This window comes from Comamonas aquatica NBRC 14918 (genome assembly GCF_000739875.1).
GTDB lineage: Bacteria > Pseudomonadota > Gammaproteobacteria > Burkholderiales > Burkholderiaceae_C > Comamonas > Comamonas aquatica.
In genome coordinates, this window is record NZ_BBJR01000053.1 from 1 (window position 1) to 55550 (window position 55550).

The 55550-nt window shown below is 66.2% G+C and carries 50 protein-coding genes; 24 read left to right on the forward strand and 26 right to left on the reverse strand.

All coding sequences use genetic code 11. The features are described from left to right. Positions 1-91: 91 nt before the first annotated feature. Together CA2_RS12655 and CA2_RS12660 are read right to left on the reverse strand one after the other, a co-directional pair. Positions 92-1633: an ATP-binding protein gene (locus CA2_RS12655; protein ID WP_042417748.1), complete on the reverse strand. Its 1542-nt coding sequence runs from the start codon at positions 1631-1633 to the stop codon at positions 92-94. Beyond that, positions 1630-2307 carry a response regulator gene (locus tag CA2_RS12660; protein ID WP_042417751.1) on the reverse strand — a complete coding sequence of 226 codons (678 nt, stop codon included), beginning with the start codon at positions 2305-2307 and terminating at the stop codon, positions 1630-1632. The genes CA2_RS12655 and CA2_RS12660 overlap by 4 nt, the downstream gene beginning before the upstream one ends. A 281-nt stretch (positions 2308-2588) precedes the next feature. Here CA2_RS12660 and CA2_RS12665 point away from each other — a divergent pair, with 281 nt between their 5' ends. Both CA2_RS12665 and CA2_RS12670 read left to right on the forward strand, forming a co-directional pair. After that, positions 2589-2981: a VOC family protein gene (locus CA2_RS12665; protein WP_042417755.1), complete on the forward strand. Its 393-nt coding sequence runs from the start codon at positions 2589-2591 to the stop codon at positions 2979-2981. Positions 2982-3385: 404 nt separating this feature from the next. Beyond that, on the forward strand, positions 3386-5941 hold the full coding sequence (locus tag CA2_RS12670) for an EAL domain-containing protein (RefSeq protein ID WP_042417758.1): 2556 nt from the start codon (positions 3386-3388) through the stop codon (positions 5939-5941). A 96-nt stretch (positions 5942-6037) separates the two neighbouring features. On the opposite strand, the gene CA2_RS12675 is transcribed toward CA2_RS12670, so the two are convergent. The 3 genes from CA2_RS12675 to dsrO form a co-directional block, all read right to left on the reverse strand. Beyond that, the gene (locus CA2_RS12675; protein WP_042417761.1) at positions 6038-9226 is read right to left on the reverse strand and encodes a tetrathionate reductase subunit A; all 3189 of its coding nucleotides are present in this window, start codon (positions 9224-9226) and stop codon (positions 6038-6040) included. A 122-nt stretch (positions 9227-9348) separates the two neighbouring features. After that, positions 9349-10383, reverse strand: a complete 1035-nt coding sequence (nrfD, locus tag CA2_RS12680) for an NrfD/PsrC family molybdoenzyme membrane anchor subunit (RefSeq protein WP_042417766.1) — start codon at positions 10381-10383, stop codon at positions 9349-9351. 11 nt (positions 10384-10394) lie between these two features. After that, positions 10395-11177 carry a sulfate reduction electron transfer complex DsrMKJOP subunit DsrO gene (dsrO, locus tag CA2_RS12685; protein WP_042417866.1) on the reverse strand — a complete coding sequence of 261 codons (783 nt, stop codon included), beginning with the start codon at positions 11175-11177 and terminating at the stop codon, positions 10395-10397. A gap of 355 nt (positions 11178-11532) precedes the next feature. Here dsrO and CA2_RS12690 point away from each other — a divergent pair, with 355 nt between their 5' ends. The 4 genes from CA2_RS12690 to CA2_RS12705 all read left to right on the forward strand — a co-directional run bounded on the left by CA2_RS12690 (position 11533) and on the right by CA2_RS12705 (position 13943). After that, positions 11533-12642 carry an NAD(P)/FAD-dependent oxidoreductase gene (locus CA2_RS12690; RefSeq protein WP_042417769.1) on the forward strand — a complete coding sequence of 370 codons (1110 nt, stop codon included), beginning with the start codon at positions 11533-11535 and terminating at the stop codon, positions 12640-12642. A 163-nt stretch (positions 12643-12805) separates the two neighbouring features. Beyond that, positions 12806-13117, forward strand: a complete 312-nt coding sequence (locus CA2_RS12695; RefSeq protein WP_042417772.1) for an ElaB/YgaM/YqjD family protein — start codon at positions 12806-12808, stop codon at positions 13115-13117. A 56-nt stretch (positions 13118-13173) separates the two neighbouring features. Beyond that, a complete protein-coding gene (locus tag CA2_RS12700) occupies positions 13174-13569 on the forward strand; it encodes a phage holin family protein (RefSeq protein ID WP_042417775.1) in 396 nt (131 codons plus the stop codon). Continuing rightward, positions 13566-13943 carry a hypothetical protein gene (locus tag CA2_RS12705; protein WP_231499093.1) on the forward strand — a complete coding sequence of 126 codons (378 nt, stop codon included), beginning with the start codon at positions 13566-13568 and terminating at the stop codon, positions 13941-13943. Before CA2_RS12700 ends, CA2_RS12705 begins: the two co-directional genes overlap by 4 nt. A 152-nt stretch (positions 13944-14095) precedes the next feature. Here CA2_RS12705 and CA2_RS12710 read toward each other — a convergent pair whose 3' ends face one another. Then, on the reverse strand, positions 14096-15142 hold the full coding sequence (locus tag CA2_RS12710) for a quinone-dependent dihydroorotate dehydrogenase (protein WP_042417778.1): 1047 nt from the start codon (positions 15140-15142) through the stop codon (positions 14096-14098). A gap of 36 nt (positions 15143-15178) precedes the next feature. On the opposite strand from CA2_RS12710, the gene rpiA reads away from it, so the two are divergent. From rpiA to phnD, 4 genes are all read left to right on the forward strand, one after another. Next, positions 15179-15871 (forward strand): ribose-5-phosphate isomerase RpiA, encoded by a 693-nt coding sequence (gene rpiA / locus CA2_RS12715; protein ID WP_042417780.1) that lies wholly within the window; start codon positions 15179-15181, stop codon positions 15869-15871. 21 nt (positions 15872-15892) lie between these two features. Next, a complete protein-coding gene (locus CA2_RS12720; RefSeq protein WP_042417783.1) occupies positions 15893-17122 on the forward strand; it encodes a nucleoside recognition domain-containing protein in 1230 nt (409 codons plus the stop codon). 84 nt (positions 17123-17206) lie between these two features. After that, positions 17207-19573: a putative bifunctional diguanylate cyclase/phosphodiesterase gene (locus tag CA2_RS12725; protein WP_245620956.1), complete on the forward strand. Its 2367-nt coding sequence runs from the start codon at positions 17207-17209 to the stop codon at positions 19571-19573. Beyond that, entirely contained in the window at positions 19570-20403 is an 834-nt protein-coding gene (gene phnD, locus CA2_RS12730; protein WP_081888992.1) for a phosphate/phosphite/phosphonate ABC transporter substrate-binding protein, read from the forward strand. Before CA2_RS12725 ends, phnD begins: the two co-directional genes overlap by 4 nt. A 13-nt stretch (positions 20404-20416) precedes the next feature. Here phnD and CA2_RS12735 read toward each other — a convergent pair whose 3' ends face one another. Then, on the reverse strand, positions 20417-21538 hold the full coding sequence (locus CA2_RS12735) for a PQQ-dependent sugar dehydrogenase (RefSeq protein ID WP_042417790.1): 1122 nt from the start codon (positions 21536-21538) through the stop codon (positions 20417-20419). Positions 21539-21713: 175 nt separating this feature from the next. Here CA2_RS12735 and CA2_RS12740 point away from each other — a divergent pair, with 175 nt between their 5' ends. Beyond that, on the forward strand, positions 21714-22418 hold the full coding sequence (locus CA2_RS12740) for a YebC/PmpR family DNA-binding transcriptional regulator (RefSeq protein WP_042417793.1): 705 nt from the start codon (positions 21714-21716) through the stop codon (positions 22416-22418). Between the two features lie 215 nt (positions 22419-22633). On the opposite strand, the gene CA2_RS18765 is transcribed toward CA2_RS12740, so the two are convergent. The 5 genes from CA2_RS18765 to CA2_RS12765 all read right to left on the reverse strand — a co-directional run bounded on the left by CA2_RS18765 (position 22634) and on the right by CA2_RS12765 (position 27825). Continuing rightward, entirely contained in the window at positions 22634-22768 is a 135-nt protein-coding gene (locus CA2_RS18765) for a hypothetical protein (protein WP_281176796.1), read from the reverse strand. 365 nt (positions 22769-23133) lie between these two features. Then, on the reverse strand, positions 23134-24231 hold the full coding sequence (locus tag CA2_RS12750) for a glycerol dehydrogenase (RefSeq protein ID WP_154162785.1): 1098 nt from the start codon (positions 24229-24231) through the stop codon (positions 23134-23136). 242 nt (positions 24232-24473) lie between these two features. Further along, positions 24474-25106 (reverse strand): uracil phosphoribosyltransferase, encoded by a 633-nt coding sequence (upp, locus tag CA2_RS12755; protein ID WP_042417802.1) that lies wholly within the window; start codon positions 25104-25106, stop codon positions 24474-24476. Positions 25107-25319: 213 nt separating this feature from the next. Then, the gene (locus CA2_RS12760) at positions 25320-26240 is read right to left on the reverse strand and encodes an enoyl-CoA hydratase-related protein (protein ID WP_081888993.1); all 921 of its coding nucleotides are present in this window, start codon (positions 26238-26240) and stop codon (positions 25320-25322) included. A gap of 67 nt (positions 26241-26307) precedes the next feature. Next, complete coding sequence (locus CA2_RS12765) at positions 26308-27825, reverse strand: helicase HerA-like C-terminal domain-containing protein (protein WP_042417806.1); 1518 nt, start codon at positions 27823-27825, stop codon at positions 26308-26310. An 81-nt stretch (positions 27826-27906) separates the two neighbouring features. Between CA2_RS12765 and CA2_RS12770 the strand changes: the two genes are divergently transcribed. From CA2_RS12770 to CA2_RS12805, 8 genes are all read left to right on the forward strand, one after another. Further along, complete coding sequence (locus CA2_RS12770) at positions 27907-28626, forward strand: YebC/PmpR family DNA-binding transcriptional regulator (protein ID WP_042417809.1); 720 nt, start codon at positions 27907-27909, stop codon at positions 28624-28626. Further along, complete coding sequence (gene purD, locus CA2_RS12775; protein WP_042417812.1) at positions 28623-29909, forward strand: phosphoribosylamine--glycine ligase; 1287 nt, start codon at positions 28623-28625, stop codon at positions 29907-29909. The genes CA2_RS12770 and purD overlap by 4 nt, the downstream gene beginning before the upstream one ends. A 10-nt stretch (positions 29910-29919) precedes the next feature. Continuing rightward, complete coding sequence (hemF, locus tag CA2_RS12780; protein ID WP_042417815.1) at positions 29920-30861, forward strand: oxygen-dependent coproporphyrinogen oxidase; 942 nt, start codon at positions 29920-29922, stop codon at positions 30859-30861. 190 nt (positions 30862-31051) lie between these two features. Continuing rightward, the gene (gene rsfS / locus CA2_RS12785) at positions 31052-31729 is read left to right on the forward strand and encodes a ribosome silencing factor (protein ID WP_042417819.1); all 678 of its coding nucleotides are present in this window, start codon (positions 31052-31054) and stop codon (positions 31727-31729) included. Further along, a complete protein-coding gene (rlmH, locus tag CA2_RS12790) occupies positions 31726-32193 on the forward strand; it encodes a 23S rRNA (pseudouridine(1915)-N(3))-methyltransferase RlmH (protein WP_042417821.1) in 468 nt (155 codons plus the stop codon). Before rsfS ends, rlmH begins: the two co-directional genes overlap by 4 nt. Positions 32194-32391: 198 nt before the next feature. Then, on the forward strand, positions 32392-33006 hold the full coding sequence (locus tag CA2_RS12795) for a Maf family protein (RefSeq protein WP_042417824.1): 615 nt from the start codon (positions 32392-32394) through the stop codon (positions 33004-33006). A 110-nt stretch (positions 33007-33116) separates the two neighbouring features. After that, positions 33117-34604: a ribonuclease G gene (gene rng, locus CA2_RS12800; RefSeq protein WP_042417827.1), complete on the forward strand. Its 1488-nt coding sequence runs from the start codon at positions 33117-33119 to the stop codon at positions 34602-34604. Positions 34605-34660: 56 nt separating this feature from the next. Next, positions 34661-35305 carry a DsbA family protein gene (locus CA2_RS12805; RefSeq protein WP_042417877.1) on the forward strand — a complete coding sequence of 215 codons (645 nt, stop codon included), beginning with the start codon at positions 34661-34663 and terminating at the stop codon, positions 35303-35305. Positions 35306-35502: 197 nt separating this feature from the next. Here the strand turns inward: CA2_RS12805 and CA2_RS12810 are convergent, their stop codons facing one another. Genes CA2_RS12810 through CA2_RS12835 form a run of 7 tightly spaced genes read right to left on the reverse strand, consistent with a single transcriptional unit; the run spans position 35503 to position 41902 of the window. Further along, positions 35503-36408 carry a TIGR01777 family oxidoreductase gene (locus CA2_RS12810; RefSeq protein ID WP_042417830.1) on the reverse strand — a complete coding sequence of 302 codons (906 nt, stop codon included), beginning with the start codon at positions 36406-36408 and terminating at the stop codon, positions 35503-35505. A 33-nt stretch (positions 36409-36441) separates the two neighbouring features. Then, entirely contained in the window at positions 36442-37140 is a 699-nt protein-coding gene (locus CA2_RS12815; RefSeq protein ID WP_042417833.1) for an SDR family NAD(P)-dependent oxidoreductase, read from the reverse strand. Between the two features lie 27 nt (positions 37141-37167). Then, positions 37168-38739, reverse strand: a complete 1572-nt coding sequence (locus CA2_RS12820) for a cryptochrome/photolyase family protein (protein WP_042417836.1) — start codon at positions 38737-38739, stop codon at positions 37168-37170. After that, positions 38736-40043, reverse strand: coding sequence for a DASH family cryptochrome (locus tag CA2_RS12825; protein ID WP_042417839.1), 1308 nt, complete (start codon positions 40041-40043; stop codon positions 38736-38738). Before CA2_RS12825 ends, CA2_RS12820 begins: the two co-directional genes overlap by 4 nt. After that, entirely contained in the window at positions 40040-40201 is a 162-nt protein-coding gene (locus CA2_RS18845; RefSeq protein ID WP_081888994.1) for a DUF2256 domain-containing protein, read from the reverse strand. The genes CA2_RS12825 and CA2_RS18845 overlap by 4 nt, the downstream gene beginning before the upstream one ends. A 25-nt stretch (positions 40202-40226) precedes the next feature. Beyond that, on the reverse strand, positions 40227-41291 hold the full coding sequence (locus CA2_RS12830; protein ID WP_042417842.1) for an NAD(P)/FAD-dependent oxidoreductase: 1065 nt from the start codon (positions 41289-41291) through the stop codon (positions 40227-40229). After that, the gene (locus CA2_RS12835; protein ID WP_042417844.1) at positions 41288-41902 is read right to left on the reverse strand and encodes a lipocalin family protein; all 615 of its coding nucleotides are present in this window, start codon (positions 41900-41902) and stop codon (positions 41288-41290) included. The genes CA2_RS12830 and CA2_RS12835 overlap by 4 nt, the downstream gene beginning before the upstream one ends. A 1106-nt stretch (positions 41903-43008) precedes the next feature. Here CA2_RS12835 and CA2_RS12840 point away from each other — a divergent pair. Continuing rightward, positions 43009-44586 (forward strand): methyl-accepting chemotaxis protein, encoded by a 1578-nt coding sequence (locus tag CA2_RS12840; protein ID WP_042417847.1) that lies wholly within the window; start codon positions 43009-43011, stop codon positions 44584-44586. A gap of 532 nt (positions 44587-45118) precedes the next feature. Here CA2_RS12840 and CA2_RS12845 read toward each other — a convergent pair. From CA2_RS12845 to lptF, 6 genes are all read right to left on the reverse strand, one after another. Beyond that, on the reverse strand, positions 45119-46264 hold the full coding sequence (locus CA2_RS12845) for a glycerate kinase (RefSeq protein ID WP_042417849.1): 1146 nt from the start codon (positions 46262-46264) through the stop codon (positions 45119-45121). Between the two features lie 51 nt (positions 46265-46315). Continuing rightward, entirely contained in the window at positions 46316-47485 is a 1170-nt protein-coding gene (locus tag CA2_RS12850) for a pyridoxal phosphate-dependent aminotransferase (RefSeq protein ID WP_042417851.1), read from the reverse strand. Positions 47486-47531: 46 nt separating this feature from the next. Continuing rightward, complete coding sequence (locus CA2_RS12855; RefSeq protein WP_042417853.1) at positions 47532-48473, reverse strand: CysB family HTH-type transcriptional regulator; 942 nt, start codon at positions 48471-48473, stop codon at positions 47532-47534. A gap of 61 nt (positions 48474-48534) precedes the next feature. Then, the gene (locus tag CA2_RS12860) at positions 48535-48918 is read right to left on the reverse strand and encodes a sirohydrochlorin chelatase (protein WP_042417854.1); all 384 of its coding nucleotides are present in this window, start codon (positions 48916-48918) and stop codon (positions 48535-48537) included. Further along, complete coding sequence (gene lptG / locus CA2_RS12865; RefSeq protein ID WP_042417855.1) at positions 48915-50042, reverse strand: LPS export ABC transporter permease LptG; 1128 nt, start codon at positions 50040-50042, stop codon at positions 48915-48917. Before lptG ends, CA2_RS12860 begins: the two co-directional genes overlap by 4 nt. Then, positions 50039-51133 (reverse strand): LPS export ABC transporter permease LptF, encoded by a 1095-nt coding sequence (gene lptF, locus CA2_RS12870; protein WP_042417856.1) that lies wholly within the window; start codon positions 51131-51133, stop codon positions 50039-50041. Before lptF ends, lptG begins: the two co-directional genes overlap by 4 nt. Before the next feature lie 24 nt (positions 51134-51157). On the opposite strand from lptF, the gene CA2_RS12875 reads away from it, so the two are divergent. From CA2_RS12875 to CA2_RS17625, 3 genes are read left to right on the forward strand one after another with little or no spacing between them, the layout of a single operon-like run. Continuing rightward, a complete protein-coding gene (locus CA2_RS12875) occupies positions 51158-52678 on the forward strand; it encodes a leucyl aminopeptidase (RefSeq protein ID WP_042417858.1) in 1521 nt (506 codons plus the stop codon). Between the two features lie 2 nt (positions 52679-52680). Beyond that, the gene (locus tag CA2_RS12880) at positions 52681-53127 is read left to right on the forward strand and encodes a DNA polymerase III subunit chi (RefSeq protein ID WP_042417860.1); all 447 of its coding nucleotides are present in this window, start codon (positions 52681-52683) and stop codon (positions 53125-53127) included. Positions 53128-53159: 32 nt separating this feature from the next. Continuing rightward, positions 53160-53561: a hypothetical protein gene (locus tag CA2_RS17625; RefSeq protein WP_245620958.1), complete on the forward strand. Its 402-nt coding sequence runs from the start codon at positions 53160-53162 to the stop codon at positions 53559-53561. Between the two features lie 26 nt (positions 53562-53587). Here CA2_RS17625 and CA2_RS12890 read toward each other — a convergent pair whose 3' ends face one another. Further along, the gene (locus CA2_RS12890; protein WP_042417880.1) at positions 53588-54592 is read right to left on the reverse strand and encodes a D-2-hydroxyacid dehydrogenase family protein; all 1005 of its coding nucleotides are present in this window, start codon (positions 54590-54592) and stop codon (positions 53588-53590) included. 384 nt (positions 54593-54976) lie between these two features. On the opposite strand from CA2_RS12890, the gene CA2_RS18070 reads away from it, so the two are divergent. After that, a complete protein-coding gene (locus tag CA2_RS18070; protein ID WP_162858916.1) occupies positions 54977-55129 on the forward strand; it encodes a hypothetical protein in 153 nt (50 codons plus the stop codon). Positions 55130-55550: the final 421 nt, after the last annotated feature.

Consider the following 55550-nt stretch of genomic DNA (forward strand, 5'->3'; position numbering starts at 1 on the left):
ATCTGACAACCCTCTTGAATCTCCGGTTCAAGAGGGTTTTTTGTTGCCTGTTGGCTTGCGCGCCTGCAGGAGCAAGTCCACGCAGGTTTTTTCATGCATGGGAGAGGGTTGTCGCCACGGCAGGCGTGCAGGGGGCTGAAGTGGGGTGCTGTGCCGGCAGATGCAGCTGGGCGCACAGGCCGGGGCTGCCGTCGGCATGTGCTTGCAACTGCAAGCGCCCTCCGGCGCTGTGGGCAATGCGCTGCACGATGGTCAGGCCCAGTCCGCTGCCGGCGGAGTTGGCTGCCTTGCGCCAAAAGCGCTGCAGGGCCTGGCTGCGTTCCTCGGTGCTCAGACCGGCGCCGTGGTCCTCGACGCTCACCACCAGTGAGCCTGGCGCGCCCGGTGTGCTGGCGCTGTGCAACTGCATGCGCACGGTCACGGGCAGGGGGCCACGGTGGTGGCGCAGCGCATTGTCCAGCAGGTTGGTGATGGCGCAGGTCAGCAAAGCCGGGGGCAGGTGCAACTGCCAGGCTTCGGCGCTTTCCAGCATGGCGTCCACCGCGGTGTGCAACTGGGGCATGGGCTGCTGCCCCTGGGCAGCCAGTCTGCGCGCGCGTTCCAGGGATTGGTTGGTCGCCTGGCGCAGGGCGGCCACGATGTGCGGGCCGCTGGCGCAACTGGCGGGCGCGGTGGCGTTGCAGGTGTTTTCCAGTTGGGCCAGCTGCAGCAATTGTTCCAGCGTGGCGTGCATGTGCTCGATGCCCGCGTGCGCCTGCGCCAGGGCCTGCCGGGCCTGCGTGCACTCGGTCGCAGCCTGGCGTTCCAGCACCAATTGGGCGATTTGCGTGTGGGTCTTGATGGCGGTGAGCGGCGTGCGCAGTTCATGGGCCGCATCGGCGGTCCAGCGGCGTTCGTGTTCCAGGGCCGCATCCATGCGCGCCAGCAACTGGTTCAGATTGCGGGTCAGCGGTGCCAGCTCCACCGTGTCCAGCCCGATCTGAACGGGGCTGGGGTCCTGCGGTGGGCGTTGGGCCAGCACCTGTCCCAGCTGTCGCAGGGGCTGCAGGCACCAACCTGTGATCCACCAGCTCAGCACCACCACGCCCACCAGCGACAGCACAAAGGGCAGCACCAGGGTGCGAGCGAATGCGGTCACCAGCTGATCGCGCACATCCAGCCGGTCGGCGGTGGCGATGCGGATGCCGCGGTCCTCGAGCACATAGGTGCGCCACAGCTTGCCGCCTTTTTCGATCTGGCCAAAACCGCTGGGGGCAGGGCTGAAACCGGGACTGTTGTCGGTGCGCGCCAGCGGCACGATGTCGACCTCGCTGCGCACCAGGCTGACTTCGCAGGCCACGCCGTCGCGGCCGATGACGGATTGCAGGGCTGTGTGGTGGGCGCCCAGCGGCGTGTCCTGCTGCTGGAACTGGTGTGCCAGCCCAGCGACCATCTTGGCCGAGGCAATCAGCCGGTTGTCCAGCACCAGGCGCAGCTCGCGCTGCATGGTGGGGAACATCCAGGCCGCCACGCTGCCCCACAGCATGCACAGGGTCAGGCTCAGTGCGACGACCAGCCGCAGGCGTAGGCTCTTGGGCGCGGTCTGCAGTGCAGGCACGGGCTGGCCCGGGTCAGGATGGCGGTGCGTGCTCATGCCGCGTGCGCGCAGTAACGCGCGCCCAGTCGAAAACCCAGGCCGCGCACCGTCTCGATGGTGTCGTTGCCCAGTTTTTTGCGCAGGTGGTGCACGTGTACGTTGACGGTGTTGCTGCCCACGTCCAGGTCGAAGCCATACAGGCTGTCGTGCAGTTGCGCGGGGCTGAGGATCCGGCCCCGGGCCTGCAGCAGGGCGGTCAGCAAGGCCCATTCACGGCGCGACAGCTCGATGGCCTGGCCGTCGCGCCAGGCTTCGCAGGTGGCGGTGTTGACTTGGCAATCGCCCAGCGTCAGCGCATCGCTGGCCCGGCCCGCCGCGCGGCGCAGCAGGGCCTGTAGGCGCAGGGCCAGCTCCTGCAGGTCGAAGGGCTTGGTCAGGTAGTCGTCGGTGCCGGTCTGGAAGCCGGCCACCTTGTCTTCCAGGCTGCTGCGTGCCGTCAGGATCAGCACGGGCAGGTCCTGGCCACGGCCGCGCCAGGCGCGCAGCAGGTCCAGGCCGTTCCCGTCGGGCAGGCCCAGGTCCAGCACGCAGGCATCGAAGTGGCTGGCGGCCAAGTGGCTGCCAGCCTGTGCTTGCGTGGCGGCCACGTCGCAGGTGAAACCATGCAGTTCCAGGCCGCTCTTGAGGCCGCTGGCCACCAGGGGGTTGTCTTCGACGATCAGGATGTGCATGGGCAAATTCGGTCTGGCGCAGGTAGTGGGCGAGTGTAGGCGGGAGCCATTAACGCAGTGGCGCCGTGCGGGTCACCGTTCATCAGGTTTGATAGCTGTTTGCGCTTGCTGGATGTGCGCCAGGGCCTGATTTGGCTATAAATTGATGCGCATCAAGCGTGGTGCCGGCCCGGGCGGTCGGGCACTTCGGTGGCCATCGGGCGGCCCGCCTGGGCAGGCACCGGCCACCGGGTTACCCTCGGGGGTATCACTCGTATACGTCAACAAGAAAGCACCGCACCATGAAACTGGGATACACCATCGTCTATGTACCGGAGGTGGCCGCCTCCCTGCAGTTTTTTACCGACGCATTCGGTTTTGCCGTGAAGTTCTTGCACGAATCCGGCACCTACGGCGAGCTGGACACCGGGGCCACCACCCTGGCCTTTGCCGCGCATGCCTTGGGCGAGGGCAATTTCCCTGGCGGGCATGTGGCGGCTTCGGAGTCTGTCCAGCCCCTGGGCATGGAGATCGGGCTGGTCACCGAGGATGTGGAGCAGGCTTACACCCGGGCTTTGCAGGCCGGGGCCGTGCAGCTGTCCGCGCCGACGCGCAAACCCTGGGGTCAGGTCGTGGCCTATGTGCGCAGCCCCGACGGCACGCTGATCGAGCTGTGCACGCCGATCGGCGGCTAGCGCGTGCCGGGGGCACGGCGGGGGACGTGGGAAAGTCAAGGGCATGGCCCTGATCCAGGCCATCCCTTGCGCCGTGGCGGCCTTGCCAGACAAAGCCTGGCGTGCCAAATTGAAACGGTGCGGCCAAGTGGCACCCACCCCATGTCGCTGCAGTCCCAGGGGAAGGGCCTGCCCCGGACCGGGCACGCAGCTTGCGGTGCGGGCTGCTGGACTCAGCCGCGCTGCGGCCAATACAGGGATGCAGAGAGGTCGGAAAAACCGAATTCATTTTATTTTTAGATGTCATGGCGCGAGCCTCGGACTGCCGAGTCGCACCATCCAATCAATGGCTTGTGGAAAGATATTGCATCGGTCTATAAATGAAAAAAAGTAAATGCTGGTTTTCCATTTGCAGGGGTCTTTTCATGGCCCTGTGCCTGCTTGGCAATCTGCAGGCGCGCACCATCACGGTGGTGGGGGATGACAATTACCCACCCTACCTGTTCAAGGATGCCAGCGGCAACACGGTGGGCTATATCGCAGACCTTTGGGCGCTGTGGGAGCAGCAAACCGGCGTGCGCGTGAACCTGGTGGCCACATCCTGGGGCGATGCCCAACAGCTGCTATTGAATGGCCAGGCGGATGTGATCGAAATGATCTTCCGCACGCCGGAGCGCGAAGACGCCTACAGCTTTTCCCAGCCTTATGAACGGGTGAATGCCAATATCTACACCCTGGATGGCATCGTCGGCATTTCGTCACCGCGCGAGCTGTCCGGTTTTGTGGTCGGCGTGCAAAAAGGGGATGCGTGCATCGCCAAGCTGAATGCGGCTGGGGTTGGCGGTTTGCAGACCTACGATGGGTATCGCCAGATGATCAGCGATACGCTGGCGAAAAAAATAAAAATATTTTGCATGGATGAATATCCGGCGGATTATTACCTGTACCTGATGGATGCCGATAAACACATTCGCAAGGCATTTTCTTTTTATTTTGATGATTTTCGACGTGCTGTCCGAAAGAACGACCTGGCCACCCTGGAGTTGGTGGAGCGTGGCATGGCAGCCATTCCGCTGGAGGCGCGCGAGGCCCTGGAAAAAAAGTGGAAGGGGCGCCCGGTCCACCGGCTGTCGTATTCACAGTTGGTGCAATACGGCTTGCTGGCGATTGCGGCGCTGGGGGGCGTTCTGGCGCTGTGGATCTGGTTGCTGCGGGTGGCGGTGAAGAAGAAGACCACGGAAATCCAGGCCCAGGCCAGCCAGTTGGGGCTGGAGCGCAGCCGCTTGCAGGAAATCCTGGATGCCACACGGGCCGGCACCTGGGAGTGGAATGTGCAGACCGGTGCGTGTGTCTTCAACGAGCGTTGGGCGCAGATGCTGGGCTATACCCTGGAGGAAATCCGGCCCTGGACGGTGGACACCTGGACCCGGCTCACCCACCCGGACGACCTGGCGCCGACGATGGAACGGCTGGAGCTGCACTTTGCGCGCAAGACCCAGTATTACGAGAGTGAGATGCGCATGCGACACAAGGACGGGCACTGGGTGTGGGTGTCCGACCGTGGCCGGCTGATCTCCAGAACCCCCGAGGGCCTGCCCCTGGTGATGAATGGCACGCACATCGACATCACCGAAAGCAAGATCGCCAACGATGCCATCTGGCAGCAGGCCAACTACGACAGCCTGACCCAACTGCCCAACCGGCTCTTGCTCAACGACCGCTTGACGGATGTGCTCAAGCGCGCCGAGCGCAGCCAGAACAAGGTGGCGCTGATCTTCATCGACCTGGACCATTTCAAGGAAGTCAACGACACCCTGGGCCACCCGGTGGGCGACCAACTGATCATCCAGGCCGGTGCCCGCATCCGGCGCAGCGTGCGCGAGTCGGACACGGTGGCCCGCCTGGGTGGCGATGAGTTCTGCATCCTGATCGCCGATCTGGCCGATGTGACCCACCTGACCGAGCTGGCGCAGAAGGTCCTCGACCAACTGGCCAGCCCTTACACCCTGGGCGACGAGCAGGTCTACAGCACCGCCAGCCTGGGGATCAGCATTTATCCCGACGATGCCGGCGATGCCATCGAGATGCTGCGCCACTCAGACCAGGCCATGTACGCGGCCAAGAACGAGGGGCGCCACTGCTTTCGCTTTTTCACCGCGTCGATGCAGGAGTCTGCGCTGCAGCGCATGCAGCTGGTGCGCGATCTGCGCCAGGCGATGGCGCTCAATCAGTTCAAGGATTACTACCAGCCGATCGTGGTGCTGGCCACGGGCCGAATCCACAAGGCCGAGGCGCTGTTGCGCTGGCGGCACCCCACCCACGGTTTCATCAGTCCCGCGGTGTTCATCCCGATCGCCGAGGACATCGGGGCGATTGTGGAGATCGGCGGCTGGATCTTCTTGCGGGCAGCGCAGAACGCCAAGAAATGGCTGTCCATCGTTGGTGACGACCTGGCTATCAGCATCAACAAGTCGCCGGTGCAGTTCCGCGATCGCAGCCCCGAGCACCTGGACTGGGTCAGGCTGCTGGAGACCCTGGAGCTGCCCGGCAAGCACATCGTCGCGGAAATCACCGAGGGCCTGCTGTTGCGGCAGGAGCCGTTCATCGAGGAGAAACTGCTGGCCTTCCGCGATGCCGGCATCCAGGTGGCCATCGATGATTTCGGCACGGGGTATTCCTCGCTGTCCTACCTGACCAAGTTCGACATCGATTACCTGAAGATCGACAAGTCCTTCACCAGCAACCTGGCTCCGGGCAACGAGACCCAAGCCTTGTGCGAGGCCATCATCATGATGGCCCACAAGGTCGGGCTGAAGGTGATCGCCGAAGGGGTGGAGACGGAGCAGCAGCGCGATCTGCTCAAAGAGATGGGCTGCGATTACGCCCAGGGCTATCTGTATTCCCGGCCGATTCCCGCCCACGAATTCCAGGCAATGCTGGAGGCGCATTACCGCAGCCTGAACTCCGCCGTGCAGGAGTGAGCGCCGCGGCTGGCCCCCAGGGCGGGCCACCGTAAAAAAAGCCCACCGGCATGGCCGGTGGGCGGACTGTGTGGCACGGCCTGCCGCCGAGCCCTGTCAGAGCTTGCGCACCCGCACCGGCAGCCCCTGGCGCACCACGGCGCCGGAGACCCAGTCGATCCACACATTGTCCTTGGCCGGGCGCGTGGGGTCGGCAAAGCCCAGGTGGTTCAGGTTCACGCCGTTGGCGTGCTGCGGGTTGGCGTGGGTGGGCTGGCCATCCACGGTGTGGGCCACGGCCCCCAGCTGCTTGTGGCCATAGCCGTACTCGATCGCAATCGCGCCCTGGGCAATGCCCTCGCGCACCAGGGCCACGCCCTCCAGCCGTGCACCGGGCGTGCGCACCTCGATCCTGTCGCCATTGGCAATCCCCAGCTTGGCCGCGTCGGCCTTGTGCAGGCTGATGGGGTTGTGCGGGTGCACCTGGCGCAGGCGCGGCACGGCGATCGACATGCTGCTCATCAGGTTGGACTTGTAGCTGCTCATGCTCAGCGGCCAGTCCTGCGTGGGGAAGCGTTCGCGCATGCTGCTGCCGTCGGCGAAGCGGGTGGGGTACCAGGTGGGGCAGCCCACATAGCGCTCGCCGGTCATGGAGTGGCGCATCTTGGCCAGTCCCTCGTGCCACAGCTGCACGGGGAACTTGGCGGCCTGCTTGAGCTGGTCGCCCTTCCAGGCATCGTCCACCTTGTCGAAGCGGCCACCCCGGCTCATCACCATGGCCACGCGGCGCACCTCCTCGGGCTGGAGGCGCTGTTCCAGCGCGGGCATCCAGCGGCCCAGCCCGGTCAGGGCGATGTCATCGTCGCTGGCTTCGGGCACGGGCCGGCCCGCCTGGTAGGCGATGTTGCACATGCCGCGCAGGTAGAAGTCTTCCGCGTTGTCCAGGTCCAGCGGCTGGCCGTCCTTGGTGGACATGGCGTGTTTGCCAAAACCGGGCAGTTGCAGTTGCCGGGCCAGGGCAAACACGAAGCTCTCGAAGCTGACGGGGCGGCCGTCGGCCGCCTTGGCGGTGGCTGCCTCTACGGTGGGCCAGCGCACGGTGCTGCTCTTGGCAATCACATCGGCCCAGGGCGCGCCGATGCCCCAGCTTTCGTAGGTGACGGTGTCGGGGACGATGTAGTCGGCCAGGGCCGAGGTCTCGTTGATGAAGGGGTCGATGGACACGAACAGCGGCAGCTTCTTCGGGTCTTTGATGGCCTCGGCCAGCGTGTTCTCGAAGCCGGCGATCGCGTACATGGGATTACTCATGTGGTTGATCCAGGCCTTGACCGGGTAGGGATAGCCCAGCAGGCCGGCGGCCAGCATCTCGCTGGACAGGCCACCTGGGGCCGGGTACCACGGGGCCTTGGCGGGGTAGGGGTTCTCGCCCGCGGCCTTCTTGCGCTGGAACTCGCTGGTCTTCTCGTACGGGAAGCGGGTGCGCGACAAGGTCACGCCGGTGGGCTTGACCGCGCCCGGGAACTGCGCGAAGTTGTAGCGCGGGCCGGGGCCGAAGGGGCCGAAAGGCCCGGCATCCATCACCCAGCCGCCCTTGACGTTGAGGTTGCCGATCAGGTTGTTCAGCATGGCGATGGCGTAGGCGGTGTAAAAGCCCGCCCCGCTCATGGTGCCACCGTGGGAGTTGGCCACGGCCTGCTTGCCGTGGCTGGTGAACTCGCGCGCCAGCTCTTCGATGTCCTGCACCGGTACGCCGCACAGCTCAGAATATTCCTGCAGCGTCTTGCGGCGCGCTTCCTCGCGCAGCTTGACGAAGGCGGTGCACACGGCGATGGGCGCGGGGGCTTCGGTTGCGTCGGCTGCCTGCAGCGGGGTGAATGCGCGCTCCACCACCAGCTCCGCCGGCTGGGCCACGGTGTGGGGCACCAGCTTGAAGCCGCCATTGCCATCGGCCACCTGCACCACGTAGACGTCTTCGACCGGGGTCTTTTCGTCCACCGGCTCGGGCAGGGGCAGTCCCAGGTCAGCCCCGCGCAGGAACTGGCCATAGCGTGGGTGCTTGGGGTCGTTGATCAGCAGGTGGGTGGCGTTGCTCCAACTGGCCTCGCCTGCGGCGGCCATGGCCGCCGGGCCGGGTTGCGTGAGGAACTGGGCGTCGTAGCGCTCGTGGTCGATGATCCAGCGGATCAGCGCCATGGCCAGGGCCAGGTCGGTGGCCGGCTTGATGGGCAGCCAGCGGTTGTTGTCACCGGCGGCCAGGCTGGAGGAGGTGGGCAGCACGGGCGAGACCACCACGTAGCGGTAGGTCTGCTCCTTGCGCGAGCGGGCCTCGGCCAGCTCGCGGCCCTGGCGCTGGAAGGGGTTGCCCGCCTGGGCCGGCGCCGTGCCGATGAACAGGCCGAAGCGCGAGTGCTTCCAGTCCGGCTTGCCGTGGGGCATGCCGGGGATGTCGCCCAGCGCCGCCGCCGTGCCCACCCTGTAGCTTTGGCCACAGTACGCGCCGTGGTTGGCCACGTTCACCGTGCCAAAGGCCTGGCGTGCAAAGCGGTTGATCAGCGGGGTGCGGCCTTCGTTGGAGGCGTCGGTCACCAGCAGCTGGTTGGCCTTGGGGCCGTATTCGGGGTTCTCGGGGTCGATCAGCGTGCGCGTGTCGCGGATGGCCGCCAGACCCTCCACATGGCCTTCGCCGAACAGGTCGCCGCCTTCGCTGATTTCCTTCACCAGCTGTTCCAGCGAAATGCTCTGCCACTGGCCGGCGCCGCGCGGGCCCACGCGCTTGAGCGGGGTCAGCACGCGGTGCGGCGCGGTCTGGTGCGCCAGCATGGCCGAGCCGCGGGCGCAACTGGTGGCGCGCCCTTCCAGGCCGTTGTCGCCGCCCAGCATGGCATAGACCTCGCGCACCGGGGTTTCCATGGGCGCGGGGTTGGTGGTGGCCAGCGGGTGGTAGGGGTTGCCGGCAATGCGCAGGATCTGGTTGCTGGCGCTGTCCACGCGCAGGCGCACACCGCACTGGGTCCAGCAGCCCAGGCAGGACGAGGGGCTGACCACCTGGCCGGGCTGGGTGCTCAGCTGGCCGGTGGCGGGGTCGATGCGGAATTCCGGGGTCAGCGAGTTGCCGCGCGTGGCGCTGGCCGTGCTGGTGCCGGAGGTGCCGGCCACCAGGCCCTTGGCGCCGCGGGCCAGTGTTTCGCCATAGCCGGCGGCAAAGGCGGCCAGGCCACCGGCCACGGCCCCGCCACGCAGCAGCAGGCGGCGGCGGGCGGCATCGGTTTCTTCGTGGTGTGCGGGAGGATGTTGTTTGTCGGTCATGGTCTGCCCTTGCAGCTGCAGAGAAGGCAGGCGCCAGCGAGTAGGGCTATCTGTTTTGATAGCTGCTGGCGCCCGTCAATACTGGGTGAAATGCCAATTGGATGAAAATGGGCGAGGCGCCCTCAGGCGGCAGTGCGGCGGGCCGGGAACAGCTCCAGCGCCCAGGTGGTCAGGGCCACCAGGGCCACGCACAGCCCCGCCACGCCCACCATGCCCAGCAGGCCGTCGCCGCCCAGGGGCATGTGGTACAGGTACAGGCCCGCGCCGAACTTGGGCACGCCCTGCACGCCCATGAACAGCGCCCAGCGGAACGCCCAGGCACTGGCCGCCAGCCCCAGGCCCAGCACCAGCGTGTAGCCCCGGGCATGCAGGCGATGCTGGCCGCGCAGCAGCGCCCCCAGCACCAGGGCCCCGAACACGGCCGAGCCCAGCAGGGTCAGGCGCCAGACCGGGAAGTCCTGCCACAGGCGCAGGGCCGCGTTGAACGAGGCGTTGTGGCCCAGCAGGCCGCTGAGGGCCCAGGCCAGCGCCACCAGCACCAGCAGTGCTGCCAGGGCCAGTGCCAGGCTGCGCAGCAGTTGCAGGCCGGCGTGGCCGGCGCGCAGTGGGGTGGGCAGAAAGCGTTCCAGTACCAGGGTGCAGCCGACGGTGGCCAGCCAGCCGGTCAGGGCCAGGTTGACGGGCACCCACAGCGTATTCCACAGCGGCCTCGAGCGGATCACCATCATTTCCGCGCCGGTGTAGACCGTGATGCTCATTGCCGACAGCACCAGCAGCGGCGCGATGGCGCGCATCCAGCCCGGGCGGCCCAGCCACCAGCTGGCCAGCAGGGCCACGCTGAGGGTGACGAACACCGGCAGCAGCAGCGCCCCCACGGACATCCACGACCAGGGCGTGAAGTGCGCGTAGAAGTGCCAGAAGCGGGCCGGCTGGTGCAGGTCGGCAAGCAGCGACACGGGGGCGGCGACCACGCTGACCGCCAGGGTCAGCAGCAGGGCGGGCAGCACGCGCTGGCTGGGGCTGCCGGGCGCACCAAACACACAGGCGCAGGCCAGCAGGGCTGCGCCCGTGGCCACCCCCACCAGAAAGAAATACTGCACGGCCCAGGGGAGCCAGGCGACTTCGTATGCGGGGGTCAGGAGTTCAATGATCTGCATCGTGGGCTCCTTCAATGTTCAGCGACCAGGCGCACGCTGGCCTGGCCGTCGATGCCGTGGACAAAGGCCTCGGGCAGACCGATGTAGAACACGCGCGGCGCGGTGTTCATCTCGGGCTTGAGCACCTTGAGCTCGTCCTGGTGCTCGGCCATGCGCTGGTTGATGGCGCTGTGCGGGTCGTTCAGGTCGCCGATCACGCGGGCCCCGCCCACGCAGCTTTCCACGCAGGCGGGCAGCAGCCCGACCTCCAGCCGGTGCTCGCAGAAGGTGCACTTGTCGGCGGTCTGCGTCTCGTGGTTGATGAAGCGCGCGTCGTAGGGGCAGGCCTGCACGCAGTAACCGCAGCCCACGCAGCGCTCGTTGTCCACCAGCACGATGCCGTCGGTGCGCTGGAAGGTGGCCTGCACGGGGCACACGGGCACGCAGGGCGGCTCGTCACAGTGGTTGCACAGCCGGGGCAGGCTGACCATGGCGGGGGCGCTGCCGCCGGGTTGTTCCACCTCGTACTGCAGCACGGTGGTGCGGAACTGGCCAATCGGCGGCTGGTTCTCGACCGAGCAGCTCACCGTGCAGGCCTGGCAGCCGATGCACTTGCGCATGTCCACCAGCATGCCAAAGCGCTTGCCCGGCATGCCGGGGCGGCGTGCGGGCTGGAAACCAGGGTCACCCGGCAGGGCCGCCTGGGCGGTTCCGGCCAGACCGAAGGTGGTGGCCAGGGCCACCAGTTCTTGCAGAAAAGTGCGTTTGCTGGTGCCCTGGTTCTGCGTCAGGGGGGAGGGGTTGGGATCTGCCATCGTTTTCACATCCATCGTTGGGTGATGGCATTGTTGGACGCCTTGCCAGGGTGCTGGTTTGACTTGTATCAATCAATGTAAGTTATTGATTTCATTGAAATTTTACAAAAAACTTCCTATTTTTGAATGTAAGAATTAAGAAAGTATTAAAAGCGGCGACATCCTGTCTGGCCGGGCTGTGCGACACGTTTCGGGTGCCATGCCGCGACGACCTGAAGCTGGCCGAAATGGCCCCGCAGTGGTGGGAGAATGGGCCCTGGCACCGCAAGGGCGCCAAGCGGCAGCGGCGCCACCGGCGGCCTGAATCAGGCGGGTGGGCCGTGTGCATCCATACCAATAAAGGGAGAGACAGAACATGGTCGATCAGGTGCAAACCGTGGTCATTGGCGCGGGGGTGGTGGGGCTGGCCGTGGCCCGCGCCCTGGCGCAGACAGGGCGTGAAGTCGTGGTGCTGGAGGCGGCCGACGCCATTGGCACGGGCACCAGCTCGCGCAACAGTGAGGTGATCCATGCCGGCATCTATTACCCGGCCGGCTCGCTCAAGGCCCGGCTGTGCGTGCGGGGCAAGGAACTGCTGTACACCTACTGCGCCGAGCGCGGGGTGGAGTTCCGCCGCTGTGGCAAGCTGATCGTGGCGACCAGCGCTGAGCAGGTGGCGCAGCTGGAGGGGATCCGCCAGAAGGCCGCCGCCAACGGCGTGGACGATCTGCAGATGCTGACCCGTGAGCAGGCCCAGGCGCTGGAGCCTGCGCTGGCCTGCCACGCCGCGCTGCTGTCGCCCAGCACCGGCATCGTCGACAGCCATGGCCTGATGCTGGCGCTGCAGGGCGATTTGGAACATGCGGGCGGCGCCGTGGCGCTGCTGTCCCCGCTGGCGTCGGCCCAGGTGCAAGACGGCGGCATCCTGCTGCGCACCGAGGACGGCACCGAGCTGCTGGCGCAGGAAGTGGTGAACGCCGCGGGCCTGTGGGCGCCGGGCGTGGCGGCCCGCATCCATGGGCTGGACGCCGCCCATGTGCCCACCGCCTATTACGCCAAGGGCAGCTATTTCACACTCAGCGGGCGCGCGCCGTTCAGCCACCTGATCTATCCCGTGCCCGAGGCCGCCGGTCTGGGCGTTCACCTGACGCTGGACCTGGGTGGGCAGGCCAAGTTCGGCCCGGACGTGCAATGGGTGGACGGCCCCAGCCACCTGCAGGTGGACCCGCAGCGTGGCGACGGCTTCTATGCCGAGGTGCGCAAGTACTGGCCCGCGCTGCAGGATGGCAGCCTGGCGCCCGGCTATGCGGGCATCCGCCCCAAGATTTCCGGCCCGCACGAGGCCGCGGCCGACTTCTGCATCCAGGGTCCGGCCACGCACGGCGTGCCGGGATTGGTCAACCTGTTCGGCATCGAATCCCCGGGGCTGACCAGCTGCCTGGCAGTGGCCGAGGCGGTGCTGCCACACCTGCCGTCGCAGCCCTGATGCCGCCGCCCCCGCATGGCCCAGCGCTGCGGCAAGCGCCGCGTTGCTTGGTGGGGGGCGTTGCATTCGCTAAGATGCTTTCCATGGAGCGGCAGCAGCCTGCGGGCCTGCACCGTGCCGCTTCGTTTTCCTTTGTCCCACCACCATAAGAAAGGCGTGCACCATGGCGTTTTCTGTTTCCGACACTGTTTCTTCTGCCCAGGCTGATCTGGAAAAGCTGGTCACCGATGTGCGCGGCCTGCTGGCCAGCAAGGACCTGGACTCCATCCCCCAAATCAACGTGCTGCGCCAGAAGCTGGACGACGGCGTCTACCACGCGCGCGAATCCGCAGTGCATGCCGCCCAGGAAGCGGCACGCCAGGCCAAGGAAGCGGCCTATGCCGCAGACCGCTATGCGCACGACGAACCCTGGCGCGTGGCCGGTGCGGCGCTGGCCGTGGGTGCTTTGATCGGCTTCTTGCTGGCACGCCGCTGAGCGGTGCGCCCGACACCCTGCCTGTCAAACCCTGGTCTGTGTAAAGGAAGTCTGCCGTGAATTGGATGTCTGCGATTGGATTGGAGAGTCTGTCAGCCCGCTTGCGGGCCAATCTGAATGAGGGCGCCATGGCGGCGGAAGACCGTATTGCGCTGGCGCGCCTGGAGTGGAGCGCCCAGAAGCAACGCCTGCAAGCCATCTTTGTGCTGGGCGTGGTGCTGGGCGGTCTGACCATCGTGGCCCTGGTGCTGCTGTCGCTGGCGGTGCTGATCCAGTTCTGGGATTCGCCCGAACGCTCTGTCGTCGCCTGGGTGATTGCCGGGGTGTGGTTGCTGGCCTGGGCGGGGGCGCTGGCGTTGCTGCTGTCGTTCCTGCGCAAGTCCAGCCAGCCGTTTGCGCTCACCCGGGCCGAACTGGCACGCGACTGGGCCGTGATCAAGGAGAAGCTGTGAATACCTCTGCCATGACCGGCGCGGCCTCGGCAACGTCCGAGGCCTCCGCGCCCTTGACGGCCCTGGAGGCCCTGCAACGCGAAGCGCGCTGGGCCACGGCCACGCCCCAGCAGCGTGAAGTGCTAAAACGCATTGCCCTGCAGCGCGACCGCTGGGCGGCGGCTCGGCAGGCCCGCGAACAGGCGCTGGCGCAGCGCGCGGCCCGCACCAGCGTGCCGGTCGATGCGCCGCTGGCCGAACGCCTGATGGTGTTTGCCCGGCTGCACCCCGTGGCGACGGCCGGCGTGGCCGGTCTGGCGCTGCTCTTGGGGCCGCGCAAGCTGTGGCGCTACGGGGCCCTGGCCCTGCCGTGGATCAACAAGCTGCGGCGCTGACGCCACCGAGGGTGCGCGACTGGCGCCCCTGGAACGACAAAGCCCGGCAGGACCGGGCTTTGTTTTTAGGAGCTGTTGGCGCGCGTTATCAAAGCACTTGCGTATAAAAACAACGTGAAGTTGTTGAATAACGCACGCAACCTGCTCACTTTTTAGCGCAAGGCGCGGATGGCCTTGGCCGCGTCGCTGACCAGGCCGGGGCCGGCGTAGATCAGGCCGCTGTAGATTTGCACCACGTCGGCGCCGGCGCGGATCTTGGCGGCGGCGTCTTCGCCGCTCATGATGCCGCCCACGCCAATGATGGGATAGCCGGCGCCCAGCGCAGCGCGCAGCTGACGGATCACCTGGTTGCTGGCCTCGAACGCCGGGGCGCCGCTGAGGCCGCCGGCCTCCTCGGCGTGGGGCAGGCCCTGGACGGCCTCGCGGCTGAGGGTGGTGTTGGTGGCAATCACGCCGTCCATGCCGTGGCGCTGCAGCGTGGCGGCTATCACCTGGACCTGGGCTTCATCCAGGTCGGGCGCGATCTTCACGAAGATGGGCACGCGACGGCCCTGGGCGGCGGCCAAGGTTTCGCGCTTGGCGGCAATCGCGCCCAGCAGGGCGTCCAGCGCCTCGTCGCTTTGCAGGGCGCGCAGGTTCTTGGTGTTGGGCGAGCTGATGTTGACCGTCACATAGTCGGCATGCGGGTAGACGCCTTCCAGGCAGATCAGGTAGTCGTTGGTCGCGTCCTCGATCGGCGTGGCGGCATTCTTGCCGATGTTCAGGCCCAGCAGCAGGGGCTTGCCCTGGGCGCGCACGGTGGACTTCTTGACGTTGGCGATGAAGGCCTCCAGACCGTCGTTGTTGAAGCCCAGGCGGTTGATCAGGCCCTGGGCCGCCGGCAGGCGGAACATGCGCGGCTTGGGGTTGCCGGGCTGGCCCTTGGGCGTGACGGTGCCCACTTCGACAAACCCAAAGCCCATGGCGGCCAGCGCGTCGATGCAGCGCGCATTCTTGTCCAGCCCGGCGGCCATGCCGACGCGGTTGGGGAACGGCAGGCCGGCCAGCGTGATGGGGTCGTGCACCATCGGTGCCGACCACGCCAGCTGCAGCGGCGTGCCCTGGCCCTTGGCCAGGGTGTTCATGGTGAAGTCGTGGGCCGCTTCGGGGTCCATACCAAACAAGAAGGGGCGAACGAGGGCGTAAGGGATAAGCGACATAGGGAATAATTCGGTGGATTAACCGGATTTTCCCCCATGACGACATCTATTGCCCCCCTTTCCCAGGATGAATTGAAAACTTTGGTCGGCCAAGCGGCGCTGCGCTACGTGGTGCCCGGCGAGATCGTGGGGGTGGGGACCGGTTCGACCGTCAACAAGTTCATCGACGCCCTGGCCAGCATGAAGGACCAGATCAAGGGCGCCGTGTCCAGCTCAGTGGCCAGCACCGAGCGCCTGCAGGCGCTGGGCATCCCTGTGTTCGATGCGAATACCGTCACCAGCCTGTCGGTCTACATCGATGGCGCCGACGAGATCGACGGCCAGGGCTACATGGTCAAGGGTGGCGGCGCGGCGCTGACGCGTGAAAAGATCGTGGCTGCGCTGGCCCAGCAGTTCGTCTGCATTGCCGACGAATCCAAGCTGGTGCCTGCCTTGGGCAACTTTCCCTTGCCTGTGGAAGTGATCCCCATGGCTGCTGGCCAGATCGCCCGCAAGTTTGAAGCCATGGGCGCCACGGCGACCCTGCGGCTGAAGGACGGCCAGCCCCTGGTGACCGACAACGGCCAGCACATCCTGGACGTGCGTGGCCTGCAGATCAGCGCACCGCTGGCGTTCGAGAGCGAAGTCAACCAGTGGCCCGGCGTGGTCACCGTGGGAGTCTTCGCCCACCAGAAAGCCCAGGTATGCTTGCTGGGCTACGCCGAAGGTGTGCGCACCATCACCTATTAATTCCTGAGCGGATCCACGCCTATGCTCAACATGCTCTGGTTGGGCTTTTTTCTGGTGGCTGCCATCGCGGCACTGGCCCAGTGGCTGGTGGGCGGGCAGCCACAAGTCTTTGCGGCCATGGTCCAGGCGCTGTTTGCCATGGCCAAGCTGTCGGTCGAGGTCATGGTGCTGCTGTTCGGCACGCTGACGCTGTGGCTGGGCTTTTTGCGCATCGCCGAGGAGGCCGGGGTGGTGCAATGGCTGGCCCGGGTGCTAGGCCCGCTGTTTGCCAAGCTGATGCCCGAGGTGCCGCGCGGCCACCCGGCGCTGGGCCTGATCACGCTGAACTTTGCCGCCAACGGCCTGGGGCTGGACAACGCGGCCACGCCCATGGGCCTGAAGGCCATGCGCGCGCTGCAGGAGCTGAACCCCCGGCCCGACACCGCCACCAATGCACAGATCCTGTTTCTGGTGCTCAACGCGTCCTCGCTGACGCTGTTGCCGGTGACCATCTTCATGTACCGCATGCAGCAGGGCGCACCGGACCCGACGCTGGTGTTCCTGCCCATCCTGCTGGCCACCTCGGCCTCGACCCTGGTGGGCCTGCTGTCGGTGGCGCTGGTCCAGCGTCTGCCACTGTGGCGCCCGGTGGTCCTGGCCTACCTGCTGCCTGTGGCCTTGGGGCTGGCCGGGTTCATGGCGCTGCTGATGACGCTGAGCGCCGCGGCCCTGGCTTCCCTGTCGGCCCTGCTGGGCAACCTGACGCTGTTTGCCCTAGTGGTGCTGTTCGTCAGCCTGGGGGCCTGGAAGCAAGTGCCGGTGTACGACAGCTTCATCGCCGGGGCCAAGGAAGGGTTCGACGTGGCCAAGGGCCTGTTGCCGTACCTGGTGGCCATGCTGTGTGCGGTCGGGGTGTTCCGCGCCTCGGGTGCGCTGGACTATGCGCTGGACGGCATCCGCTGGGGTGTGCAGGTGCTGGGCCTGGATGGCCGCTTTGTCGACGCCTTGCCCACGGCACTGGTCAAACCGTTCTCCGGCAGCGCGGCGCGCGCCATGCTGATCGAAACCATGCAAACCCAGGGGGTCGACAGCTTTGCGGCCCTGGTTGCCGCCACCATCCAGGGCAGCACCGAAACCACGTTCTATGTGCTGGCCGTGTACTTTGGCGCGGTCGGCATCCAGAAGGCGCGCCATGCCGTGCCTTGCGCCCTGCTGGCCGAGCTGGCCGGTGTGGTGGCCGCCATCCTGGTGTGCTACTGGTTCTTCGCCTAGCGGCCTGATTGGGGGGGCGAATGTGACAGTCATCAAGCTGTCACGCAGCGTTCGCACAATCCGGCGTGGAGAAGATTCAATCCCATGCCTTTGTCTGCCTTGCCGCCCAGCCCGACTGCGAGTTTTTCCGCGCTCAAGCGCCGGTGCATCGGCTGGGCCAACAGCTGGCAGCCGGTGCACCTGGCCCTGGTGGCGATCGTGGTGCTGGTGCTGGCGGTCTCCTGGTGGCTGACGGGCAAGCACCTGCGGGCCCAGCTGGCCCAGGCTGAGCAGGCCGCCCGACTGCAGCAGTCGGGGCTGGCGGCGATTGTTTCCGAGAATTTGAGCCAGGTGCTGGAAAAGGCCCAGCTGATGAGCGTGGTCGCTCTGCAGGGCATGCACCACGATGGCGGCCCCTGGCAGGCCCAGCTGGCGCACATGCTGGAGCGCGACCGCGTCTTCCTGCGCATGGCGGTGCTGGACAAGCAGCTGCAACTGCTGGCCGGTGATCCCCAGCAGGCCGCGTTGCTGCACAGCCTGCTGCCGTACCAGCAGGGCTCCTGCGCGGCCGGGCGGGGCGCCTTTGTGCTGCACCAGCAGGAGCAGTCTCAGGACCAGGCCTGGCAGGTGCCCCTGCTGCTGTGCATGGCCGATGCCCAAGGCGTCTCCCTGGGATATTTGCTGCTGTACATGGACATGGGCTATTTCCTCGGGCTGTACCAGGACGTGGACCTGGGCGGCAGCGGCAGCTTGCACCTGCTGTCTCCCGATGGCAGCGTAATTGCCGCCATGGCGGGCGGTGGTCTGCTGGCCCAGCACCCGGCGCAGCGCATGACCACCTTCAGCAAGGTGCCCGAAGGGCCGGGTGAGATGGAACTTCCGGGGCCGCAGGGCAGCACGCGGCTGGCCAACTTCCACCGCGCCCGCTACATGCCGCTGACGGTGGTGGTGAGCCGCGACTGGAACGAAATCCGCGCGGCCCATGCGCAAAATGCCCAGCGCACCTGGGCGGTGCTGGGCGCAATCACGGCGCTGGCCCTGGTGGGCTCGCTGCTGCTGTGGCGCACCATGCAGCGGCGCCAGCACCTGTTCAATGCGCTGGAGAAGGCCGACCAGGACAAGCAGCAACTGATCGCCCAGTTGGAGAGCGAGAAGCAGCGGGCGCTGGAGCTGGCCGCCAGCGACCACCTGACCGGCCTGCACAACCGGCGCATGTTCCACGAGCTGGTGTCCAGCCACTTGGCCCTGGCGCGGCGCAGCCGCAAGCACTACGCCTTGCTGTATTTGGACCTGGACCGCTTCAAGCACATCAACGACACCCTGGGCCACCATGTGGGCGATGCCCTGCTGCAGGCCGTGGCCCAGCGCCTGCGCACCATGCTGCGCAGCTCGGACATCATTGCGCGCATGGGCGGCGATGAGTTCGCCGTGCTGATCACGGCCATGGAAGCCCCCAGCGATGTCGAGACCCTGGCCCAGAAGCTGCTGTCCGGGCTGGGGGCCCCCTATGAGGGCCTGGCGCCGGAGACGCTGCACACCTCGCCCAGCATCGGCATCGCCTTTTTCCCGCGCGACGGCCACGATGTCGAGGTGCTGTGCCGCCATGCCGATGCGGCCATGTATGCCTCGAAAAAGGCCGGGCGCAACCGCTACACCTACTACGACGGCATTCCCAAGCTGGACAGCGACCGCTACTACCAGCTGGCGCGCCAGCTGCCGTCGGCGATCACGCAGGAGCAACTGGTGCTGCACTTTCAGCCCAAGGTGCGGCTGGAGGACTGCCGCATCGTGGGTCTGGAAGCCCTGGTGCGCTGGCAGCACCCCCAGTACGGCCTGATCTACCCCGGGGATTTCATCGCGCTGGCGGAAGAGCATGGCCACATCGAGGCCCTGGGCGACTGGGTGATGCAGGCCTGCTGCCGCCAGATTGCGGCCTGGCGCATGCAGGGGGTGGAGACGGTGCCGGTCGCCTTCAATGTGTCGCCGCTGCAGCTCAAGGACAGCGCCTTCCCCAGCCGCATGGCCACCTACCTCAAGCACTACGGCGTGCGGGCCAGCGATATCCAGGTGGAGATCACCGAAAGCTGCCTGGTCGAGCCCGTAGGCCTGGCCGCGCGGGTGCTGCACCAGCTGCAGCAGATGGGGGTGTCCATCGGGCTGGACGATTTCGGCACCGGCTTTTCCAGCCTGAGCCAGATCCGGGCACTGCCCATCAACACCATCAAGCTGGACAAATCCTTCGTCAACGAGCTGCGCAGCAGCAAGGAGGCGGGGGTGCTGGTGACCTCCATCATCACGCTGGCGCACAACCTGAAGATGCAGGTGGTGGCCGAAGGCGTGGAGCTGATGGACCAGTTGGTCTACCTCAAGACGGCCGGCTGCGATGTGGCGCAGGGCTACTTCCTGAGTCGCCCTGTGCCGCTGGCGCAGACCGAGGCGCTGCTCAAGCAAGGCATTCTGGAGCCCGCATGATGCGACGTCGCTGGATGGCCATGGGCTGGCTGGTGTGGGGGGCGGGGCTGGCCCAGGCGGCCTGCCTGAATCCCGAGGTGCTGCATGTGGCCCTGATCCCCAAGAACGCGCAGAGCGTGCAGGAACAGGCCCAGGCCCCGCTGCTGCAGGCCCTGCACGAGAGCACGGGCAAGCCGGTGCAGATGCTGCCGGTGGCCTCGTACGCGGCGGTGATCGAAAGCCTGCTCACCGGCCAGGCCCAGGTGGCCGAGCTGGGGCCGGCCGGCTATGCCTTGCTGGCCAAGCGCTCCACGCGGTTCGTGCCGTTTGCCACCCTGTCCAACAGCCACGAGGTGGGGCGCTACCACTCGCTGCTGGTGGTGCGCGCCGATGCGGGCATCCGTGACATCCAGGGTCTGCGTGGGCGCGCCCTGGCGCTGACCGATCCGTCCAGCACCTCCGGGGCCATCGTGCCGGAGCTGGCTGTGCCCCAACTGACGGGTTACAAGCTGGGCCATTTTTTCGCCCGCGTGGTGTTCATGGGCTCGCACGACAAGGCCCTGGCCGCCGTGCGTGAGGGCAAGGCGCAGGCCGCGTTCGTGGCCAGCAGCCAGCTCGATGAGGCCGACCCCGCCTGGCGCGTGCTGTGGCGCTCGCCCGCCCTGGTGGGCAGTCCGTTTCTGCTGGACGGCACCCTGTGCCCGGCGCTGCAGCAGGCCGTGCGCCAGGCATTTTTGGCCAAACAGGCGCAGCTGCAGCCGTGGCTGCGCATCAAGAACTACCGCCAGGTGGTGCCGGTCACGGCGCAGGATTACGCCGGCATCCAGTCCCTGCTGGTCGGCGCGCCCTGAGGCGCGCGGCCCTTCAGCGGCTGCGCAGGCGCAGCAACTGGCCGTTGCTGCGGTCGGTCAGCACGTACAGCCAGCCGTCCGGGCCCTGGCGCACATCGCGCACGCGCTGGCCCAGCTGGGGCAGCAGCGGTTCGACCCGGACCACCTGGTTCCCCGCCAGGGTGATGCGTTCCAGGCGCTGCGCCTTGAGGGCGCCCACCACCATCTGCCCCTGCCAGCCCGGATAGCGGTCCGAGGTGATGAAGGCCATGCCCGAGACAGCGATCGACGGCGTCCACTGGTGGGCGGGCTGCTCCATGCCCGCCTGGTGGGTGATGCCGGCGCCGATCTTGCCGCCGCCATAGTTTTCGCCATAGGTGATGACGGGCCAGCCGTAGTTCTTGCCGGGCTCGGGGCGATTGATCTCGTCACCGCCTTGCGGGCCGTGCTCATTCATCCAGAACGTGCCGTCGGGGGCCAGCGCCGCCCCTTGCGGGCTGCGGTGGCCATAGCTCCAAATTTCGGGCCGCGCGCCGCTGCGACCGACGAAGGGGTTGTCCTGGGGCACGCTGCCGTCCTTGTGCAGGCGCACGATCTTGCCCAGGTGGTTCTGCAGGTTCTGCGCCTCTTCCTTGTAGTGCGACCGTTCGCCCAGCGTCAGCAGCAGCGTGCCGTCGCGCCGCTCCACGATGCGGCAGCCAAAGTGCAGCTGGCTGGCCACCTTGGGCTGCTGGCTGAAGAGCACCTGCACGTCCTGCAGCGCGCGCTGGTCGCTCGACAGCCGGGCCTTGGCCAGGGCCGTGCTGTTGGTGCCGTTGGGTGCAGCTTCGCTGTAGCAGAAGTACAGCGTGCGGTTCTGGACAAAGCCGCTGTCCAGCACCACGTCCAGCAGGCCGCCCTGGCCGCCGGCGGCAATCGCCGGCAGGCCTTGCACGGGCTCGCCCAGTTGGCCCTGGGCGCTGACCACGCGCAGGCGGCCAGGGCGCTCGGTCACCAGGAACTGGCCGTCCGGCAAAAAGGCCACAGCCCAGGGGTTCTGCAGGCCCTGGGCCACGACCTCGGGGGTGATCTCCAGGGCCTGGGCGTGGCCCAGCAGGGCGCCCAGGGCCAGGGCGATGGTGGTGCGCCGTGCAGCGCGGCGGGGGAAGGTGGGCATCGGGTGTCTCCTCGGAATGGGGTTGCGGCAACGCAAGCTCGAAGGCGGAAGGCACGAAAAAAGTTGGCATCGCTGGCGCTGAGGCCACTGTGGCAGGTGTATAAAACACGCTGATTCATTCTATGCCGGCCCTGGAGCGCGGCATTTTTTTGTTCTTTTTCAGGAAAGGCGCCGTATGGGAGCGCAATGGAAAGCCAAGGGCAAGGCCCTGGTCGCAGATGCCAAGGGCAAGCTGTTTGGCAAGTTGGTCAAGGAAATCACGGTGGCGGCCCGTCTGGGCGGCGGTGACCCCGGCAGCAATGCCCGCCTGCGCATGGCGATCGAAGCGGCGCGCAAGGCCTCCATGTCCAAGGAAACCCTGGACCGCGCCATCAAGAAGGGTTCGGGCGCGGGCGCCGATGCCGTGAACTATTCCAGCGTGATTTTCGAAGGCTACGGCCCGCACCGCGTGCCGGTGATGGTCGAATGCCTGACCGACAACCCCAACCGCACGGCCCCCAATCTGCGCGTGTGCTTCCGCAAGGGCCAGCTGACGGCCGTCGCCTGGGATTTTGACCATGTGGGCATGATCGAAGGCGAAGCCGAGAACGGCGCCGACGTCGAACTGGCCGCCATCGAGGCCGGCGCGCAGGATTTCGAGCCCGCCGACGATGAGGGGGTGACCCTGTTCATTACCGAGCCGACCGACTTGGACGTGGTCAGCAAGGCGCTGCCGGAGCAGGGCATCAAGGTGCTGTCGGCCAAGCTGGGCTACAAGGCCAAGAACCCCGTCAGCATGTCCAGCCTGTCGGCCGAGCAGCAGGAAGAAGTGCAAGCCTTCTTGGCCGGCCTGGACAACGACGACGACGTGCAGCACGTCTTCGTGGGTCTGGTGGACTGAGTGCCGCCTGATCCACAGGCATGGCGCCGCGCCGCCCAGGCCCTGGGACAAAAAAGACTGCCGATGGCAGTCTTTTTTTGTGCCTACTCTCATCAGCAGAGCGGTTAGCGCTTGTCAGCAAATGGTTTCAAAGGATTTTCTGTCTGAAATGCACGCGTGACGCGCGCAGCTAGCTCTGCTTTTTGAGGTGGCCTGTGCGCAGACGGTCAGACCGGTCAGGCCGTGCTGGCGTGCCAGGTGCATGGCGGGGCGTGCGAGGGCACGTCCATCTGCGGAAAGCTCTGCGGGGTGTGGCTGGCGACCATGTTGTGCGACAGCACCAGGCACGTGGTGATTTTGCGGTGGGCCATGTCCTGGGTCACCAGCGCCGACATCAACTGCGCGTGCTGGCTCCGCGCTGGTTGCGCCGTGGGGGGCTGCGGGGCCGGCGGGGCCCGCATCCTGCAGGATGCGCTGGGCGCTGAAGGGGCGATCGGTGCACCGCCACTGCATGCCGTCGGCTTGCCCATCCTGAAAGGAGTGACGGTGCCTACGGAGATTGCCCGCACCGGTGGCACCCACGAAAAAAAGCCAGCCTATGGGGGCTGGCGGTGGTGGGCGCGGTGACCCGCAGTCTGCGTCGCAGCGGACGTTTCAGCATGCCAGCACCGTGCAAGCCTTGTCCAGTCAGCGCAGGCTGCTATGCATTCCGCAGGCTGCGGGAATGCCACCCCGCTCAGTCGTGGTAGCGCTCGGCCAGGCTGTTGGCGGCGCGCATGGCGTCGTAGACCTCCTGCTCGCTGATGGGGCGCCCCATGTTGCCCATGGTGTCGTTCTTGTCGCAGGCCAGCTTGGCCACCTGGCGCCATTCGGCCTCCACCCATTCGGTCAGGCCGAAGTCGCGCAGCGACAGGGGCAGGCCCGCGGCCTTGATGATGCGGATGACTTCCTCCACCTCGTCCAGCGGGGCGTTTTCCAGCACCAGCTGGGTCAACAGGCCAAAGGCCACCTTCTCGCCGTGCTGGGCCCCGTGCAGCGCAGGGACCACGGCCATGCCGTTGTTCACCGCATGGGCTGCGGCCACACCCGCGGCTTCGGCACCCACGCCGCTGAGGTAGATGGTGGCTTCGATGGTTTCCTCCAGCGCGGGGGTCACGGCATGGTTGCGCACGGCGTCCATGGCGGCGTCGATGTTGCGGCGCAGGATCTGGTAGCACATCTCGCCCAGGCCCAGGCCGGTGCGCGAGGGGCGCTTGAGGATCAGGTTGGTGCCGTTGCAGCGCCAGGTGGCACGGGCCTCGAAGTAGGTGGCCAGCGCGTCGCCCACGCCGGCCGCGAAGAAGCGGGCCGGAGCCTGGGCGATGATGGCGGTGTCGGCCAGCACGGTGTCGGGGTTGTGCGGCATGAACAGATAGTGGTCGAACTCGCCATTGGGCTTGTAGATGACTGCCAGCGCGGTGCAGGGCGCGTCGGTGGAGGCAATGGTGGGCACCAGCACCTGCGGCAGCTTGCAGTGGTGCGAGACGGCCTTGGCCACATCCAGCGCCTTGCCGCCGCCCACGGCCAGGATGACGTTGCAGCCTGCGGTCTGCAGCGCGGCGGTCAGGCGCTCGATCTCGTCGGTGGTGCATTCGCCGGCAAAGGTTTCCACGTGCGCACGCAGCCCTTGTGCCTGCAGCTGGGGCACGGTGCGCTCGGTGATACGCGGCAGGAAGAAGCGGTCGCCAATGATGAAGACATGGTCACCGTGCTCTGCCAGGTAGTCGCCCACCTGATCGAACAGGCCGGCGCCGATCAGGAACTTCTTGGGGGAGGAGACGGAACGTGGGGTCATGGATATACCTTTGTGTCATCAAATACTAGGGTTTTCCATGATGCCTGCCGACGGGCGGTTGATTGGGCAGTGCGCGCCTGTCGCTTGATGCATGTCAATCGCAGGTCGGAAGTTGCGGGCGTCTGGAGGGGCCGTGGCCGCGCTGGCGCCGCCCACGGCCAGCGGGCGGGCACAAAAAAGGCTTCCCGGGGGAAGCCTGGCATCGGTTGCGGCGCACAGCCCTGGGCTGCGCGCGCAGGGGCTTACTTGGTGCCGAAGATGCGGTCACCGGCGTCGCCCAGGCCGGGGAGGATGTAGCCGTGGCTGTCCAGCTCGCGGTCGATGGCGGCCGTGTAGATGTCTACGTCGGGATGGGCGGCCTGCATGGTCTTGATGCCTTCGGGCGCGGCCAGCAGGCACATGAACTTGATCGACTTGGGCGCGCTCTTTTCCTTGAGCTGTTGCACCGCGGCTGCGGCGGAGTTGCCGGTGGCCAGCATGGGGTCGACCACGATCACGTCACGCTCGCCCATGTTCTCGGGCATCTTGTAGTAGTACTCGACGGGCTGCAGGGTCTCGGGGTCGCGGTACAGGCCGATGTGGCCGATGCGCGCGCCAGGCACCACGTTCAGCATGCCATCCAGGAAACCGTTGCCGGCGCGCAGGATGGACACCAGGGCCAGCTTCTTGCCGTCGATGACCTTGCCGGTCATCTTTTCCATCGGGGTTTCGATCTCGATGTCCTGCAGCGGGAAATCGCGGGTCAGTTCGTAGGCCATCAGGGTGGACAGCTCGCCCAGCATGCGGCGGAAGCTGTTGGTGCTGGCTTCCTTGCGGCGCATCAGGGTCAGCTTGTGCTGGACGAGGGGGTGGTCGATGAGGTGGACGTTGCTCATGGTCGGGGTGTCTGTGAAGAGAAAAAGCGCCGTGCAGGCCGGGTGCTGAGTGAGATGTTGCTGTCGTTGTGCCCCAGCAGATGGCGTGCCAGCGCCGATTGCGATGCCCCGCATTGTCCTTTTTTCTGGCCCCATCGGTGAAAAAACGCGCGCTTTTCTGTGCGCGCAAGGGTGTTTTCCTTGAACTCGCGCACATGCGCTGGGGCTTTGGCGCTAGCTGGTGATCCGCTCGGCAGGGCTGTGGGCACCCGGGGCACTACCCGGGCCGGGCTCGGCATCCAGTTGTGCAAAGTGGCGCACCGGCTCCAGGGGGGCAAAGGTGCCCGCACGTTTTTGCTGTGTGGCCTGTACGGATTCCATCACATGGCGGTTGCTCCAGATGCCGGCCTGCAGCCAGCCCATCTGGCGCAGGCTGTCGTCCACGCTGTGGTCGCGGGCAAACTGCAGCGCCTGCTTGCTGCCCCAGATGGCAATCGGGGGTTTGGCCGCGATCTCGCGGGCACAGGCCATGGCGGCGTCCAGCATGGCGTCCTGGGTGGCGTGGACGCCATTCACAAAGCCCTGGGCCAGGGCTGCTTCGGCCGGCCAGCGGCGGCCGGTGTAGGCCAGCTCCTTGACCAGGCCCATGGGCAGTAGCTTGGGCAGGCGCTGCAGGCTGCCTAGGTCGGCCACCATGCCGATGTTGATTTCTTGCACGCAGAAGAAGGCATCCTGCGTGGCATAGCGCAGGCAGGCGCAGCAGACCAGGTCCAGCGCGCCGCCGATGCAGCCGCCCTGGATGGCGGCAATCACGGGGATGCGCAGGTTGTCCAGTCGCGTGAAGGCCTGCTGCATGTCCCACAGGAATTCGGACAGGGCGGCGCGCCCTTCGGGTGAGCGGTCCTGGGGGATGAAGTCCGGGTTGGCAAAGGTCTCCAGCGCCATGCCGGCGCTGAAGTGCTTGCCGGTGCTGCTGAGGATCAGCACGCGCACGTCGGGGCTGCGCTGCAGGTAGTCCAGCGCCGCATCCAGGTCCCGCCAGAAGGCGGGGTGCATGGTGTTCAGGCGCTCGGGCTGGTTCAGCTGCAGGTGGGCGATGTGGTCTTGCACCTGCAGGTGCATGACCGCCAGGGAGGGCAGGGTCGTGGTAGGCATGGCTGGTGACTGTAGGCAGCGCACCCGCACCGCAAAACTCGCACATTCCCTGATGTGCGGCCTGCCGTCAGCGTTTCTTGCTGCCCGTCAAACTGCCCAGCACGCCACGCAGCAGCTGGCGGCCCAGCTGGTTGGTCATGCTGCGGGCCGTGGACTTGACCACGCTTTGCACCAGACCATCGCGTTTGCCGCCGCGTGGGCCGGTCGAGCCGAAGAGGAATTCGTTCAAGCCATTCATCAGGCTGCTGTCGGCTGCAGCGCCTGCGCCACTGGCCCCCGGGGCCCCTCCGGTGGCCGCAGGCTCCTGGCTGGCGCGGCTTTGCAGCACTTCGTAGGCCGACTCCCGGTCGACCGGTTGTTCATAGACCCCGGCGACCAGGGAATGGGCCAGCAGTGCCCGGCGCTGTGGCTCCTGGATGGGGCCGATCTGGCTGCCCGGGGGCACGACGTAGACGCGCTGGGTGATGCCGGGGCGGCCCTTTTCGTCGAGAAAGCTGATCAGGGCCTCGCCCACGGCCAGCTCGGTGATGGCCGATTCGATGTCCACCTGGGGGTTGGGGCGCATGGTCTGGGCCGTGGCTTTCACCGCCTTCTGGTCTTTGGGGGTGAAGGCGCGCAGCGCATGCTGCACGCGGTTGCCCAGCTGGGCCAGCACGCTGTCGGGAATGTCCATGGGGTTTTGCGTGACGAAGTACACGCCCACGCCCTTGGAACGTACCAGGCGCACCACCAGTTCGATGCGCTCGATCAGCACCTTGGGAGCATCGGTGAACAGCAGGTGGGCTTCATCGAAGAAAAAGACCAGCTTGGGCTGGTCGGGGTCGCCGATTTCCGGCAGCCGCTCGAACAGCTCGGACAGCATCCACAGCAGGAAGGTGGAGTACAGGCGCGGCGACTGCATCAGCTTGTCGGCCGCCAGGATGTTGATCACGCCGCGCCCCTGGGCATCGGTCTGCATCAGGTCCTCGATGTTGAGCATGGGCTCGCCAAAGAACTGCTCGCCCCCTTGCGACTCGATCTGCAGCAGGCCGCGCTGGATCGCGCCCACGCTGGCGGCCGAGATGTTGCCGTACTCGGTGGTGAACTGCTTGGCGTTGTCACCCACATGCTGCAGCATGGCGCGCAGGTCCTTGAGGTCCAGCAGCAGCATGCCGTTGTCGTCGGCAATCTTGAAGACCAGGTTGAGCACGCCCATCTGCGTGTCGTTCAGGCCCAGCATGCGGCCCAGCAGCAGCGGCCCCATGTCCGAGATGGTGGCCCGCACCGGGTGGCCCTGCTCGCCAAACACGTCCCACAGGGTGCAGGGACAGGCCACGGGATCGGGCAGGGCGATGCCGCGCTCCTGCAGCGAGGCGGCCAGCTTGCCGCCGATGCTGCCGGCCTGGCTGATGCCGCTCAGGTCGCCCTTGATGTCGGCCAAAAATACGGGAACCCCGGCCAACGCGAAGCTTTCGGCCATCTTCTGCAGCGTCACGGTTTTCCCGGTGCCGGTGGCGCCGGTGATCAGCCCATGGCGGTTGGCCATGCTGGGCAGGAGGGAGCAAACGGTATCGCCGTGCAAGGCAATAGGCAAAGCTGGGGCCATGTTCGGGTTTCCTCTGTCAAGTTGCGCTGTCAAAAGTAGAATCCGTGCCCAATAGATTAAATCAAGACCAAAGGATTTCCTGTGGCAGGACATAGTAAGTGGGCCAACATCCAGCACCGCAAGGGTCGCCAGGATGAGAAGCGCGGCAAAATCTGGACACGCATCATTCGTGAAATCATGGTGGCGGCCCGCCAAGGTGGCGGTGATCTGAATGCCAATCCCCGCCTGCGCTTGGCAGTGGACAAGGCCAAAGCTGCCAACATGCCTGCCGACAACATCAAGCGCAACATCGACAAGGCCACAGGCAATCTGGAAGGTGTGAACTACGAGGAAATCCGCTACGAGGGCTATGGCATCGGCGGCGCGGCCATCATCGTGGACACCATGACCGACAACCGTGTGCGCACGGTCGCTGAAGTGCGCCACGCCTTCAACAAGCACGGCGGCAACATGGGCACCGAAGGTTCGGTGGCCTTCCAGTTCAAGCACTGCGGACAGATCGTGTTTGCCCCCGGAACCAGCGAAGACCAGGTCATGGATGTGGCCCTGGAAGCCGGCGCCGAGGATGTGATCACCGACGAGGACGGTGCCATCGAGGTGCTGACCGCGCCTGCGGACTTTGAAGCCGTGAAGAATGCCCTGGAAGCGGCTGGCCTGAAGCCCGAAGTGGCGGAAGTGACCATGCGCGCTGAAAACACCATCGAACTGCAAGGCGAGGACGCCGAGCGGATGCAAAAACTGCTGGATGTATTGGAAGATTTGGACGACGTGCAGGACGTCTACCACAACGCTGAACTATGAAGATTCTTGTGATTGGCGGCGGTGGCCGCGAACACGCTCTGGCGTGGAAATTGGCCCAGTCGCCCAAGGCGACCAAGGTGTTTGTCGCGCCCGGCAACGGTGGCACTGGCCTGGCAGGTGGCAAGCTGCAGAACTTGCCCATCACCGATGTGGTTAAGCTGCGCGAATGGGCGCAGGCTGAAGGCGTGGCGCTGGCCGTGGTCGGCCCCGAGGCACCGCTGGCCGCCGGCGTGGTGGACGAGTTCCGCGCGCACGGCCTGAAGGTGTTCGGTCCCACCAAGGCGGCTGCGCAGCTGGAGTCGTCCAAGGCCTTCTCCAAGGCCTTCATGCGTCGCCACGGCATTCCCACGGCCGACTACGACACCTTTACCGACCCCGTGGCCGCCCACGCCTTTGTGGAACGCCTGGGGGCACCCATCGTCATCAAGGCCGACGGCCTGGCTGCCGGCAAGGGCGTGGTGGTGGCGATGACACTGCAGGAAGCACACGATGCCGTGGACTTCATGCTGGTGGACAACAAGTACGGCGTGCAGCACAACGAAGGCGGTGCACGCGTGGTGATCGAGGAGTTCCTCGCTGGCGAGGAGGCTTCGTTCATCGTGCTGTGCGATGGCAAGAACGTGGTCGCCATGGCCACCAGCCAGGACCACAAGCGCCTCAAGGACAACGACGAAGGCCCCAACACCGGCGGCATGGGCGCCTACTCGCCCGCCCCCGTGGTCACGGCCGACGTGCATGCCCGTGCCATGCGCGAGATCATCCTGCCCACCATCCGTGGCATGGAAAAGGACGGTATTCCGTTCACCGGCTTCCTGTATGCCGGCCTGATGATCGACGGCAACGGCCACCCCAAGACGCTGGAGTTCAACACCCGCATGGGTGACCCCGAAACCCAGCCCATCATGATGCGCCTCAAGAGCGATCTGGTGGACGTCATGCAGGCGGCTGTGGACGGCAAGCTGGACCAGGTGGAGCTGGAGTGGGACCGCCGCACCGCGCTGGGCGTGGTGATGGCGGCGGCCGGTTACCCGGAAGATCCGCGCAAGGGCGATGCCATCACCGGCCTGCCCGCCGAGGTGGACGATGCCGTGGTGTTCCATGCCGGCACGCAGCTGAATGAGGCCGGCGTGCCCGTGACCAGCGGTGGCCGCGTGCTGTGCGTGACCGTGCTGGCCGACAGCGTGCGCCAGGCGCAGACCCGTGTCTACGATGTGACGCGCGGCATCCACTTCGACGGCATGCAGTACCGCCGCGACATTGGCTTCCGCGCTATCAAGGGCTGAGGAGGCCGCCATGCAAGCACCCACCGCCAGCATCGACAACGTGCGCGCCTACCTGCTGGGGCTGCAAGCCAGCATCACCCGTGCGCTGGAGGCGGTGGAAGCCGCCGCTGGCGAAGGTGCGGCCCGGTTCCTGGCCGATCCCTGGCACAAGGGGGCGGATGAGCGCCTGCAGGGCGATGGCGTCACCAAGATCCTGGAAAACGGCCGGGTGTTCGAGCGTGCCGGCTGTGGTTTCTCGCACGTCAAGGGCGCGCAACTGCCGCCCTCGGCCACCCAGCACCGGCCCGAACTGGCGGGTGCACCGTTCGAGGCCATGGGCGTGTCGCTGGTGTTCCACCCACGCAACCCCTATGTGCCCACGGTACACATGAATGTGCGCATGATTGCCGCCGGCCACCCGGGCCAGCCCCAGGTGTGCTGGTTTGGCGGTGGCATGGACCTGACACCGGTCTACGGCTTCGAAGACGATGCCGTGCACTTCCACCAGACCTGCCGCGATGCGCTGCAGCCTTTTGGCGCGCAGCTGTATCCGCGCTTCAAGCAGTGGTGTGACGAGTACTTTTTCCTGAAACACCGCAACGAGCAGCGCGGCATCGGCGGCATCTTCTTTGATGACTTCAGCGAGCTGGGCCAGGACCAGGGCTTCGCCATGCTGCGCGCGGTGGGGGATGCGTTCCTGCAGGCCTATCTGCCCATCGTCGAGCGGCGCCAGGCCATGGCCTACGGCGCGGCGCAGGTGGATTTCCAGCGCTACCGCCGTGGTCGTTATGTGGAGTTCAACCTGGTCTGGGACCGGGGCACCCACTTCGGCCTGCAGTCCGGGGGGCGTACCGAATCCATCCTGCTGTCCATGCCCTTGCATGCGGACTGGAGCTACCAGCGCGTGGACGCCCCGGGGACGCCCGAGGCGCAACTGCTGAGCCAATTCTTGGTGCGCCGCGACTGGCTTTGAGGGCGCGCAAGCAGCCCCCTGGCCGAAAAACTATAATTTCCATAGCTGCCGACGACAGTCCCTGTGGTCGGCCTTTCTATTTAGACCAACAATAAAAGCCCTGTCAGCGTGGGGCAGCATCCCCAAGGGCATTGAAGCCCGCGATGCAGCCGCGCTATATTGACCGGAACTTTCAACCAGACATCGCCTGATGAGCACTTCCACCCAATCGGATTCCGCAGCCAAGAAAGACGTGACCAAACTCCAGCGTGCCATCGTCGATGGCCTGGAAGACGTCAAGGCCCAAGACATTCAGGTTTTCAATACCGAGCACCTGTCGCCGCTGTTTGAGCGCGTCATCGTCGCCTCCGGTACTTCCAACCGCCAGACCAAGGCCCTGGCCTCCAGCGTACGCGATGCCGTGAAGAAGGCCGGCTTTGCCGTGCCACGCCATGAAGGCGAAGAAAACGGCGAGTGGATCATCGTCGACTGCGGCCAGTGCGTGGTGCACATCATGCAGCCCATGATCCGCCAGTACTACCGCCTGGAAGAAATCTGGGGCGACAAGCCCGTGCGCCTGAAGCTGGCGGGCGCCAAGCCTGCCAAGATCTTCGCCTCCGAAGATGCCTCGGCCGAAGCCAAGCCTGCCAAGAAGGCTGCGGCCAAGAAGACCGCCCCTGCGGTGGATGGCAAGACCGTGGTGAAGAAGGCCGCAGCCAAGAAATCCGCCGAGAAGTCGGTGGACGCCAAGGCCGACAAGGCTCCGGCCGTGAAAAAGCCGGCAGCCAAGAAGCCTGCCGCAAAGAAAGCCGCCGCCGTGAAGACCGTGGTGGTCAAGCCCACGGCACCCCGCGGCGGCGCCAAGAAGGCGGCTGCGAAGAAGGCATGAAGCTGTGGATCGTGGCCGTGGGCCAGCATGTGCCCGATTGGGCGCAGACGGCCTACGACGATTACGCCAAGCGCTTTCCCCCGGAACTCAAGGTCGAGCTCAAGGCCGTCAAGACCGAGCCGCGTGGCTCCAAGACGGTCGAGACGCTGTATGCCGCCGAGCGCAAGCGCATCGAGGCGGCGATTCCCCGGGGCACCCGCATCGTGGTGCTGGACGAGCGGGGTACCAACCTGACCACCAAGGCCCTGGCCCAGCGCCTGGAGCACTGGCAGCTGGAAGGCGATGATGTGGCACTGGTCATCGGAGGCCCCGATGGCCTGGACCCGGCCTTCAAGCAGGCCGCACACGAGAAAATCCGCCTCTCGGACCTGACCTTGCCGCACGCCATGGTGCGGGTGCTGCTGATCGAGCAGCTGTACCGCGCCTGGTCGGTGAATGCGGGCCACCCGTATCACCGCGAGTGAGTCGCGAACCCCTCCGTGCCGGCTGCCCGGCATCCGCAGACCCTGCCCCCAGCGTGCAGGGTTTTGTTTTTTCAGCGTCAGCCTGGGCAGAGGGTGGTGTGGCCGTGGATTGCATGGCGCAGGGTGCCGTGATACTATTTTTTTAATAGCTTCTGGCGCTTGCTGAATGCGCGCTGAAGCCTTTTTTGATTCAAAACCATGTCCGACTTCATCTACCTTGCCTCCCAAAGCCCGCGCCGCAGCCAGTTGCTGCAGCAGCTGGGCGTGCGCCACGAACTGCTGTTGCCCAATGCCCCAGGGGATGTGGCCGAGGATGCCGAGGCCATCGAGGCCGTGTTGCCGGACGAGGACCCGCAGGCCTACGTGCAGCGCGTGACCGGATTGAAGCTGGATGCCGCCGTGGCTCGCCTGGCGCGGCGTGGCCTGCCCGATGCGCCGGTGCTGACCTCGGACACCACGGTGGCCCTGGGCACGCAGATCCTGGGCAAGCCAGCTGATGCCGCGCATGCGCTGCAGATGCTGGCGCAGCTGTCCGGCCAGACCCACACGGTGCTGACGGCGGTGGCGGTGCAGCAGGGCGCACAGCGCTGGCAGGCCCTGTCGGTCTCCAGCGTGCGCTTCATGGCGCTGAGCGAGGCGCAAATGGCTGCCTACGTAGCCTCGGGGGAACCTTTCGGCAAGGCCGGGGCCTATGGTATTCAAGGACGTGCAGCGGCCTATATCGAACATATGGACGGCAGTTATTCCGGCATCATGGGCCTGCCCGTGTTCGAGACGGCCCAGCTGCTGCGGCAACTGGGCTGGCAGATTTAAGCAGCGCCTGGATGGCCCGCGCTGCCGCCGATGTGCGCGCAGCTGGCATTCGGACGCACCGCGGTACGGGGCCGGCAGCACCTGCCCCCTCAACAAACCAAGACAAGCGCATGCAGCAAGACATTTTGATCAACTGGTCGCCCCAGGAAACCCGGGTGGCCGTGGTGGAGCAGGGCGCTGTGCAGGAGCTGCACATCGAACGCACGCTGGAACGCGGCCTGGTCGGCAACATCTACCTGGGCAAGGTGTCGCGCGTGCTGCCGGGCATGCAGTCCGCCTTCATCGACATCGGGCTGGAGCGCGCCGCCTTCCTGCATGTGGCCGATGTCTGGCAGCGCCACGAAAGCGGCGATGCGCCCATGATTGCGCGCAAGAACGAGCCGCCCAAACCCATCGAGCACCAGGTGTTCGAGGGCCAGTCCATCGTGGTGCAGGTCATCAAGGACCCGATCGGCAGCAAGGGCGCGCGCCTGTCCACGCAGATCAGCATTGCCGGGCGCCTGCTGGTGCACCTGCCGCAGGACGAGCACATTGGCGTGTCGCAGAAGATCACGCCCGAGGAGCGCGATGCCCTGCGCGGGCGCCTGCAAAAGCTGGTGGGCCTGAAGGACCAGGGCGGCGGTGGCGGTTTCATCCTGCGCACCAACGGCGAAGATGCCAGCGATGAGGAGCTGTCCGAGGACATCGCCTACCTGCGCAAGACCTGGGCGCGCATCAAGCTGGCCGCCACCACGCTGCCGCCGATGTCGGTGCTGCACCAGGACCTGAGCCTGCTGCAGCGCGTGCTGCGCGATCTGGCCGGCGAGAGCACGCAGAGCATCCGCATCGACTCGCAGGAGCAGTTCGCCAAGCTCATGGCCTTTGGCAAGGAATTCATGCCCAGCGCCGTGCCCAAGCTGCAGCTGTACAAGGGTGAGCGGCCGATCTTTGACCTGTATTCCATCGACGAGGAAATCGCCAAGGCACTGGGCCGGCGCGTGGAGCTGAAGTCGGGCGGCTACCTGATCATCGACCAGACCGAGGCGCTGACCACGGTGGACGTGAACACCGGTGGCTATGTCGGGGCCCGCAATTTCGACGACACCATCTTCAAGACCAACCTGGAGGCGGCGCAGGCGATTGCGCGCCAGCTGCGCCTGCGCAACCTGGGCGGCATCATCATTGCCGACTTCATCGACATGGCGCACGAGGAGCACCGGGAGCAGGTGCTGGCCGAGCTGCGCAAGCAGCTGGGCCGTGACCGGGTGAAGACCATGGCGGGGACGTTCTCACAGTTGGGGCTGGTCGAGATGACGCGCAAGCGCACGCGCGAATCGCTGGCCCACATGCTGTGCGAACCCTGTCCCGTGTGCCAGGGCAAGGGCAGCGTGAAGACGGTGCGCAGCGTGGCCTACGAGATCCTGCGCGAAATCCTGCGCGAGGCACGCCAGTTCAACCCCAAGGAGTTTCGGGTGGTGGCCAACCCGGATGTCATCGACCTGCTGCTGGACGAGGAAAGCCAGCACCTGGCGGGCCTGAGCGATTTCATCGGCAAGCCCATCTCGCTGCAGGCCGAAGGCGGCCTGGCCCAGGAACAGTACGACATCGTACTGCTGTAAAGCGGCCACGCGGGGCCGCGGCAGTGCCGGTGGCCCCGCACGAACCGGAATGGAACATGCGCAAAACCCTGCATTACATCTTTGATCCGCTGTGCGGCTGGTGCTATGGCGCCGGGGCTGTCGTGGCCCAGGTGGCCGCCCTGCCGCAGCTGCAACTGAAATTGTGGCCCTGCGGCATGTTTTCGGGCGCCGGCTCGCGCGCCATGGACGACGACTTTGCCGCCTACGCCTGGACGAACGACCAGCGCATCGAGCAACTGACCGGTCAGCACTTTTCGCCGCGCTACCGCACCCAGGTGCTGGCCGATCGCCAGCAGCGCTTTGACAGCGGCCCTATCAGCCTGGCCCTGACGGCGGTGGCGTTGACAGCCCCCACGCAGGAGGTGGCAGCGCTCAAGGCCATGCAGCAGGCGCGCTACATCGACGGGCAGGATGTGACGTCGCTGGACCAACTGGCCGTGATCTTGCAAGGCCTGGGCCTGGGCCTGGCCGAGGCGGCGCAGCGCTTGACCGCGACCGATGCAGAGCTGCTGCAGGTGCATGCCGCGCGCACGCAGCAAGCCCAGCACTGGTTGCAGCAGCTGGGCGCACGGGGCGTGCCCACGTTCTTGCTCGAAATCGATGGGCGTGGGCAGTTGCTACCTTCCAACCTGTTGTTTTCACAGCCCGAGGCCTGGATTGAGCAACTGTTGGCGGCCTGAGCGCTCACATAGCGGCCCCGCTGCAGCGTGATCCGCCGCCCCGCGCAAATGAGGGGCCGCAAGCACCCGCACAGTCCGTGCCTAGGCATACGCGAGGGGGCTTGATCGCTGCCTGAGTCGGGCAGCGCCAAGCGGGCGGTGCTGGCCCAGAGCATGCCCGACGGGCGCAGTCTGTGGCTGCGCGCGTCGGCCGCGGATCAGGCACCCGGTGGGTGCAGCAACTGGTCCAAGGCGCCCGCCAGCGTGGGGTGCTGCCACGCAAATCCCGCGGCCTGCGCACGCTGGGGGCGCAGGCGCTGGCCGCCCAGCAGCAGCACGGACATTTCGCCCAGCGCCAGGCGCAGCGCCCAGGCCGGTGCCGGCAGCCAGGCCGGGCGGTGCAGGGCGGTGGCCAGGGTCTGGGTGAAGGTGGCGTTGCGCACGGCCTCTGGCGCGCAGGCATTGAATGGGCCGCTGCAGTCTGCGTGGTGCAGCAGGTGGTCCATCAGCCGGACCTGGTCGTCCAGGTGGATCCAGGGCATCCACTGCTGGCCATCACCCAGTCTGCCCCCCAGGCCCAGCTTGAACGGGGGCAGCAGCCGCGCCAGCATGCCGCCCCTGGGGGCCAGGACCGGTGCGGTGCGCACCAGGGCCACGCGCACGCCGAAGCGGCGCGCGTGCTCGGCCTCTTGCTCCCAGGCGATGCACAGCTGGCTGCCAAAATCGGCCGCACCGGCCGGGCTGCTTTCATCCAGCCAGGCGTCGCCACCATCGCCGTACCAGCCCACGGCCGAGCCCGACAGCAGCACACGCGGCGGCTGGGGCTGCTGCGCCATCCAGTCCACCAGGGTCCGTGTCAGCTCGACGCGGCTGCGCCACAGCACCTGGCGGCGCGATGTGGTCCAGGGGCGGTCTGCAATCGGGGCGCCGGCCAGGTTCACCACCGCGTCCAGCGATGTACCTTCCAGTTCGTGCAGGTGGGCTATGCCGCGGGCACCGCTGCACAGGGCGGCCACCTTGTGCGGTTCGCGGCTCCAGACCCAGAGTTCGTGGCCTTGGCGTTGCCAGTGCTGGCACAGGGCTTGTCCAATCAGGCCGGTGCCGCCAGTCAGCAGGATGCGCATGGGGTTCTCCTTGGTGCAAAGTGGGCGAAGGGCTTACCAGGGCAGGCGTTGACCATCGTAGGCCCAGAAGCCGCCGCTGTCTTGGGGTTGCAGGCGATCGAGCACAGCCAGCAGGTCCTGCGCGGCCGCGGCGGGCGGGCGACCTATCTGCGCCCCGCGAAACGGTGCCGACAGCGCCGAATCCACCGTACCGGGGTGCAGGGCCGCCAGCACGGCCTGGGGGTGGGTGCGCGCCACTTCGATCGCGGCGGTCTTGAGCAGCATGTTCAGCGCTGCCTTGGAGGCGCGGTAGCTGTACCAGCCGCCCAGGCGGTTGTCGCCAATGCTGCCTACCTTGGCCGACAGCACTGCCAGCAGGCTGCGCGCCCCCTTGGCCAGCTGCGGCGCGAAATGCGCCAGCACCAGGGCCGGGCCGATGGTGTTGGTGGCAAAGCTGGCCGCCAGGTGCGTGGCGTTCAGGTCGGCCAGGCGTTTTTCGGGGCAGCCGGTGGGGCCGCTGAGCATGCCGGTGGCCACCACGACCAGGTGCCAGGGCCCTTGCGGGCGCAGCGCCTCGGCGGCAGTGGCAATGCTCTGCGGTTGTTCAAAATCCATCGCAGGCGTGCTCTGGCGGCTCAGGGCAACCACCTGGGCACAGCGTGGGTCCGCGGCCAGCTGCGCGGCCAGGGCACCGCCGATGGCGCCAGTGGCCCCCAGGATGAGGGCTTGGTAACCAGTGGGCAGGGATTGCATGGCAGGCCTTGTGGAGTGGGGTTGTGGTTACAGGGTAGCGAGCTGCTGGCGCACCTGCTGTGCGTGCGCTTGCAGGGCGGTTTGCTGCTCGTGCGGCATTTTTTGCCACTGGCGGTACACCAGCGCCAGCCGGTGGTTGCTGCCCAGTGTCTCGGCATGGCGCGCAAAAAAGTCCCAGTACAGGGCGTTGAAGGGGCAGGCGCGCGGGCCGGTCTTGAGCTTGGGGTTGTAGGCGCAGCCCTGGCAATAGTCGCCCATGCGCTGCAGGTAAGCCGCGCTGCTGACATAGGGCTTGGTGGCGATCAGGCCGCCATCGGCGCGCTGGCTCATGCCCAAGGTGTTGGGCAGCTCCACCCATTCGAAGGCATCGATGTAGATGCCCAGGTACCAGCGGTGCAGCGCGGCCGGGTCCAGCCCCGCCAGCAGGGCAAAGTTGCCGATCACCATCAGCCGCTGGATGTGGTGGGCATGGGCGGTCTGCAGCGACTGGCGAATCGACAGTTGCAGACAGCGCATGTCCGTGTCCCCGCTCCAGAACCAGTGCGGCAGCGGCAGTTGGTGGTCCAGCGCATTGCGCTGCTCGTAGCCCGGCATGTGCGCCCAGTAGATGCCGCGCACGTACTCGCGCCAGCCCAGAATCTGGCGCACAAAGCCTTCCACTGCGGCCAGCGGGGCCTGCCCGGTGCGCCAGGCGACCTCGGCGCGCTGCAGCACCTCCAGCGGGTGCAGCATCTTTACGTTCAGCGCAAAGGAGAGCAGCGAATGGAACAGGCGCGGGGCCTGGCTGGCCATGGCGTCTTCATAGTCGCCAAAGTGCGGCAGGGCGTGGGTGATGAAGGCCTCCAGACAGGCCAGTGCCTCGGCACGGTTCAGCGGCCAGCGCACGGCGTCGGCCTGCGGCTCGCCAAAGCTGTGGATGCCGCAGCGCTGCAGCATGGCCCACAGTGTGCGGTGGTCGTGCGTGGGGCGCCAGTCCGCAGGCTCTGGCGGGGTGCCGGGCCAGGGCTTGCGGTTGTCATGGTCAAAATTCCACTGACCGTCTGCGGGCTGATCGTGCTCGTCCAGCAGCAGGCGGTAGCGGCGGCGCATGCCGCGGTAGAAATGCTCCATCAGCCACTGGCGGCGCCCGTGCATCTGGGTGGCCAGATCGTTCCGCGCCGTCAGAAAGTGTTCGCTGTCTACCACGCTGCAGTGCAGTGGGGTGGTGCGGGCCCAGTCCTGCAACTGGGCGTCGAGCCGCCATTCGTCGGGCTGCTGCCATTGCACCGTGTGGGCGCCGTAGTGCGCGGCCAATGCAGTCAGGTTGTCGGGGATGGATTGGCGGTTGCTGGCGTCGTCAAGCGCCACATAGCGCACGCGGTGGCCCGCAGTGCGCAGCTGGTGCGCCAGATCGCGCATGGCGGCAAAGATGGCCAGAATTTTCTGTGCGTGGTGCAGCACGTAGTCGGTTTCCTGGCGCACTTCCATCAGCACGTAGACCACCTGCGGATCCACCTGCTGGAACCAGCTGTGTTGCGGGTTGAGCTGGTCGCCCAGCAGCAGGCGCAGGGTGTGTGCGCCGTGCGGGGCGGTGGGGGTGGGTGTGCGGGTGTTGCTCATGCCGTGCCCCACAGTCGCTGGTAGGCCCCGTCGGGGTCGTAGGTGGCGGCCTGTTTGACGGGGTCAAAGCGGCGCCCACCGCGTGGGTCGGTGCCCCGCCCGGCGATGTACAGCCAGTTGCCCTGGTTGCTGTACACGTCATAGTCCAGCAGCTGTGCCTCAAACCAGGCGGCACCAGCGCGCCAGTCGCAGCCCAGGTCGTGGATCAGATAGCTGGCCGCCACCTGGCGCAGGCGGTTGCTCAGGTAGCCGGTGGCCGCCAGCTCGCGCATGGCGGCATCCACCAAGGGCTGGCCCGTCTGCCCGGCGCACCAGGCGGCAAAGTGCTGGTCATTGTGGGGCGTGGCCTGCGTAGGACCCAGTCCCCGCGCCCAGTACAGCTTGTGGCCATGCTGCAGGTGCAGAAAACGGAAGTAATCGCGCCACAGCAGCTCAAACCACAGCCAGTAGCTGCCATCGCTGGCGCCGTGTGTGGCTTCAAACTGCCGCAGCTGGGCCATGGCTTGGCGCGGCGAGAGCGCCCCCGTGGCCAGCCAGGGCGACCATTTGCTGGAGTAGTCCAGCCCCACCAGGCCGTTGCGTGTGCGCTGGTAGCTGTGGGGCAGCCCGCGTTCCAGATACTGGCGCAGGTGGGCCAGCGCGGCTGACTCCCCGCCGTGCAGACGGCCTTGCAGGTAGGGGAAGGCGCTGCGTGCATCGGCAGCCGGGGGCAGCCCGGCCAGTACGGCCAGGGCTTGCGCTGGTGTGTCTGGGGATGCCGTCGGCAACTCAGGTGGCAAGGGGGGCAGTGCGGCCGGTACTGGCAGGGGTGCTGCGGGTTGCAGCCCGGCACGCTCAATCGCTTGGCGAAACGGCGTGAACACGGCAGGCAACTGCGCCACCGGCCACGGCAACTGGTCCGGGTGCAGCAAGCTGCTGTGCCACACGGTGTGCACCTGCAGGCCTGCGGCGCGCAGGGCTGCAACTTCGGCCTGCTCCTCGGGTGCGGCAATGTCCTCACAGACGATGGTGGTGGCGCCCACGGCCCGCGCCAGCGCAGGCAATGCAATTGCAGCAGGCTGATTCAAAATACATAGCTGAGAGCGTAGATTCTGAAAGCGCTGGAGCAGGTTTTTAAGGGTATTGGCCAGCCAGGCGCGGCGGTGTGGGCCGATGCGGGCAAAGCCCCAGGGGGTGCTGGCTTGCACATCGGGCCGGCACACCACGGGCAGCAGGTGCTGTGCCCCCAGCTGGCATGCGGCCTGCAGCACGGACTGGTCGTGCAGGCGCAGGTCGTGGCGCAGCCACACCAGCACCGTGCTCATGGCTGGGCTCCGGGTGAGGGCGGCTGTTTGCGCTGGCGGCGGCAGCGTTCGGAGCAGTACTTGACCTCCTCCCACACCTGCGCCCACTTTTTGCGCCAGGCAAACGGGCGCCCGCAGCACTGGCAGGGCTTTTCAGGCAGATGGGGTTTGCGGTGCATGGTGTGCTTCCAGTGGTGGGCGGTTTTACCTGGTGTGCGCCTGCAGCGCGGCGTGTACGCGCTGCGCCAGACAGCGGCCGCTGAGCCAGGCGCCTTCCACTGTGCCGCTGTGCAGCCAGTCGCCGCACAGGCCCAGGCCGGTCTCCGGCTGCCACCAGCAGTCCACGTTCAGTGGCGGGGCGGTGTCGGCGTAGCGCCAGCGGTGGGCGGTGGCCTGCACGCTGGCCGGCTCGGGGCCGCCCAGCTGTGCAAAGGCCTGCAGCAGCGTGGCCGTGACCGAGGCAGCGTCGTCTTCCACATGCGCCTCGCTCCAGGTGTGGGTGGCGTGCAGCAGCCAAGTTTCGGGGCCGTTGCGCCCGGGCTTGCTGCTGTCGCGTGCGATCCAGCGCAGGGGGCTGTGCTCGACAAAGCAGCCGTCCACGGGCAGGTGCACCGGCTGGGGGCAGCGCACCATGACCGACCAGCAGGCCCGCATGCGGGCGCTGCGCGCCAGGTCGGCGGCATGCGGGGCTACACCCGTCAGCAGGGGCGCGGCCTGTGGGGCAGGCACGGCCAGCAGCACGGTCTGGTAGCGCTGGGGCTCGGTGCCGTGTTCGGGGCTGTGCAGCAGCCAGCCATCGCCGGCATTTGCCTGCAGCGGCTGGACGGTGGTTTGCCACTGAAAGCGGACCGGCTGGTCCAAGGCCTGCAGGCTGCGCACCAGGTGGGCCGCCGGGGACGTCATGCGTGGGGTGCCGACAAAGCGCTGCACCGTGCTGGTCTGCAGCGTGAAGCCTTGCCCATCGTGCGTGCCGATGCGGGCGGTCCACGGGGCTGCGGTGCCGGCTTGCTCCCAGCTGGCGACCTGGGCCCGGAAATCGGCGTGGCGCGCCGTGAAGTACTGGGCGCCGTGGTCGCACTGCCAATCCGTCGCACCATCGCTGCTGCGGCGCGTGCTCATGCGGCCCGAGGGGCCACGGCTTTTGTCGAACACGTGCACGCTGTGGCCTGCGTGGGCCAGGGCCTGGGCACAGGCCAGGCCTGCCAGGCCGGCACCGACGATGGCGATCGTGGCGTGTTCCAAGGATGGGGAAGTTGCGGTGCTGGTCATGGTTGTGCCGGGGTGGGGGAGTCCGTGTCGGTGTGGTCCACCCAAATGAAAGCCTGTGTGTCAATGCCGAGGGACTGGGCCTGCGCCACGATGCGCTGCAACGTGGCACGGGGCAATTGGGTGTCGCGCGCCAGAATCCAGGCATAGCCGGTATCGGTGCCGACCACCAGCGCCCAGCGGTAGTCGGCGTCCAGGCCCACGACGTGGTAGCCGCCATAGAAGGGACCAAAGAAGGACACCTTGAGGGAGGCGGTGCTGCTCGGACCGGTGAACAGCGCCTTGCCGACAGCCTCGCGCCACTGGCCGCTGGCGGCCTGCCGGCCGCGGTTGATCACCTGCACGCTGCCGTCGGGCTGCGGGGTGTAAGTGGCCGACACATCGCGCAGGCCGCGCTCGAAGGCGTGGTCCAGCCGCGCCAGTTCGTACCAGCGGCCCTGGTAGCGCTGCAGATCGAAGCCTGTGACGGGCTGCAGCCCCGGTGGCGGGCTGGTGCTGGCGCACCCTGTCAGCAGGGCGGCCCCGAGGAGTGCGGAGGCCAGCCAGCGCAGCAGGCGTGGGCGCGCTGTCGGTGCGGCGGGCTGGTGTGGCAGTGGGCGTGTCAGGTGCTGCATGTCTGTGAGGTGCTTCTATCGGTCAAGGTATTGGGGGCAGGGCCGTGATGGCCACGCGATCACGGCAAAGCCTGTCTGGAGCAAAGCGCTGAGCCCCGGCATGGGGTGTCGCCAATGCGCGGCTGTCTGGCTTCCCTGCGGAGCGTATTGGCCGACACCCTGCATATGCGCAGGACCGCGCACAGGCAGGCTGTGTGGGGGCAGTTGTTGCACTCAGGTGGTGAGTGCCGCCTTGGCGCGATGTGCTCCCAACCTGTTGGATGCGCCATCGGGCCTGGGCGTACCCAGCGGTCGCGTACACCACAGTGGTCCGCGATCCACTTGGGCAAGGCGATAGACCTACCAGTGCCCGTGGGTGTGTGACAGCCTGACTCCCTGTGCGGGGGCGATCCGGGACAATCCGCCCCTGCCATGTTGGGGGGCATGCAGGGCGATGCAGCTGTGCCTCTTTGTCTTGGACAAATTCAGGCCAGGCATGGCACGGTGCGCAGCCCGTCACGCCAAACCAGCCCGTTGGTCCAGTCCCCCACATTCGCAGACAGTGCGCACTGGCAGCCACCGGGCATCGCCCTGTAGACATGGTCGTCAGCAGCCTTGCATGGGTTTGCCTAGGTCCTTTCGCGCAACAAAAACCATAGCGTCTATTTCCGTCGCCCACGCGGTCCTGCGCCACTGTGTCTGGGCATGGCTGCACAGCCATGGGTGGCGGTGTGCCCCCATCGCGGCAGTACGCTGGATTGCTGGAAGCGGTGCGGATAGACATAGACAATTCAAGGTATAGCCATAATTGTCTAGGACAAAAATAGTTTTGTCCAATACATTAAGACCCAAGCCATGCGTGAAACATGGCGCAGCACCTGCCAGTCATCCATGCAGCACAAGGGTGTGCGGCTGGCTGCGTGGTGAAGGGTTGGGTTGGAAGAGGGACATGCGCTGTATGCGCTGGCCACGTTCTGCTGATGGCACTGCCATCGGCTGTGCCGCGTAGGAATGCGTTGGTGCCCAGGGGGCGCAGCCAGCGTGTGCCGGGCCAGTGGGCTGGCTCGGCCGACGCACCGATGGTGTCGGTGTGCAACGGATTCAATTTCTGGAAAACAGATTAAAAAATGTCAATCAAAAACAAGCTGATCTTGTCTTTTGCGCTTCTGATGCTGATTCTTTTCGGCCTATCGGGCATGGCGGTGCGCGGGATTGCTGTGACCCAGGGCAGTTTCGAGCATTTTGTGTCCAACGACTTTCGGCGTGCCGGCCTGGCGCGTGAACTGCAGGCGGCCGCCGATGCACGCGCCGTGGCGGCCCGCAATCTGCTGCTGGTGACGGCGCCGGCCGACATCGAGGCCGAGAAAAATGCCGTGATGCAGGCCCACGAGCGCATGCAAGAGCGCCTGGGGCGCTTGCGCACCCTGGTGCAGGCCCCGGACGTGTCGAGCGACGAACGGGCCCTGTTTGCCGCTGTCGAGCAGATCGAGGGGCAGTACGGCCCCGTGGCTTTGGCGATTGTCGACATGGCACTGAAGGACCAGCGCGAGGCGGCCATCCGCAAACTGACGGACGAATGCCGCCCCTTGCTGGCCGAGCTGGTGCGCAAGACCAGTGCCTATGTGGCCTATATCCGTGAGCGGGGCGATACCAATGTCGAGGTGGCGGCGCAGGCCTATGGCTCCACCAAGACCGCCTTGCTCTCGGCCTGCGCCCTGGCCCTGGCGATTGCCGGCGTACTGGCTTGGCGCATCATCCGCAGCCTGATGCGGGCGCTGGGGGCCGACCCCGCCGAGTTGCGGGCCGTGGCCAAGCGCGTGGCGGCTGGCGAGCTGAACGAGGTGACGCTGGACGCGGGCGTGCACCACAGCAGCGTGCTGGCCTCGCTGGCCGAAATGCAGACGGCGCTGGCGCAGATCGTGCGGCAGGTGCGCAGCTCGGCCGAAACGATTGCCGCCAGCTCGGCACAGATCGACTCCAGCAATACCGACCTGGCGCAGCGCACGGAGCTGCAGGCCACGCGGCTGCAGCACAGCTCGGCCACGATGGAGCAACTGCATGGCACCGTGGTGCAGAACGCCGAGCATGCGCAGCAGGCCACCAGCCTGGCGGCCACGGCCAGCCAATCGGCCGAGCACGGCGGCCAGGTGGTGGGTGGCGTGGTCCAGACCATGGAGGACATTGCCGCAGGTTCCCGCCGCATCAAAAGCATCATCGGCGTGATCGATGGCATCGCCTTCCAGACCAACCTGCTGGCCCTGAATGCCGCGGTCGAGGCCGCGCGTGCGGGCGAACAAGGGCGTGGGTTTGCCGTGGTGGCCGCCGAGGTGCGCATGCTGGCGCAGCGCAGTGCGGAGGCCGCCAAGGAAGTCAAGCAACTGATCGATACCAGCATGGGCCAGGTGGCCCAGGGCGTGGAGCAGGTCCAGGAAGCCGGCGTGACCATGGCGCAGCTGGTGGGCGAGGTCAAGAGCGTGGCCGCGCTGATCAGCGAAATCAGTGCCGCGTCGCGGGCCCAGACCCAGGGCATTGGCGAGGTGACAGTGTCGGTCTCGGAGCTGGACCGGGCCACCCAGCAAAATGCCGGCCTGGTGGAGGAAATGGCCGGGGCCTCGGGCAGCCTGCGGGTCCAGGCCAGCAGCTTGATGGAGGCGGTTTCGCTGTTCCGTACCGGCCAGGGCCATCGCCAACTGGAGAGCGCTTAAGCCTGGTGGCCTTGGCTGCGGCAAGCAGCCAAGGCTTCAAGCGGCCCGACGCTTGCGTTGCCAAAGTAAATTGTCACAGCGTAGGGGGTGGGTCGACCGTTTTTTGTGCAGCACGGCCATGCATCGGCGGCCTGGGCCTGAGGGGGCGCACACGGTCACAGCCAATCGACGAAAACTGTGGCGCCTGCCCTCCCTTGCCGGATTCGTCCCTTCACCTGGCTGTCCTGTGGATTCCGCCACCCATGGCTGGCCGCAGATGGTTGCGCGTTCGCAGCGGCGGCCACCGCAGGCCCGCAAGCCGGATGGCGTCAGCGCCGTCAGCTTCTTCGCGGCATGGCAGGAATGCCGACACCGCAGGCCATGCCACCCGGATCGCGCCGGGCCACGTGGTGGGCGCCTGCGCCTTAGGCCTGCACATGACGGCTGTCGACCGCCTGTGCCAGGTGACAGGACCTGGGAATTATGAGTAAAAAGTGGCTTAAAGCCAAACAGGGAGCGCGCAAGCAGCTCCCTTTTTTGTGCAGAGGACCGTTCAGGTGCGCAAGGCCTGGCCCATGGCCAGCAGCGCAGCCACATTGCGTGCGGTGCTGCGCACGTTGTGGGCCGCTTCGGCGATGGCGTCCTCGATGCTGCACGGACGGCTGAGCACACTGCAGATGGCATCGATGCCGTGTGCATGCACCACCTGGGCATTGCGGCCCAGGCTGCCGGCCATGCCAATCACGGGTTTGCCGTAGCGTTTGGCCACGGTCGCCACCCCGAACGGGGTCTTGCCAAAGATGGTCTGCTCGTCAATGCGCCCCTCGCCGGTGATGACCAGGTCGGCATCGCGCACGGCGGCGTCCAGGCCCACGGCCTGGGCAATGATTTCGCAGCCGGGGCGCAACCGGCACTTGAGCACGGCCAGCAGGGCCGCGCCCATGCCACCGGCGGCACCGGCGCCTGCAATCCCTTCCACGTCCGCCCCCAGGTCGCGCCGCAGGATGGCGGCCCAGTGCTGCAGGCTGGCGTCCAGGGCGGCCACCATGTCCGGTGTGGCGCCTTTTTGTGGACCGAAGATGGCCGAGGCACCGCGCGGGCCGGTCAGCGGGTTGTCCACGTCGCAGGCGACGTCGATGCGGCAGGTGGCCAGGCGCGCGTCCAGTCTGGAGGTGTCGATGCGGTCCAGCTGGGCCAGGGCCGCGCCGCCGCGTGCCAGCTCCGCCCCTTGTGCATCCAGCAACCGCACGCCCAGGGCCTGCAGCATGCCGGCCCCGCCATCGTTGGTGGCGCTGCCGCCAATCCCCAGGATCAGGTGGCGCGCACCGGCATCCAGGGCCGCAGCGATCAGCTCGCCCGTGCCGTAGCTGGTGGTCACCAGGGGATTGCGCTGCGCGGGTGGCACCAGGGCCAGGCCGCTGGCGGCGGCCATTTCGATCACGGCCGTGTGACCGTCACCGGACAGGCCATAAAAGCCCGTGACGGGTTCGCCCAGGGGGCCGGTCACGATCACGTCCACGCGGCGGCCCTGGGTGGCTTCCACCATGGCCTGCACCGTGCCCTCGCCGCCATCGGCCATGGGGATCTTGAGGCACTGCGCCTCAGGAAACACCTCCAGCAAGCCCAGCTCAATCTGCGTGGCGACTTCCAGCGCAGACAGGCTTTCCTTGTAGGAGTCGGGGGCGATCACAATTTTCATGGGCAGGCTTTCGCGAAGGTCCGGGGGGGCAGGAAGGTGGGCGTGGCGGTGTCAGAGCTTGCGCAGGCGCTCCAGCGCGGCCAGCAAGGTGGCATCTTGCTTGGCAAAGCAAAAACGCACCACCTTCTGGTCGAACCCGTCGCCGTAGAAGGCCGACAGCGGGATGGCGGCCACGCCCACTTCCCGCACCAGCCATTGGCAGAAGTCGGATTCGCTCAGGGTGGTGACGCCCGAGATGTCCACGCACTGGAAGTAGGTGCCGGTGGTGGGCAGCAGCTTCAGGCGCGTCTGCGCCAGCCCCTGGGCAAACAGGTCGCGCTTGCGCTGGTAGAAGGCGGACAGCTCCAGGTACGGTGCCGGGTTCTGCATGTAGGTGGCCAGGCCGACCTGCATCGGCGTATTCACGGTGAACACGTTGAACTGGTGCACCTTGCGGAATTCGGCCGTCAGCGCGGCGGGCGCCGCCACGGTGCCCACCTTCCAGCCTGTGACGTGGTAGGTTTTGCCAAAGCTGGAGACGATGAAGGCGCGCGCGGCCAGTCCGGGGAAACGCGCGGCGCTTTCGTGCTGGGCGCCGTCGAAGACCATGTGCTCATACACCTCGTCGCTGATCAGCAGCACGTTGGTGGGCGCCAGCAGGGCTTCCAGCTGGCGCATGTCGTCGGCGGTCCAGATGGTGGCGCTGGGGTTGTGCGGGCTGTTGATGATCAGCAGCCGCGTTTTGGGCCTGATGGCCGCAGCGATCTTGGCGAAGTCCGGACGGAAGCTGATGGGCGTGAGCGGCACGCGCACGATTACCCCACCGGCCAGCGCGATATTCGGCGCGTAGCTGTCGTAGCAGGGGTCCAGCACGATGACCTCATCGCCGGCATGCACGGTGGCCAGAATGGCTGTCAGGATGGCCTGGGTGGCGCCGGCGGTGATGGTGATTTCGGCGTTGGCGTCGTATTGGCGGCCGTGCAGTGCTTCAATTTTTGCGGCCACGGCCTCGCGCAACTGCGGCATGCCAGGCATGGGCGGGTACTGGTTGTGGCCGGCCTGCATGGCGGCCGTGACGGCATCGATCAGCGCCGTGTCGCAACCGAAGTCCGGGAAGCCCTGGCCCAGGTTGACGGCCTGGTGCTGCTGGGCCAGGGCCGACATGACGGAAAAAATGGTGGTGCCCACCTGGGGCAGCTTGCTGGGGAAGGCCGGGGTCTGGGCGGGGGAAGTCACGGTCATGGCGTAAAAAAGGTGCCCGCAAGGCACCTGTTTCTGGGAAAGGGGTTCAGAGCTCGTAGTCGTTCACGTGGCCGCTCATGGCGCGCAGGATCAGGTCGCGCGAGAGGCGGTCGCTGAGGGTCTCGGCAAACTTGTAGACGAAGTTGCGCAGGTAGGCGCCGCGCTTGAAGGCGACGCGCGCCACGCTCTGGCCGAACAGGTGGCCCATGGGGCGCGACACCAGGTCGGGGCCCAGGTCTTCGCGCATGGCCATCTCGGCCACGATGCCAATGCCCAGGCCCAGGCGCACATAGGTCTTGATCACGTCGGAGTCGATGGCTTCAAGCACGATGCGCGGCTCGATCTTGCGCGTCGCAAAGGCCGCATCGACCTTGCCACGTCCGGTGAATGAGGGGTGGTAGGTGATCAGCGGCTCACCGGCCAGATCGTCCAGGCCGATGCGTTCCTTGGTGGCCAGCGGGTGGCCGCTGGGCACGACCAGCACGTGCTGCCATTCGTAGCAGGGCAGGGTGACCAGATCGGGGTAATCCGCCAGGGATTCGGTGGCCATGCCGACCTCGGCCACCTCGTCCAGCACCATGCGCGCCACTTCGTGCGGCGTGGCCTGGTGCAGGCTGATGGTGACCTTGGGGTAGGCATCGCGCAGCTTGGCCACGGCTTTGGGCAACACGTAGCGCGCCTGGGTGTGGGTGGTGGCGATGCTGAGCGTGCCGCTGTCCTGGGCGCTGAACTGCTCGCCGATGCGTTTGAGGTTGCCCACCTCGCGCATGATCAGCTCGATGCTCTTGAGCACATGCTGGCCGGGTTCGGTGATGCGCTTGAGGCGCTTGCCGTGGCGGGCAAAGATGTCCACCCCCAATTCCTCTTCCAGCTCGATGATGGCCTTGGAGACACCGGGCTGCGAGGTGTGCAGGGCCTTGGCCGCCTCGGTGAGGTTGAGGTTGCGGCGCGCAGCTTCTTGGACGAAACGGAATTGGTGGAGGTTCATAACAGAATGAAAGCAACGATGCTTTCATTATTATGAAGTAATTGTCTAAAGGTGTCTTGCTTTATGCAATGTATTGGTGTGCCATCTCGGCCAGCAAGGCCGTCAGGCGTGCGTCTTCGCCGACAGCGGTAGCCACCTCGAACTGCACCTGGGGGTGCTGCTCTCGCAATCCAGCGACCAGTACCGGCAGGTCCTGGCGTGCGTGGCGGCCGGTGCCCAGGAACATGGGCAGCACGGTGATGTGGGTGCAGCCCTGGCCTACCAGGTCGGCCGCGGCCGTAGGCAAGTCGGGCTCGGTCAGTTCCAGGTAGGCCGTGCAGCAGCGTGCCTGCGGGTGTTGTAGCAGCAGTTGCTGCGCCACCGCCTCGATCGGCAGGCGCCACTGCGGATCGCGCGAACCATGGGCAAAGAAAACAATACCGCGCTGTGAAGACGGCGTACTCATCGGCGAATCACCAGCCATGCAAAGGCCCCCAAAGACAATATCGAGTAGATCAGCCCCGGCGCGGCAGCGGTCAGCATGGGCGACCAGTTCTGCAGGTTGCCGGCATAGCCGAACACGTTGTTGAGCAGGAAGAAGCTGATGCCGGCCATCACCCCGGCGAAGACATAGCCTGCAATGCCACCGGAGCGGAAGTGCAGGTAAGCAAAGGGCAGGGCCAGCACCACCATGACCATGCAGCTCAAGGGATAGAAGACCTTGCGCCAGAATTCGATTTCGTACTTCTGCGCCGACTGGTCGTTGGCCTTCAGGTGCTGGATGAACTGGAACAGCTCCAGGGTCGGCATGCGATCAGGTTTGTGCACGGCGGCCACCAGCATTTCGCTGGTGATGCTGGTGGGCCATTCCAGGCTGGGCGCCTGCTCGCGCGTGACCTGGGCGGTTTCGGCACCCTGGGCGTCAGGCGTGTAGCGGAAACGCGCGATGCGGGCATTCGTCAGGTCCCAGGCGGTGGCAGTGCTTTGCACCTGCCCACTGTCGGCATGGATTTGCAGCACCATGCGACCCTGACCATCGAACTGGAACACACGGATGCCCTGCAGGGCACCGTCGGCGCGCACGGAACGGACATTGACGGCCAGCGTGTTGCCATTGTTTTTTTCCTTGAGCCAGGCGCCGGTGGAGCCGCTGGTCGAGGTCTTGCCCAGGTACTTGGCCTTGGCCACCAGGGCCATGCGCTCGGCGGCGGGTGCAATGTAGTCGCCGACCGCTACCGTCAGTACCACAAAGCAGGCGCCCAGCAGCAGCATGGTGCGCAGCGCCAGCCAGGGCCCCAGGCCGCTGGTGCGCATGATGGTGAACTCTGAGCTTTGCGCAAATCGGGCCATCACAAAGATGCTGCCGATCAGCACGGCAATCGGCAGCAGTTCGTACAGGTGGTTCGGGATGCCCAGGGACACGGCCAGCAAGGCATGCCAGACGGTGTAGGTGGTATCGCCCACGGTGCGGCCCACATCGCCCATCTCGTCGAGCAGGTCAAAGAAAAAGAACAGCGCCAGAAACGCCAGGGCCACAAAGCCGATGGCACTGACGGTGTCGCGGTAGATCAGTCTGCGCAGTGTCTTCATGCGGTGGCTCCCCGGCGTTGCCACAGGTCCTTGAGGTGCCAGCGATGGTGGCGGATGGCCAGCCCCAATACCGCCAGCACGAAGACGCTGCCATGCACGCCCAGCACATAGCCGGTCAGCCCGATGCGGCCCGAGGCGGTCCAGCTCTGGCCGACGCTCATCAGGTTGTAGTAGACGACGAAGGCCAGCAGTGCCACGACCAGGCTGGTGCTTTGCCCGGCGCGGGGGTTGACGATGGTGATGGCCAGTGCCAGCACCAGCAGGTTCAAGGCTGCCAGCGGCAAGCCCGCGCGCCAGCCGGCTTCGGCCAGGTTGACGGGATTGGGGGTCTGGAACAGTTCCGGGGTCGACAGCGCACGGGCGGTCAGGCTGGTCTTGGCCGGTGCGTTGTCTTCGAGGCGCACGGTGTAGGCTTCAAAATGCGTCAGCTTGAGTTGCCCTGTGGCAGGGTCGGTCTCCACGCGCTGGCCGTTCTCGAGCACGGCATTGCGCAAGCCGTCCACGGTTTCCAGGTGGGCGGACTTGGCCGAGGTCACATATTCACGTCCCTGGCGTTGCTCGACCAGGAAGATGTTGCTGGCAGCCTCGGTGGTGACCGTGTCCTTGTCGATGAAGATCACGCGCGTGCCGTCCGAAGATTCCTGGAACTCCCCGGGTGCGATGCGGTCAATGTCGCTGCGCTGCTCGAACTGGGCGCGCAGTTGCTGGATCTGGTGGTTGCTCCATGGCCATACCAGCAACGCCAGTACGGCAATGACTGCCACAATCGGCCACGCGAAGCGCAGCACCGGACGCAGCTGGCTGGCCAGTCCCTGGCCGCTGGCGAACCAGATGGCCATTTCGCTGTCGCGGTACATGCGCGACAGCGTGCCGACAACAGCCACAAACAGGCTGAGCGTCAGGATGGTGGACATCTGGCCGAGTACGGTGAAGCCCATGACCAGCATCACATCGGATGGGCTGACGGTGCCCTTGGTCGCCTGGCCCAGGGTCCGGATCAGCATCATGGTCATGACGACGGTGATGAGCACCACCAGGGTGGCACCGAAGCTGCGTCCCAGCTCCTTGCGTATGGATGAATCGAATAACATTGGCTCAAAAGGAAAACACCGATTATGAACTTTGAACTCAAGGCTTTGAGCCTGTCCAGTGCAGCCGTTGCAAAGTGTGATCTTCTTGTATTGTTGGTGCCCCAGGCATTTGAGCCTGCGCAAGACCCTTTGTCGGCGCTGGTCGAAGCTGCGGTGCGCCATGGTGACTGGAGTCATGCGGCCGGCAAGCAGTTGCACTGCTACCGGCCTGCCGGCGTGCAGGCGCGGCGGGTGCTGCTGGTGGGCGCCGGCTCGGGCAGCCAGCGCGATCTGCGCACGGCCCTGGGCAGCGTGTCCGCCGTGCTCAAGGCCGAGGGCGTGCAGCACGCGGTGTTGTGCCTGAGTGCACTGGACGATGCACCGGCTGCGGTGCGCGCCAGCGTGCACAGCGTGGCCGATGCCAGCTATGTCTATACCCTGACCAAGCCCCAGGCCAAGGCGCTGGGCTTGCAGAAGGTAACCGTGGGGGTCGCGGACAAGCATGCAGCCACCCCAGCGTTCGAGCAGGCCGTGGCTGTGGCCTTGGGCCAGGGCCTGGCCAAGGAGTGGGGCAACCGCCCTGCCAACCATGCCACGCCCACTTTGCTGGCGCAGGCTGCCAAGGACTTGGCCAAAGATGCAGACATCGATTGCAAGGTGCATGGGCCGAAAGAAGTGGCCAAGCTGGGCATGGGCGCATTCCTGGCGGTGGCACAGGGTTCCAAGGAGCCCTTGCAGTTCATTGAGCTGAGCTACCAGGGGGCCGCCAAGTCGCAGGCCCCGGTGGTGCTGGTGGGCAAGGGCATCACGTTTGACACCGGCGGTATTTCGCTCAAGCCTGCCGCGGCCATGGACGAGATGAAATTCGACATGTGCGGTGCTGCCAGCGTGCTGGGCGTCTTCCGCAGCCTGGCCGAGCTCAAGCCCGCGATCAACGTCGTGGGCCTGATCCCTGCGTGCGAAAACATGCCCGATGGCGGCGCGATCAAGCCGGGCGATGTGGTGACCAGCATGAGCGGTCAGACCATTGAAATCCTGAACACCGATGCCGAGGGGCGCCTGGTGCTGTGTGACACCCTGACCTATGCCGAGCGTTTCAAGCCTAGCGCCGTGGTGGACATCGCCACCCTGACAGGGGCGTGTGTGATTGCGCTGGGCGGTGTGCGCTCCGGCATGTATGCCAACGAAGACAGCCTGGGTCAGGCGCTGCTGCATGCGGGTGAGAAAAGCCAGGACCTGTGCTGGCAGATGCCGCTGGACGACGACTACGCCGAAGGCCTGAAGAGCAATTTTGCCGATGTCGGCAACGTGGCAGGCCGCGCTGGCGGATCAATCACGGCGGCCAAGTTCCTGCAGCGCTTCGTGGGCACCATGCGCTGGGCACACCTGGACATTGCCGGTACGGCCTGGAAAGAGGGAGCCTCCAAGGGTGCCACTGGCCGTCCGGTGCCCTTGCTGGTGCAGTACCTGTTGGACAGCGCGGCTGCCGCCAAGCCCGTCAAGACGACGACCAAGCCCAAGTCGGCGCCACGCAAAGCACCGGCCAAGACCGCGAAAGCTGAATGAGCATGGCCGATTCCCCGGTGCAGGTCGCATTCCACTTCAATGCACCTGACAAGCTGGATTACGCCTGCCGCTTCATCCGCAAGGCCGTGCGCCATGATGCGCGGGTGACCGTGGTGGCGCCGATGGCGCAGCTGCGCCAGCTGTCCTCCAAGCTGTGGAAATACGCCGGGCACGAGTTCCTGGCGCATGCCTTGCAGGGCGACGATGCCGAGCTGCTGGCCCTGGCGCCTGTGGCGCTGGTGGAGCAGGCCCAGGCCAGTACCCACCGTGAAGTACTGCTGAACCTGGGGTTGGACATGCCCCAGGGCTTCGAGGCATTTGCCAAGGTGGTCGAGGTGGTCTCCAGCTTTGACGATGAAGACCGTGCCCAGGCGCGTGTGCGCTGGCGCGCCTACCAGGGTGCGGGCCATGCGATCGAGCGCCACGACCTGGTGTTGAAAGGTAATTGATGCAGCCCAGTGACCGTCAGCCTCCGCGGTTTGTGCCGACCTTGACCGAGGTGGTGGAGCCCGCTGTGGTGCCCCCCACCCGGTTGCCAGACCCCGCGCAGGACGTGCCTGACCGGGTGCCAATGCAGCCCGTGCCCGTCGACGAAGCACCGCCGACCCCCGCGCCGGTGGGCGTGCCCGCGATGACGCCGGATGCACTGCGCGACCAGGGACTGGCACTGGCGCAGACCCTGCAGCTGCGCGTGATGGAGCGCCTGGACGGCGTGCTGGAAGAGCGCTTGCGCTATGCCCTGGCCGATGTGGTGCAGTTGCAGACCCAGGCCCTGTACCAGTCCATTCGCCAGGAGGTTGAGGGGCTGGTCAGTGCGGCCGTGAATGAGGCCGTGGCCCAGGAACTGGCCGATTTGCGCTACCCACCCGCCACGTGGGGTTGAAGGCCTGCCTGTCACGGCAGGCTTGCTCATACTTGGCTCAGCACCTCGGGATTGAGGATGTTGACAGGCTGGCCCTGGAAGAAGTGCACGATGTTGTCGAAGGCAGCACCAAAGTAGAGCTCGTAACTGTCCTGCTCCACATAGCCAATGTGTGGTGTACAGATGCAGTTTTCCATGCGCAGCAGTGCGTGGCCTTGCAGAATGGGTTCGCTCTCGAAGACGTCCACGGCCGCCAGGCCGGGTCGGCCCTGCGTCAGAGCGCTGGCCAGTGCATCGGGTTCGATCAATTCGGCGCGCGAGGTGTTCACCAGCAGTGCCGTGGGCTTCATCAGCGCCAGGTCTTCCCGGCGCACGATGTGTTGGGTCTGCGGATGCAGTCGCAAGTGCAGGGACAGCACGTCGCTGTGCGCGAAGAACTCTTCCCGGCTGGCGGCGGCCTGGTAACCATCTTGCAAGGCCTTGGTGCGCGATGCCTCGCTGCCCCACACGGTCACAGCCATGCCAAAAGCCTTGCCGTAGCCCGCCACCAACTGCCCGATCCGGCCATAGCCCCAGATGCCGAGGGTGCGGCCGCGCAGCGCACAGCCCATGGCGAAGTTGGGCGGCATGGACGCTGCCTTGAAGCCCGATTGCTGCCAGGCACCGTGCTTGAGGTTGGAGATGTACTGGGGCAGTCGGCGCATGGCCGCCATGATCAGGGCCCAGGTCAGCTCGGCCGGGGCCACCGGTGATCCCACGCCTTCGGCAACGGCAATCCCATGGTCGGTACAGGCTTGCACGTCCAGGTGGGGGCCGGCCTTGCCGACCTGGGCGATCAGCTTGAGCTTGGGCAGTTTCTCAATCAGTTGGCGAGACAGCGGGGTGCGCTCCCGAATCAGCACAATCACATCCGCATCGCGCAGACGCACGGCCAGTTGACCCACGCCTTTGACTGTGTTGGTGTAGACCTTGGCGTTGAACCCGTCCAGGCGGGCAGCGCATTGGAGTTTGCGGACCGTGTCTTGGTAGTCGTCCAGAATGACGATGTTCAGCATTCAGCGTGCTTTCTAAGTGCTTGATTTCTTCAATGGGTCTGCGGCAAGCCTTTTAAGCGATCTTGCCAAAACGCGGGGTTCAGGTGGCGGTAGCGTGCCTGTGACCATCAAGTGGCTTGCAAGCAATATCCGGCCCAGGTTGGTTGGCAAGGGCAAGCCTGGATTGTGACCCGGCTGCAGCCCCGGCTCTACCGGTTGATGCCCATATTGTCGTCCAAGCAACTCCGTGCTCGGCACTGTGTGCCGGTGGGGGTGGTAAAAGATGGAACGATTGGTAGAACCGTGGCCACGGGCGTTGCAGCTTGTTGTTACGCCCTGATAAGACTTGTTGCAGCGCATGCTTCTACACTCGGCAGCCATTCTCACTCCTGAATCATCGATATGAAAAAACTGCTCGGATGGACTTTGGTGGCGGCATTGCTGGGTGGCTGCGCGGTGTACACACCCAGTGGCTCCGTGGTGATCGACCCCGGTGCTGGTGGCGGCCATGGTGGTTTCTGTCCACCGGGTCAGGCCAAGAAAGGCAATTGCTGAAGTCGCCAGGGCGCTGGCATCTCAATCCCATGGACATATCCCGGGCTGTCTGCAGGTTGACCCTCCAAACCAACAGCGCAGCTTGGACATCTGTTTTTCGCGGCGCAATCTCTGCAACCGCCCGGTGTATGCCGGGCGGTTTCTTCTTTTGCCAAAAAATGGCCGTTGCGCTGATTGCACAAGTGTGAAAAGCTATCGAATTAGGAGCTTGGATGCAGCGTTAGGTGCGCAGCCACTGCATGGTCCGCAGCAAGTAGGCGGCAGAGCCTCGCCGGGGCGCAGCACAAATGGCCGGTTCGGGTGAAGCCTCGTTGAGGCGGCGCATGTTTTGCGTGCGGCCTGAGGCCGGTGACCCGTAGCAGCGAATGTAAACTTTGCCGGGTCGTTCGATGTTTTGCAGCGGTGCTGTGGGACGGCGTTG

What these genes read in the sequence shown, in the direction of transcription:
- CA2_RS12655 (WP_042417748.1), bottom strand. Translation starts at nt 1,633, where the DNA reads ATGAGCACGCACCGCCATCCTGACCCGGGCCAGCCCGTGCCTGCACTG.
- CA2_RS12660 (WP_042417751.1), bottom strand. Translation starts at nt 2,307, where the DNA reads ATGCACATCCTGATCGTCGAAGACAACCCCCTGGTGGCCAGCGGCCTC.
- CA2_RS12665 (WP_042417755.1), top strand. Translation starts at nt 2,589, where the DNA reads ATGAAACTGGGATACACCATCGTCTATGTACCGGAGGTGGCCGCCTCC.
- CA2_RS12670 (WP_042417758.1), top strand. Translation starts at nt 3,386, where the DNA reads ATGGCCCTGTGCCTGCTTGGCAATCTGCAGGCGCGCACCATCACGGTG.
- CA2_RS12675 (WP_042417761.1), bottom strand. Translation starts at nt 9,226, where the DNA reads ATGACCGACAAACAACATCCTCCCGCACACCACGAAGAAACCGATGCC.
- nrfD (WP_042417766.1), bottom strand. Translation starts at nt 10,383, where the DNA reads ATGCAGATCATTGAACTCCTGACCCCCGCATACGAAGTCGCCTGGCTC.
- dsrO (WP_042417866.1), bottom strand. Translation starts at nt 11,177, where the DNA reads ATGGCAGATCCCAACCCCTCCCCCCTGACGCAGAACCAGGGCACCAGC.
- CA2_RS12690 (WP_042417769.1), top strand. Translation starts at nt 11,533, where the DNA reads ATGGTCGATCAGGTGCAAACCGTGGTCATTGGCGCGGGGGTGGTGGGG.
- CA2_RS12695 (WP_042417772.1), top strand. Translation starts at nt 12,806, where the DNA reads ATGGCGTTTTCTGTTTCCGACACTGTTTCTTCTGCCCAGGCTGATCTG.
- CA2_RS12710 (WP_042417778.1), bottom strand. Translation starts at nt 15,142, where the DNA reads ATGTCGCTTATCCCTTACGCCCTCGTTCGCCCCTTCTTGTTTGGTATG.
- rpiA (WP_042417780.1), top strand. Translation starts at nt 15,179, where the DNA reads ATGACGACATCTATTGCCCCCCTTTCCCAGGATGAATTGAAAACTTTG.
- CA2_RS12720 (WP_042417783.1), top strand. Translation starts at nt 15,893, where the DNA reads ATGCTCAACATGCTCTGGTTGGGCTTTTTTCTGGTGGCTGCCATCGCG.
- CA2_RS12725 (WP_245620956.1), top strand. Translation starts at nt 17,207, where the DNA reads ATGCCTTTGTCTGCCTTGCCGCCCAGCCCGACTGCGAGTTTTTCCGCG.
- phnD (WP_081888992.1), top strand. Translation starts at nt 19,570, where the DNA reads ATGATGCGACGTCGCTGGATGGCCATGGGCTGGCTGGTGTGGGGGGCG.
- CA2_RS12735 (WP_042417790.1), bottom strand. Translation starts at nt 21,538, where the DNA reads ATGCCCACCTTCCCCCGCCGCGCTGCACGGCGCACCACCATCGCCCTG.
- CA2_RS12740 (WP_042417793.1), top strand. Translation starts at nt 21,714, where the DNA reads ATGGGAGCGCAATGGAAAGCCAAGGGCAAGGCCCTGGTCGCAGATGCC.
- CA2_RS18765 (WP_281176796.1), bottom strand. Translation starts at nt 22,768, where the DNA reads ATGGCCCACCGCAAAATCACCACGTGCCTGGTGCTGTCGCACAACATG.
- CA2_RS12750 (WP_154162785.1), bottom strand. Translation starts at nt 24,231, where the DNA reads ATGACCCCACGTTCCGTCTCCTCCCCCAAGAAGTTCCTGATCGGCGCC.
- upp (WP_042417802.1), bottom strand. Translation starts at nt 25,106, where the DNA reads ATGAGCAACGTCCACCTCATCGACCACCCCCTCGTCCAGCACAAGCTG.
- CA2_RS12760 (WP_081888993.1), bottom strand. Translation starts at nt 26,240, where the DNA reads ATGCCTACCACGACCCTGCCCTCCCTGGCGGTCATGCACCTGCAGGTG.
- CA2_RS12765 (WP_042417806.1), bottom strand. Translation starts at nt 27,825, where the DNA reads ATGGCCCCAGCTTTGCCTATTGCCTTGCACGGCGATACCGTTTGCTCC.
- purD (WP_042417812.1), top strand. Translation starts at nt 28,623, where the DNA reads ATGAAGATTCTTGTGATTGGCGGCGGTGGCCGCGAACACGCTCTGGCG.
- hemF (WP_042417815.1), top strand. Translation starts at nt 29,920, where the DNA reads ATGCAAGCACCCACCGCCAGCATCGACAACGTGCGCGCCTACCTGCTG.
- rsfS (WP_042417819.1), top strand. Translation starts at nt 31,052, where the DNA reads ATGAGCACTTCCACCCAATCGGATTCCGCAGCCAAGAAAGACGTGACC.
- rlmH (WP_042417821.1), top strand. Translation starts at nt 31,726, where the DNA reads ATGAAGCTGTGGATCGTGGCCGTGGGCCAGCATGTGCCCGATTGGGCG.
- CA2_RS12795 (WP_042417824.1), top strand. Translation starts at nt 32,392, where the DNA reads ATGTCCGACTTCATCTACCTTGCCTCCCAAAGCCCGCGCCGCAGCCAG.
- rng (WP_042417827.1), top strand. Translation starts at nt 33,117, where the DNA reads ATGCAGCAAGACATTTTGATCAACTGGTCGCCCCAGGAAACCCGGGTG.
- CA2_RS12805 (WP_042417877.1), top strand. Translation starts at nt 34,661, where the DNA reads ATGCGCAAAACCCTGCATTACATCTTTGATCCGCTGTGCGGCTGGTGC.
- CA2_RS12810 (WP_042417830.1), bottom strand. Translation starts at nt 36,408, where the DNA reads ATGCGCATCCTGCTGACTGGCGGCACCGGCCTGATTGGACAAGCCCTG.
- CA2_RS12815 (WP_042417833.1), bottom strand. Translation starts at nt 37,140, where the DNA reads ATGCAATCCCTGCCCACTGGTTACCAAGCCCTCATCCTGGGGGCCACT.
- CA2_RS12820 (WP_042417836.1), bottom strand. Translation starts at nt 38,739, where the DNA reads ATGAGCAACACCCGCACACCCACCCCCACCGCCCCGCACGGCGCACAC.
- CA2_RS12825 (WP_042417839.1), bottom strand. Translation starts at nt 40,043, where the DNA reads ATGAGCACGGTGCTGGTGTGGCTGCGCCACGACCTGCGCCTGCACGAC.
- CA2_RS18845 (WP_081888994.1), bottom strand. Translation starts at nt 40,201, where the DNA reads ATGCACCGCAAACCCCATCTGCCTGAAAAGCCCTGCCAGTGCTGCGGG.
- CA2_RS12830 (WP_042417842.1), bottom strand. Translation starts at nt 41,291, where the DNA reads ATGACCAGCACCGCAACTTCCCCATCCTTGGAACACGCCACGATCGCC.
- CA2_RS12835 (WP_042417844.1), bottom strand. Translation starts at nt 41,902, where the DNA reads ATGCAGCACCTGACACGCCCACTGCCACACCAGCCCGCCGCACCGACA.
- CA2_RS12840 (WP_042417847.1), top strand. Translation starts at nt 43,009, where the DNA reads ATGTCAATCAAAAACAAGCTGATCTTGTCTTTTGCGCTTCTGATGCTG.
- CA2_RS12845 (WP_042417849.1), bottom strand. Translation starts at nt 46,264, where the DNA reads ATGAAAATTGTGATCGCCCCCGACTCCTACAAGGAAAGCCTGTCTGCG.
- CA2_RS12850 (WP_042417851.1), bottom strand. Translation starts at nt 47,485, where the DNA reads ATGACCGTGACTTCCCCCGCCCAGACCCCGGCCTTCCCCAGCAAGCTG.
- CA2_RS12855 (WP_042417853.1), bottom strand. Translation starts at nt 48,473, where the DNA reads ATGAACCTCCACCAATTCCGTTTCGTCCAAGAAGCTGCGCGCCGCAAC.
- CA2_RS12860 (WP_042417854.1), bottom strand. Translation starts at nt 48,918, where the DNA reads ATGAGTACGCCGTCTTCACAGCGCGGTATTGTTTTCTTTGCCCATGGT.
- lptG (WP_042417855.1), bottom strand. Translation starts at nt 50,042, where the DNA reads ATGAAGACACTGCGCAGACTGATCTACCGCGACACCGTCAGTGCCATC.
- lptF (WP_042417856.1), bottom strand. Translation starts at nt 51,133, where the DNA reads ATGTTATTCGATTCATCCATACGCAAGGAGCTGGGACGCAGCTTCGGT.
- CA2_RS12875 (WP_042417858.1), top strand. Translation starts at nt 51,158, where the DNA reads ATGAACTTTGAACTCAAGGCTTTGAGCCTGTCCAGTGCAGCCGTTGCA.
- CA2_RS12880 (WP_042417860.1), top strand. Translation starts at nt 52,681, where the DNA reads ATGGCCGATTCCCCGGTGCAGGTCGCATTCCACTTCAATGCACCTGAC.
- CA2_RS18070 (WP_162858916.1), top strand. Translation starts at nt 54,977, where the DNA reads ATGAAAAAACTGCTCGGATGGACTTTGGTGGCGGCATTGCTGGGTGGC.